The sequence below is a fragment of the Actinoplanes sp. NPDC051411 genome (assembly GCF_040682075.1).
GTDB lineage: Bacteria > Actinomycetota > Actinomycetes > Mycobacteriales > Micromonosporaceae > Actinoplanes.
The window spans coordinates 1-57,319 of record NZ_JBFBAD010000003.1 but is presented as its reverse complement, the minus strand read 5'-3'; the positions used below and the strand labels follow the sequence as shown (position 1 = coordinate 57,319).

The window sequence follows — 57,319 nt, the reverse complement described above, 5'->3', positions numbered from 1 at the left end:
GCCAGCCTCCTGAAATCCCAACGAAAAGGCTCGGACAGGAAACCTGTCCGAGCCTCGGATGGAGAGCGTCAGCCGCGGTAGCCACCCAGGCCGGCGGTCTGCCGCGCGCCCGTCTGCTGCCGCACCACGTCGTGGCGGTAGAGGATCGCGCGGATCTGCTCGGTCTCTTCAGGGGTGTGCCGGCTGATCAACTCGTCGAGCTCCGCCCGTTCCGCGGTGGTGCGGAACCCGGCGAGCTCGTCGGCGAGCCGGCGGTGCGCGACGCGCTCGACGCGCCGGTTGGCCAGCGCCCTGCGGGCGTCGCGGAGCTTGATCGTGAACTGCATGGTGTCCCTGTCTCCCGAAACTCTCAGTAACTGTTTTTCCTCTTGCTACAACCATGCCCGGCCCGTCTTTCATCCCCAAATCACGCAGGTAAAACGGTGGGTTCGAAAGTGATCGGCGCCACCCGCCGACTGTTGCCGGCGTCACTCTCCGTTGTCGACGTCCAGGTCAGACGGTCGAGGTGACTTCGGACACCGCGGCCACCGGCTCGGCGGCCTGGAGGCGGGACGAGAGCTGGGTGCGGGAGCGTACGCCGAGCTTGCGGTAGACCCGGGTCAGGGTCGCCTCGACCGTCTTGACGCTGAGGTAGAGGCGGCTCGCGATCTCGCGGTTGCTGGCCCCGTCGCGGACCAGGCCGGCGATCTTCAGCTCGGTCGAGGTGAGTCCCAGATCGACCGGCAGGGTGCCCGGGGCCGAGCTGCCACCCTCGGTGCGGGCCAGCGCCCGCTCGGTCTGCTCGGCCCACGGCTTGGCGTCGGCGGCCAGGAAGATGGCCAGGGCGGCGGTGATCGCCAGCCGGGCGGCGGCGTACCGGCGGCGCCGGCGCTCGGCTCCACCCTGGACGAGCAGGGCGTGGGCCTGCTCGATCGGCTGGTGCAACTGCTCGAAGTGGCGGGCCGCGGCGGCCGACAGCACGACCGCCGAGTCGGCCTGGCCACTCTCCGAGAGCACCACCGCGGTCGCCCGGTCGAGATAGCCGGTGACTCCGGGGGTCGTGCCCAGGCGGTGCGCGGCCGCCCGCGCCTCGGCCAGCACCGACGCGGCCTCGGTGTGCTCGCCGAGCGCGGCCAGGCCACCGGCCAGGTCACCCTGCCAGCGCACGATCATCGGGTCGGCTCCGCCCAGCTCGGCCTCGAGGTCGCGCAGCCGGCGCAGCGCCGCCACTCCGGCCCGGGTCTCCCCCGCCCGCAGCTCGGCCTGGCCCAGCGCGTGCAGGTTGCGGCGCAGGTAGAGGCTGTCACCCTCCTGTTCGGACGCGCGTACGCCCCGGCGGGCGAACCCGGCCGCCGCGCCCAGGCTGCCACCGGCCAGTTCGGCGACCGCGGCCGTGTACCAGGTCGGTCCCGGGCTCAGGCCGACCTCCTGGGCCGCCGTCACCGCGCGGCGCGCGTATTGCAGGGCGTCGCGGCAGCGGCCGGCGCGGGTGGCCACCTCGGACAGGCTGCGCAGCACCTCGACCCGGGCCTCGCCGATCCGGTCGTGCTCGGTCAGCGGCAGCAGCTTGAGCAGCTCGGCCCGGGCCTCGTCGAGGCGGTCGTCGACCATCGCGAACCGGGCCGCCAGGTAGTGCGGGGCGTAGTGCAGCCAGTCCGGGGCCGGGGTGGCCGGCAGGACCAGCGCCTGGGCCAGGGTGTCCGCCCAGCGGGGCTCGCCGGTCACCCGCTGATATTGCGCCACCGCCCCGAGCGCCATCGCCTCGATCGTCGGGTCGTCGGCCCGGCGCGCGGCGTCGATCGTGCGGGCCGCCTCGGCGGCCCACTTGTCCGGGTCGCCGGCGATCATCGCGGCCCAGGTCAGGCGCAGGCGTACGGGAGCGAGCAGGGCCGGGTCGTCGCCCGCCTCGACCAGCGCCGCCGCGAACGTCTCCCCCATGTCGGAGAGCGCCTGCCCGGACAGGTCGAGCAGCACCAGCCGGGCCCGCAGCCGGTGCCCGGCCGGGGCGTCGGCCGCCAGCACGGCCTCGGCGGCCCGCCCGGCCAGCGCGAACGCGCCGCCGGTCAGGCCGGTACGCGCCGCCGTGGCCAGCCAGTCGAGCCGCTCGTCGGCCAGCTCGTGCGGACAGCGGTCGGCGGCCAGCAGGTAGAGCTCGGCGGCGGTGCGCCCGGCCCCCCGCTCGGCGCAGTGCTCGGCCGCCCCGGCCAGTTCCCGCGCGACCGCCGCGTCGGGGCGGCCGGTCTGCAGGGCCTTGTGGCGCAGGGCCTCGATCGGGTCGACCGCGCCGGCGGCCAGCGCGGCGTGCACCCGCGAGCGATCGGCGGCCGCGGTCTCCTCGCGCAGCAACTGGCCGATCGGCGGCGGGGTGAAGCGGATCGCGTCGCCGTCGAGCTCGACCATGCCCGCGGCGGCGGCCAGGCGCAGGTCACGCATGGCGTCCTCGCGACCGGCCCGGATCAGCACGGTCGTGGTCGGCTCGGTGGCCAGGGCGGCGACCAGGATCGTCTCGGCCACCTCGCCGGGCAGGGCGCGCAGACGGTCCCGGAGCAGTTCGCGGGCCGCCTCGGGCAGCGGCGGAGGAGCCGGGCGCCAGGCCGGGCCGGGTGAGACGGCGCCGCCCAGGGCGAGGGCCAGGAACGGGTTGCCGCCGCTCGCCTCGTGCATGCGGCTCGCCGTACGGCAGGGCAGGCCCCGGGCCTCGAGCAGGGCGGTCAGGTCGTCCGGTTCGAGCGGCGGGACGGCCAGTTCGACGGCCGGGGCCGGGCAGAGGCGTACGGCGCGGCGCTGGCCGGCCGGGTCGGGACGGCGCTGGGCGGCCACGACCCGGACGCGCGGGCCGGGCCGGCGGCGCATGGCGAACCCGATCAGCTCGGCCGACTCGGGGTCGAGCCACTGCACGTCGTCGAGCACGAGCAGGACCGGGGCGGTGCGGGCGCAGTGCGCGAGCAGCAGCGGGAGCACGAGCCGGCGGGCGAGCGCCGGGGTGCCGGCCCGGGGCGGCAGGCCCTGGCGCAGCGCGGCGAGGGCGTTGCGCTGGGCGGGCGGCAGCGCGGCGGCGTGGCCGGGCGGGAGCTGGCCGACCAGGTCGGCGATGCCGGCATAGGGCAGCGCGCGCTCGGTCGGTACCGGCCGCAGGCGCAGCACCAGCTCGCCGCGGGCCCCGGCCGCCGCGGCGACCGCGTCGAGCAGTGCGGTCTTGCCGATGCCGGCCGGCCCGCGCAGTGCGACGCCGCCCCCGGTGCAGAGACGATTCTCGATCGTCGCGAGGAGGGCGGCGCGGCCCCAGAGTGCGGTCGCGTCGGGCTGCACGCGAGTCACCCCCTAGGTCCGAGCTGGGCTCAGCCTAAGAACCTCAAGGGGTATTCATCAATGGGTTCACATATGACAAGCTATCGATCTTCTCGGATACGAGGCTACTTCTGGGTGGTCACCGAGGTCGCCGTGACCGTTCCGTCGGAGCCGGCGGCACCCTGCACCGTGACCTTCTGACCAGCCTTGATGCTCTTCAGGCTGGACTTGCTGGCGGCCGAGACGGCGGTCTTGCCGTCGGTGTTCACAGTGACCAGGTTTCCATCCGGTGTCTGAACGTAAATTGTTGAGCCGTCGACCAACTTCACCGTCCCGGTGGTGCCCGAAGAGGCCGCCTGAGCACCACCCGCCTGAGCACCGCCGGCCTGAGCACCGCCGGCCTGGGAAGCGGCGCCGCCGCCGAGGTTCCCGCCGCCGTACGCTCCGGCGCCGCCTCGGCCGGTGCCGCCTCCATAGCGCCCGGCACCGCCGTTGGCGCCGGCCGCGAACCCGCCGGCCGGGAAGCCGGAGCCGCGCGACTGGGTGCTGCCCCAGTTCTTCTGCACCTGCACGCCGCCGACGAAACCGCCGGCCAGCAGCACCAGACCGGCCAGCACCACCGTGCCCCGGTTCCACCAGCGCTTCGGGGCGGCGTGCGCGAGCTCCTCGGCCAGGCCGTCCCGGCTCTCGTCCTCCGGCTCGGCGTCCGGCAGCTGCCCGGCCGGCAGCGCCGACAGGATGGCGGTGTCGTCGTTCATGGAAGTCACACGATCCTCACTCGTAGCGCAGCGCGTCGATCGGACGCAGGCGGGCGGCGCGGCTGGCGGGCAGTCCGCCGAAGAACAGGCCGATGGCGATGGACACGCCCAGGGCGAGCCCGATGGAGCTGGGCACGATGACCGGCTTCACCCCGACGATCTCGAAGCTGCTGCCGATCAGCGCGGCCGCGACGCCCAGAGCGCCGCCGATGACGCTGAGCAGGGTCGCCTCGATGAGGAACTGGGTGAGGATCACCCGGCGCGGGGCGCCCAGCGCCTTGCGGATGCCGATCTCGCGGGTCCGCTCGGTGACCGTCACCAGCATGATGTTGGTGATGCCGATGCCGCCGACGAGCAGGCTGATCGCGGCCACCGCGCCGAGCAGCGTGGTGAACGTGTTCGCGGTGTCGGTCTGGGTCTGCAGCAGCTGCGACGCGTTCTGGATCCGGTAAGGAGTGGAGGTCGTGGTCGAGGAGACGTTCATCCGCTGGTTGAGGATGGTGGCGACCTCGGACTGCACGGCGTCGACCTTGTCCGGGCTGCCGGCCTCGACCAGGATCGAGGTCAGCGAGCCGTACCCGGCCAGCACCTGCCGCACCGCGGTGAGCGGGGCGATCGCGGTGTCGTTGGCGTCCTGGAAGCCGGTCGAGCTCTTCTCGGCCAGCACCCCGACCACGGTGAACAGCGAGCCGCCGACGGTGACCTGCTTGTTGATCGGATCGACGCCGGGGAACAGGTCGGTCGCCACGGTCTGGCCGATCACGACCACCCGCCGGCCCTGGTTGACGTCGTCCTGGGTGAACGACGAGCCGGTCGCGATCGGGGTGTTGGAGGCGGCGAACCAGCCCGGCGTGGTACCGACGAACGAGTTGACGTCCTCGTCGTTGCCGCCGTAGGTGACCGTGGCGTCGGTGCTGACCACCGGCGACACCGACTTCACGTCCGGCGCCAGCGTCGGGTCGACCAGCGCGTCGGCGATCGGGACGGTCAGCGCGGTGTTGGTCGAGCCGCCCCGGCCCGCGCTCATCACCGTGATCGTGTTGGTGCCGAGCGCCGAGATGCGGTCGCTGATCGCCTTGGCCGAGCCGTTGCCGACCGCGACCAGCAGGATCACCGCCGCGACGCCGATCAGGATGCCGAGCATGGTCAGCGCCGAGCGCAGCTTGTTGGCCGACAGCCCGCGCAGGGCGAACCGGATCACCTCGTAGAGGCTCATGCGCGTCTCCCGGCCCAGACGTGGTGCCGTCCGGTGGTCAACCCGGCCGGTGGCTGCTCGATCGGCGACTGGCGCACATCGGAGACGATCCGGCCGTCGACCAGCCGGATCAGCCGCTTGGCCCGGTCGCCCACCTCGGGTTCGTGGGTGATCAGCACGATCGTCCGGCCGGACGCGCTGAGCTGGTCGAAGACGTTGAGCACGTCGTGCGTGGAGTGGCTGTCGAGGTTGCCGGTCGGCTCGTCAGCGAGCAGCAGGGCCGGCTCGGTGACCAGGGCCCGGGCCACCGCGACCCGCTGCTGCTGACCGCCGGAGAGCTGGTTCGGCTCGTGCCGGGCCCGATCCACGAGCCCGACCACCTCGAGGGCGGCCATGGCACGCCGCCGGCGTTCCTTCGGCTTGACGCCCGCGTACGCCAGGGGCAGCTCGACGTTCGCCACCGCGGACGTGCGCGGGATCAGGTTGAAGGCCTGGAAGATGAAGCCGATGAGCCGGTTCCGGGCCAGCGCCAGCTGCCGGTCGCCGAGCTTGCTGACGTCCACGCCGTCCAGGTGATAGCTGCCCGAGCTGGGGATGTCGAGCGCGCCGAGGATGTTCATCAGGGTCGACTTGCCGGAGCCCGAGGACCCCATGATCGCCACGTAGTCGCCGCGCTCGACGCTCAGCGTGACGCCGGCCAGCGCATGCACGGTCGCCTCCCCGGCCCCGTAGATCTTGCGCAGGTCGCGGACGTCGAGAACCGGACGGCTCATCGCCCGCCTCCGGTCGTCCGGGCGCCGCCGAAGCCGGCCGCGCCGCCCCGGGCCGCGCCGCCCAGCCCGCCGGCCCCGCCGATGCCACCCGCCCCGCCGAACCCGCCACCGCCGGTGCTCGTGCCGGTCGACGCGGTGTTGATCAGCAGCTGCGCGCCCTCCTGGACGCCCGAGGTGATCTGCGTGTCGCTGTCGCCGACCAGGCCCACCTCGACCGGGGTCAGCTGCTGGGTGCCGTTGCTGACCACGGTCACGGTGTGCCGGTTGCCGACAGACGTGATCGCGGCCGAGCTGACCATCAGCGCGTTGTCGACCGTACCGGTGGTGACCGAGACCGAGACGGTCTGGCCGACCTTGGCCCCGGCCGGGATCTTGTCGAGGCTCAGCGTGACGCCGTAGGTGACGACGTTGTTGGACGTCGTCGCGGACGGATCGATCGCGCTGACTTTGGCCGGCTCGGAGGTGTTGCTGAGCGCGTTCCAGGTGACGGTCGCGGTCTGCTTCTCCTTGAGCTTGGTCGCGTCGGCCTCGGCGAAGGCGGCGGTGACCTCCAGCTTGGCGAGGTCGTCGATCTCGATGAAGCCGGAGCTCGAAGAACTGGAGCTGCTGCTGCTCGAGTTGGAGCTGCCTCCGCTGGTGCCGCCGGCGCCGGTGCTCCCGCCGCCGGTGCTGCCGCCGCCGCTGCTGCTCCCCGATCGGGACGAGGAGGAAGACGAGGACGAGCTGCCGGTGCCGGAGGACGAGCTGCCGATCGTGCCGTTGACCGCGGTGATCGTGCCGGCCATCGGCGCCTTCAGCGTGCAGCCGTCCACCGCCGCCTGCGCCTGGTCGACCTCGAGCTGGGCCTGCTCGACCGCGTTCTCGGCGGTCGAGGTGTCGGAGTCGGCGTCCTGGGCCCGGCTCAGCGAGTCGTTCGCGGCGTCGAGGTCGGCCCGCGCGGCGTCGAGGCTCCGCTCCGAGGCGGCCGGGTCGACCTTGGCCAGCACCTGGCCCTTCTTGACCACCTGACCGACGTGCACGTCGATCTCGGTGACCGTGCCGCCGGTGACGAAGCTGGCGGACGCCGTGGTGGCACTCGCCACGCTGCCGTCCGCGGTCACGGTCTTGGTGACCGTGCCGGTGCGTACCGGGACCGTCCGGGCCGAGGCATTGGCGGCCGACGTGGTGTCCGGTCCGGAGATCGTCTCGTACGCCCAGAAGGCCCCGGCGACGAGCGCGACTACGAGGACGGCGTTGACCGCCGTCGAGGGGCGTCGCAGATTTAGGCGCGCTGGCATGCCGACACTGTGGTCGTCAGGCCTTGGAGGATCTTCGGCGCAACCTCGGAGCCAGCTCGGAACCTCACGGCGAGTCACCGCTGGTCGGGAGGAGTACCCGGAAGGTCGCCCCGCCGCCGCGCGGTTCGTCGAGCTCCACCCACCCTCCGTGACCATGGACGATGGCCGCGACGATGGACAGGCCGAGCCCGGAACCGCCGCCCTTTCCCCGCGTGCGGCTCTCATCGGCGCGGTAGAGACGTTCGAAGACGCGCGGGGCGTGGGCGCCGGGGACGCCCGGCCCGTCGTCGGTCACCTCGAAGACGGCCAGGCTCGTGCCCGGCTTGAGCAGGACCGGCCCGGACTGCACGCTGGCGGCCTTCGGCGGCCGGACCGGCAGGCGTCCGACCCGCACCGTGACCCGGGCCTGCGGCGGGGTGTGCTGGAGCGCGTTGGCGACGAGGTTGGTCGCCACCTGGCGCAGGCCGTGCTCGTCGCCGAGCACGGTGGCCGGCTCGAAGGTCTCGGTGTCGTCGCTCAGCCCGGCCAGCTTGACCGGGCGGTCGGGCACCCGCGCGTGCGCGTCGCGGATCGTGTCGGCGGCGATCTCGAGCAGGTCGACCCGGCGCAGCGCGGGCGGGCGCTGCCGGTCGAGCCGGGCCAGCATCAGCAGGTCTTCGACCAGCACGCCCATCCGGCCGGCCTCGCGCTCGATGCGGCTCATCGTCTCGTCGAGAGCCGGGCCGGGCGGGGCGCCGCCGCGGCGGTAGAGCTCGGCGAAGCCGCGGATCGAGGTGAGCGGCGTACGCAGCTCGTGCGAGGCGTCGGCCACGAACTGGCGCAGGCGCCGCTCGGACGCCGTACGCGCGTCGACCTCGCCCTCGATGCGGGTGAGCATCGAGTTGAGGGCGAGCCCGAGGCGGCCCGGCTCGGTGTGCGCGTCGGTGTCGGCGACCCGCTCGGAAAGGTTGCCGGCCGAGATCTCGGTGGCCAGCTTCTCCATGTCGGTCAGTGGCCGCAGGCCGAGCCGCACCACGAAGGCGGCCCCGGCCCCGAGCAGGGCCAGCATGAACACGGTCACCGCGAGGTCGATCAGGATGAGCCGGTCGGTGGTCTCCTGGATCTCGACCAGCGAGACGCCGACGACCGCGATGTCGCCGGTTTCGGTGTTGCGCACCGCGATCATCCGCCAGGCCGCGCTCCCGTCGCGGGCCTCGACCGTGTAGGGGTGGCCGGTGGCGGCCCGGGCGGTCGCGACCGTGAACGGCTGGGGCGACGGGCGGGCCGCGTCGGCGGTCGAGCTGCGGGTCGCGTCGAGCGTGCCGCCGGGGCCGTAGAAGTAGGCGAGCTGGTCGGGACCGAGGCCCCGCCAGATCCGGGCCCGCGGCGGGGCACCCTGGTCGGCGTTGCGGAAGGGGGCGGCCGACAGCGGCCGGATCATCCCCTGGAGCTGGTCGTCGACCCGGTCGCGCAGGTAGCCGCGGATCAGCAGGACCCCGGCGACGTTGGCGACGATCAGCGCGACCGCGGCCAGGGCGCCGACCACCAGCGCGAGCCGGGACCGGAGGGTCCAGTGGCTCCACCGCCGCGGGCGCAGGCCCCCGGCCGCCCTCGCCGCGCGGCGTGCTCCGCGCCCGGCCCGGCGCGCGCGGCTCAGCAGGCCGGACAACTCGTCACTCTTCGCCGCCCCGCGGCAGTCGCAGCGCGTAGCCGACCCCGCGAACCGTGTGGATCAGCGGCGGCTCGGTCTTGTCGATCTTGCGGCGGAGGTAGTAGACGTACGACTCGACGATGCGGCCGTCGCCGCCGAAGTCGTACTTCCAGACCCGGTCGAGGATCTGCGCCTTGCTGACCACCCGGCCCGCGTTGATCAGCAGATATTTGAGCAGGTTGAACTCGGTCGGCGACAGGTCGACCAGCCGGCCCGCCCGGCGGACCTCGTGCGCGTCCTCGTCGAGCTCGAGATCGGCGTAGCGCAGGGTGCCCGAGTCGGCCGGGGCGTCCAGCTCGGGCTGGGTGCGCCGCAGGATCGCCCGGATGCGCAGCACGACCTCTTCGAGGCTGAACGGCTTGGTGACGTAGTCGTCGGCGCCGGCCGAGAGGCCGGAGATGCGATCCTCGACCGCGTCGCGCGCGGTGAGGAAGAGCACCGGCACCTGACGGCCGGTCGAGCGCAGCCGCCGGGCGACCGCGAGGCCGTCGAGGTCGGGCAGCATCACATCGAGAACGACCAGGTCGGGGTCGAACTCCTCGACCGCGACCAGGGCGCCGTGACCGGAGTCGGCGACCCGCACGTCGAACTCGACGAGGCGCAGGGTGGCGCTGAGCAGGGCCGAGATGTTCGGCTCGTCGTCAACGACCAGGACCCGGGCGGCCCGCGCCGGGGGCTCGCTCAGGGTGAGGGAGGAACGGGAATCGGTGAGCACCCGAAAGGAATATCAATGCCACCTAGGAATTAGCTATGAATGTGACCGGAGTCCGCTGAGCCCCCTGGTGATTTCTCACCATGAACGTACGACCTGGTCGCCCTCGGCCAGGCCACTGGTGATCTCGGTGTACTGGTCGCCGCGCAGGCCGATGCCGACCTTGACCTGGGTGCCGTTCCTCAGGATCGTGCCCGAGGGGCCGGCCACGTCGTGCACCGCGGTGCTCGGCACCCGCAGCACGCCGGCCTTGCTGCCGGTGGTCACCGCGACCGTGGCGCTCTGCCCGACCAGCAGGTTCGGCGGCTGGCCGGTCGCGTCGAAGGCCAGCTGCGCGCCGTACCGGACCATCGTGCCGTCGCTGGTGCCGGTCGGATCGACCTCGGCGACGGTCGCCTTGAAGGTCTTGCCGTCCTGGTCGGCCAGCGTGACCGAGGCGGCCTGGCCGACCTTGAGGTTGTCGGCGTCGGCCTCCGGGAAGTCGGCGTCGATCTGCATCGTGGCGGTGCCGGCCAGCGTGATGAAGGTGGAGCCGGAGTTGACCTGGCTGCCGACCTTGCCGCTGACCGAGAGGACGCGGCCGGCGATCGGGGCGGTGATCGTGGTGCCTTCCAGGGCGTCCTCGGCGTTCTCCAGCGTGGTGTTGGCCGAGACGACGCGCTGCTGGGCGCTGAGCACGGAGTCCGACCCGCTTCCCTGCTGCCCTTGACCGCTGCCGCCGGCGCTGCTGCCGCCGGCACTGCTGCCGGTACGCCCGCAGCTGGTGCCCGTCCCGCCGCCGGTGCTCCCGCCGCGGGTGCCCGAGCCGGTGCCGTGTGAGGTGCCGGTGGCCGGTGAGCCGGTGCGGGTCGGCGTCGCCGTTCGCGTCGCGGTCCGGGTCGGGCTCGCGGTCGGCCGGCTGCTCGCGGACACGCTGGGCGACGGCGAGGCGGTCGCGGTGGCCGGAACCGTGTACGCGGCCGGCGCCACACACCCGGTCGACGTGCCCGACCGGGCGGCCTCGGTCTGCTTGGCCGAACTGTCCTGGGCCTCGGTGAGCTGCGAGTCGGCCTGGTCGAGGGCGGCCTGCGCGTCATCGACCGCCTGCTGGGCGTCGCTGTCGTCGACCTTGGCCAGGGACTGCCCGGCCTGCACCTCGCTGCCGGCCCGCACCGAGACGCTCTCGACCGCGCCGTCGACCGTGAACGAGAGGCTGCGGGTCTGGGCCGGCTCGACCGTCCCGGTGGTGCCCACGTCGGTGCTGACCGCGCCCCGGTCCACCGCGACCGTGGCGGCCGCCTTCGGCCTCTCCGACGCGCCCGCGGTCAACGCGTGCACCACGCCGTACCCGATCAGCGCGAGCACGACCACCGCGACGACGGCCCAGATCCAGCGCCGACGACCGGCCAGAACTTCACCCATGGTGACGAAGTGTCGTGTGCCGATCTCGCCGTCCGCTCGGTCCTACCTCGGAGTTCCCTCGGAGCCCAGGCCGATCGTGCCCGGCCGGACCGACCTTGGGCTTCCTAGCTAACTCTGAGGCTCGTCCGACATTGCGTGCAGATAGGCGGGCTTGAGTGACGCGACACGTTTGGGTGACTCGAAGAAGGGCTGCGATCGTGCGCATTAGGAGTTCCCAGGGGCCCCGGCGGGCGGCGGCCCTGCTCGTGGCCACCGCGGCCGTGATGCTCGCGGCGGCCTGCGGAGGCGGCTCGGACAAGACCACCAGCTCGGGCGGCAACGGCGGCGGCGGGGCCAACGGCGCGGGGACGAATCAGGCGCTGACCGCGTACGTGGACTGCATGAAGCAGAACGGCGTGACGATCACGTTGCCGTCGTTCGCGCCTCGCACCGGCGCGTCGCGCGGGACCGGCTCCTACACCCGGCCCTCCGGCCAGCCCCGGCCGCGCCCGAGCGGCAGCTTCGGCGGGGGCCGCGGCGGGTTTCCGGGTGGTGGCGGCGGTGCCGGGTTCTTCCAGAAGCCGGCCGGCGTCGACGACGCGACCTGGCAGAAGGCCCAGCAGGCGTGCGCCTCGTCGCTGCCCAGCCGCGGCCCGGGCGGCGGCGGCTTCGGCGGCAACGGCGGCCAGAACTCGGCCTACCGCAACTGCCTCCAGCAGCACGGCGTCACGATGAACGGCGGCCGCCCGGCCAGCACCGACCCGAAGACGCAGCAGGCCCTGAAGACGTGCTCGGTGCTCCGGCAGAGCGCCTCGCCGACCCCGTCTTCCTGACCTTTCGCGGTTCTCCGTGCCGGCGTCGCGCCACCCCCCGAACTGCGGCGCCGGCACGGCCTGCTTTCCCGGCCGGGCGACCGCGCCCTAGATCGGGATGCGGTCGGCGTCGATGCTCGCCCAGCGCTGGGCGAGATCGCGGCGGCGACAGGCGACCAGATGGCCGGCCAGGATCGCCGGCTGCCCTCCCCGCACGCAGACGTCGGCCCCGGCGGTGAGCACCCCGGCGACGACCTCGGGCGGGGCCTCGTCGTCGACCAGCGCGACCACCCGGGTGCGGGCCGGGAGCACCGCCCGGGCGAGGCCCACCTCGTGCACGCTCGTGCCGCCCAGCAGTACGATCTCGCCCGGCCGAACGTCGTCGAACCCGTCCGGCTGTCGCAGCGACCAGCCGCCCGGCAGATGGTGGGCCAGCCCGGCGACCCGGCCCGGGCGGCCGAGAACGGCCACCACCGGGCGCGGGCCACGCGACCGCGCCGGGACGGTCGACGGGTTGACCGGCAGGCCGGTCGCGGTGATCGAGAAATCGCGGGGGGCGGAGGTCTGGTTCAGCTGCACGAGCATGGCGGGCTCCTACTGACGTCGGGTACCCCTCCACGTAACGCCCACAGCCTTGGTCACCCGTGTGCGAAACCTGTGCGTTCCTTGTACTTCCGGCTCAGGAGCAGGTCACCGACGTGACGTGGTAGAGCCGCGGGTCGGCCGACTCGGCGATCGACAGGATCGCGGCCAGGTGGTCGCGGACCTTGGGATGCAGCTCGGCCTGGTCGAAATCTTGAACACTGCGCCACTGCATGTAGCTGATGACCCGGGTGCGGTCGAGGCTGGCATGCACGCTGGCCGAGATCAGCCCGTCGACCAGGGCCAATGTGTCGGCGATCGACTTCTCGATCGCCGCGACCAGCTCACCCTGCCGGGCGTCGGCGCAGGTGAATGTATTGATCAAGGTGAGGATCTGGTCGCCAGGAGCGATGGTTGCCTGTTTCTCATCCGACATGCGCCCACCGTAGTGGGCTCAGGCCGACTCGCGCTTGACCACCCCGACCAGGTCAGCGGCCTGGAAGACCGGGCCGGGCTCGCCCTTCATCGCGGCGAGCACGGTCTCGACCAGGTGGGCGGCGACCGCGGACTGGTCGGTGGTCACCGTGGTCAGCGCGGGCGCGGCGAGCCGCGCCGGCGGGATGTCGTCGACCCCGATCACGGCGAGGTCGGCGGGGACGGCCAGGCCGAGCCGACGTACGCCGGCGAGAACGGCCAGGGCGACTTCGTCGTTGTAGGCGCACACTCCGGTGACGCCGCTCGCGCGCCAACGGCGTACGGAATCGGCGGCGGCCTCGGCACTCAGGGTGACCGTCTCGGTCAGCGGCTCCGGGAGGCCGCCGGCCCGGCAGGCCGACCGCACGCCGGCGAGGCGGGGCTCGGAAAAGAACTGCAGGCGCTCGTCGTCGGGGCAGGCGTAGCCGAGCCGGGTGTGGCCGGCCGCCGCGAGGTGCTCGACCTGCCGCCGCCCGACCAGCTGCTGGGGAACCTCGAGCTCGCGGCCGTGCTCGGCTCCCCAACTCTGCGGCTCGCGGCCGAACAGGGCCACCACCAGGGCAACGCCGGCCGCGCGCATGGCGGCCATCTCGCCGGGTGAGAAGTCGGCGTACGCGATGACGGCGGCCGGTGTGATCGCCTTCCAGATCTCGCTGATCGGCCGGTCCTCGCGGTTGCCCGGGTGCACGACGAAGGTCAGGCCGATGCGCGCGAGCTCGGTCGAGAGGTGGCCCAGCATGGCGCCGACCTCGGGGCCGATCGGCCAGTCGGGCAGCAGCAGGAGCACGACGTCGGAACGGCCGGTGCGCAGCGTGCGCGCGGCGGCCGACGGCGCGTAACCGAGGGTGGCGGCGGCGCTTCGCACCCGGCTGCGGGTATCGGCCGAGATGGTCTGCCGCGGGGTGTCGTTGAGGACGTAGCTGACCGTCGCCCGCGACACCCCGGCCAGCCGCGCGACGTCGGCGCTGGTCACCCGGCGGGTGCCTGATTCCGGCATGGTGACATCCTAACTTACACGTGTAACCATGAGCTCATGACGTCCGACGACCCCATCGCCCTCATCAAGTCGCTCGACCTTCCCACCAAGGTGCGCCTGCTCACCGGCGCGTCGGCGTTCACCCTCCATCCAGAGCCGTCGATCGGCCTGGGCGAGCTGCGCTTCTCCGACGGCCCGACCGGCGTACGCGGCCTCAAGTTCAGCGGCGGCCGGATCGTCGCCCTCTTCCCCAACGCGACCCTGCTCTCCTCGGCGTGGGACGAACAGGAGGCGTACGAGTTCGGCCGCCTCCTCGCCGAGGAGGCCATGGCCCAGGAGATCCACGTCGTGCTCGGGCCGACGATCAACCTGCACCGCACGCCGCTCGGCGGCCGGCTGTTCGAGGCCTACTCCGAGGATCCGCTGCTCACCGGCAAGATCGCGGCGGCCTATGTGCGGGGCATCCAGTCCTTGGGCGTGGCCGCGTGCCTCAAGCACCTGGTGGCCAACGAGTCCGAGACCGACCGCAACACCGTCAACAGCGTCGTCGACGAGGCCACGCTGCGTGAGGTCTACCTGTTGCCGTTCGAAATCGCCATCTCCTCGTCCGACCCGTGGACGATCATGGCGGCCTACAACGACGTCAACGGCCTGCCGTCGACCGAGCAGACCCATGTGAACTCCGAGATCGTCAAGGATCTCTGGGGCTATCGCGGGCTGATCATGTCGGACTGGTTCGCGACCAAGACGGCCGGCCCGGCGGCCAACGGCGGCCTCGACCTGGTCATGCCCGGACCGGACGGCCCCTGGGGCGACGCGCTGGTCGCGGCGGTGCACTCGGGCGAGGTCGACGAGGCGGTGATCGACGATCACCTCGGGCGCCTGCTGCTGCTGGCGCGGCGCACCGGCGCCCTCGGCACCCCGCGGGTCTTCCCGGCCGACCTGCCGGCGCCGGCTTCTTCCGTACGCCGCTCGCAACTCACCCGCATCGCCGCCCGCGGCATGACCGTCCTGCAGAACAACGACGCGGTCCTGCCCCTGCGCCGGACCGACTCGGTCGCCCTGATCGGCCGGCACGCGCTCGAGACGATCGACATGGGCGGCGGCTCGGCCCAGGTCAACCCGCCCTACCAGGTGAGTGTCGCGACCGGCCTGACCGAGCTGCTGGGCTCGAACGTGACGGTCGTCGACGGCGTCGACGTGCGGACCCGGCCGGTGCCCGCCCGCGCCGGCTTCTTCTCGTCGCTGAGGGCGGTCCTCTACGACGCGGCCGGGAACGAGCTCGAACAGCGGGACCTCCCGTCGGCCTGGACGACCATCGGAATGGACGACGACTTCTCGGGCAAGGTCGCCTCGGCCCGCTTCACCGGCGTCATCGCGGCGCCCGGCGCCGTCCCGCCGGGCGGCGCTGCCTCGGCGGACGCTGCCTCGCCGGACGTCGCCTCGCCGGACGTCGCCTCGCCGGACGTCGCCTCGCCGGACCCTGCCTCGCCGGGCGCCGCCTCGCCGGTTGAGCTCGGCGTGATCGGCGTCGGGGACTGGGAGCTGTCGGCCGGCTCGCACTCCTCGTCGGTGTCCCTCACGGTCGGCGGGAACGGCTTCGCGGAGGAAATCCTGGCTCCGCCGGCGCACACGTTCGTGGTCCCGGTGTCGGCCGGCGACGTGTTCGAGGCGACCGTGTCGGTGCAGGACTCGTTCCGGATCGGGGGCTTCGGCCTGATCGGGCACGCGGCCTCGCGCGAGACGGTCGACGTGATCGACGAGGCGGTGCGGGCCGCGGCCGCCGCCGACGTGGCGGTCGTCGTGGTCGGCCTGACCGAGGAGCAGGAAACCGAGTCGGTCGACAAGGCGACCCTCCACCTGCCGGGCGCCCAGAACGCCCTCGTCGAGGCCGTCGCCGGCGCCGCCCGCCGTACGGTCGTGGTCGTCAACGCCGCCACCCCGGTCATCATGCCGTGGCTGTCCCGCGTCGACGCCGTACTGTGGGCCGGCCTGCCCGGCCAGGAGGGCGGCCACGCCGTGGCAGCGGCCCTGCTCGGCGACATCGAACCGGCCGGCCGCCTGGTCACCACCTTCCCCACCGACGACGGCAAGACGCCGGCCTGGTCGGTCACCCCGATCGACGGCCGGCTGGTCTACGACGAGGGCCGCTTCATCGGCTACCGCGGCCACTTCGGCGGCCGCGCCCCCGACCCGGTCTTCTGGCTCGGGCACGGCCTGGGCTACTCGACGTGGGAATACAGCGACGTCCGGCTGGTACTCGGCGACGCACCGGCGATCCACGCCACGGTGAAGAACACCGGCAAGCGCACGAGCCGCGAGGTGGTCCAGGTCTACCTGCGACCGGTCGAGCCCGACGAGCCGGTCCGCCTGGTCGGCTGGACCGCGGTCACGGTCGAGCCGGGCAAGTCGGTTCGGGTCACCGTCCACACCGACCGTCGCATGTGGCGCAAGTGGGACACCGACTCCGCGTCGTGGACCCGCATCGCCAACGGCGGCACGTTCCTGGTCGCCCGCGGCCTGGGCGACATCCGCGCCTCCGTCTCCTGATCGCCGGCCGGGCGCCGTCCTCCCGCGGCCCCGCCGTCCTCCCGCGGCCCCGCCGTGTTTCCGCGGCGCTGTCTCCCTGCGGCGCCGCCTTCCCGCGGCGCCGCCTTCCCGCGGCGCTCGGGCGGCAAAGTCGGTGGTCGGGGGCGCCGGGCATCGGTAGCGTCATCCACCTCGGCGAAGGGAGTGGGTGGCCGGTGGCGACCACGGTGTTCTTCAGTGACGGTCCGTTCTCCTACTACGGCATCGTGCTGGAGGCGACCTCCCTGCCCCTGACCTCCCAGATCACCGCCGCGCAATACCTGGACTACGCGCAGAAAGACTTCCGGGCGGGCCGGGACCACGGACTCGTCAACGCGATGGGCAACGCGAAGCGCGCCCTCCACCTCATGATCGACACCCTTTTGCACAACTACGGGCTGCTGACCCACAACCGGCGCTGCGACTTCGGGCGCAAGCTGCGGCTGCTCGACGCGTGCGGGCTGATCTCGCTGAGCATCTTCCGGAAGCTCAACGTCGAGCGGAACGCCATGGAGCACGAGTTCCAGGTGCCCGACGCCGAGGCGGTCAGCGACGCCATCGACGTGTGCCAGCTCCTGCTGCTGGCGATCGGGAACCTGTGCCACAACGTCCCGATCGAGGGCACGGTCGGCCTGCGCGATTCCGGAAAGCACGGCCTGCTCCGGCTCGACCGGTCGGCCGGCCGCCTGACCGTCACCGAGTTCCTCGACCCCGAACTCAGCACGATCGCGATGTTCGGGAGCGACGTCGAGTACGTGACCCCGATATTTCACGAAGGATCCCGGACGCCGCCGGCCAGTTCGCTGGCCGCGGAGCCGCTCCTCGACCTTCCCCTCAAGCTCGGCAGTAGCGAAACCTGGGCACCCGGTCTGCAGCGCCTGGTCGGACTGCGCAACCGGAGCGAGGACAGCACCGTGGACGAACTGCCGGCGTACTCGATCCAGTTCCACGTCCGGCCGGAACAGACCCCGAGCATCGCCGAATTTCTGAGCTACGTACGGCAGAAAACCGCGTCCACGGTCGACTAACCTCGGCGCGTGTCTTTCGCCTCGGCGCACGCCCGCAGCCAGTACGGCACGACGACCGCCAACCTGACCGCCCGCATGGCCCTCCACAGCTACGGCACCAACCCCGAAAGCTGGTGGGAGTGGCTGACTCCGCGGCTGCCGCGGGACGGGCGGGTCCTCGAAGTGGGCGCGGGCACCGGCGAGGTGTGGCAGCATGTCCCGCACGCCGAGCTCACGCTGATCGACTTCTCGGCGGCGATGTGCACCCGGCTGCGGCAGGTGCCCGGCGCCCGAGTGCTGCGCGCCGACGCGTCCGCGTTGCCGTTCGCCGCCGGAGCGTTCGACACGGTGATCGCCAACCACATGCTCTACCACGTCGACGACCCCGGGCTGGCGCTGCGCGAGTTCGCCCGGGTGCTGGCCCCGGGCGGCCGGATCGCGGTCGCGGTCAACGGGCACGACCACATGGCCGATCTGGACGAGTTCGGCTCCCGGGCCCGCTCGCCGCGGCGCCTCAACGGATTCTCGGCCGAGACCGCGCCGGCCGCGCTGGCCGAGGTCTTCGACGACGTGACGGTCGAGCGCTACCCGGGCGACCTGTCGGTGCCGGCCAAGGAGCCGGTGCTCGCCTACCTCGACAGCTGGACTCCGCTGACCGGCCCCGAACGGGCGGCCGCCGCCACGAAGATCCAGCAGCGCATCGACGCCGACGGCGCCTTCCCCATCCGCAAACACACCGTCCTGGTCACGGCCCGCCTCACACGCTGACCACGGCGCCACCCGATGCGGCGGAGCGGTACCACGCGCGTACGGCAGCAACCGCAAGCCGGCCTTCGGCGAGGGTCGCCATCGGCGCTCCCCGCAGGATCGCCCGGTATTGGCGGCGGAACGACGCCGTGTATTCGCGGTCGCCGTCAACCGTCAGCACCCGCCGGCCGTCGACGCTGAGCCCCTCGGCGTCGACGACGAGGGTCCCCCGGGCGCACACGATCGTCGTCTCGTGGAAGAACACCGGCGAGTCGATCAGCGTGAGGTGGGCCCGCATGCCGTCGGCCAGATAGAGCGTGGCGGCCGCGGACGTCTCCACCGACCAGCCGTCCGGAGTCGCGGTCGACCCCGCGACCGCGACCGGCGCGGACCCGAGCAGCCAGGCGGCCCGATCGATGCTGTGCACCCCGACCAGCATGGCGATCCCGCCCCCGGACAGCGCCGGATCGGCGAACCAACCCGGCCGGTCCGGCCGCTGATAGTCGGTCGACCGCCGGTCGAGATAGAGCAACGGCCGGCCGAGCCGCGCCAGCTCGCCGCGGGCCGCCCGCACCTGCTCGAAAAATCGACCCTGCTGCCCGACAACGAGATCAGCCGGGCCTGGCACCGCGCCGCCCTCAATGCCGCCGCTCTCAGCGCCGCCGCCCTCGCCAAGCCCGCCGAGCCCGCCGAGCCCGGCGGCGATCATCCGGTCGCACTCCTCGACCGTCGTGGCCATCGGCTTCTCGACCAGGACTTTCCGGCCGGCTGCGAGCGCCCGGAGCGCCAAGCCTTCATGGAGCCCATGCGGCACGGCGAGCACGACGAGGTCCACCGCGGCGAGCACTTCATCGAACCCGGCGACCGCCCGGGCGGCATACTCCTCGGCCAGCCGCGCGGCCCGCTCCGGCACCGGATCGAAGACCGCCGTGACCGTCAGCCCGTCCACCTCGGCGGCAGCCGCCGCATGCCGCCACGCCACCTCTCCCGCCCCGACGAGCCCCAGCCTCATGCCACCCAGCCTCATGCCACCCAACCCCATACCTCCGCCCCACCTCAAGCACCCCCCGACCCGCAAACCCGCAAAGATAGGGCCGCATGACAGTCATCGTGGTGACCGGCGTGATGGCGGCCGGCAAGTCGACCGTCGCCCAACTGCTCGCCGAGGCGCTCCCGCGGGCCGCCCACGTGCGGGGCGACGTCTTCCGGCGGATGATCGTCTCGGGCCGGGCGGAGATGACGCCCGGCGATCCGGCCGGGGCCGAGGACCAGCTGTGGTTGCGCTATCGCCTTTCGGCGACGACCGTCGACGCGTACGCCGAAAGCGGCTTCACCGCCATCGTGCAGGACGTGATCCTCGGAGCCCATGTCCCCCGCTACCTCGGTCTTCTCCGCACCCGCCCGCGGCACCTCGTCGTGCTCGCCCCGAGCCGCGCCGCCGTGGCCGCCCGCGAAGCGCGGAGGGCCAAGAAAGGCTACGGCGACTGGACCGTCGAGGCCCTCGACCGCGCGCTCCGCGACGGGACGCCGCCGATCGGGCTCTGGCTCGACACCTCCGGCGAGTCTGCGGCCGAGACCGTCGAGCGCATTCTGAGCCGCCTGCCCGAGGCCCGGATCACCGACTGAACCATCACGAGTCCGGCCACCGCGTCGAGGACGAGCACGCCCGCCGCCACGGCCAGGTTTTCCGGCCACCGGACTGTCGGGTCGGCTCCGAGCGCCGGCAGCAGCGTGAACGGCAGTTTCCACGCGCCCCACGCGAACAGCAGTCCCGAACTCAGCCACGTCACCGCCGCCGCCACCCGTCCCCGGCGGGTCATCGTCCACGCTCCCGCCAGCGCCCACACCGCGGTCGTGCCGCCGAAGACACGCCAGTCGGTGTCTCTCACCGCCGGATGTGCCAGCCCGATCGGGCCGCCGAGCGCCCAGTAGAGCGCGATCAGCCCGGCCAGCAGCGGAAGGACGGCTCAGATCGGCCGGGCCGGCTGGTCGAACGAGGACGGCCACCGCTCGCGGCTGAGCGCGGCCTGCGGATCACGCGTTCCAGGTGTCGATGACCGGGTTGTCGTGCTCGAAGCCGAGCGTGGAAAGGGTCGCGGTCCCCAGCTTGAGCAGGCCGCCCCCGCTGGCCGGCAGCCCGATCCAGCGCGCACCGGCCACCCGCAGCGAGTGCCCGTGCGCCACCAGCGCCACGTCACCCTGGTCGAGCAGCTCGCGCGCCTTGGCCAGCACCCGGTCGAGCCGCTTGCCGATCTCTTCCGGCGTCTCGCCGTTTGGCGCGCCGTCGGTCCACAGCGACCACTCCGGGCGCGTCTCGCGGATCGTGGCCGAGGTCAGGCCCTCGTAGTCCCCGTAGTTCCACTCGGCTAGGTCTTCGGTCACCTCGGTGACGGCCAGCCCGGCCAGCTCGGCCGTGCGCAACGCCCGCTTGCGCGGGCTCGAGAACACGGCTGCGAACTTCCGCCCGGCCAGGCGCTCCCCGGCCTCCCGGGCCTGTCGCTCGCCCTCCGGCGTGAGCTCCAGATCCGTGTACGACGTGTGCCGCCCGGCCGCGCTCCACTCGGTCTGCCCGTGCCGGATAAGCACGATCTCGCCCATGGTCCCGACTCCCTCAGTCATGCCTGGGCTCTCCCCCGGCGAACCTTCCGAACGGGTCCCAGCTTGCCCTTGTTCCGCGCCGGCCGCCCACGTTCGTCCACAGCCCGCCCGAGCTGTCACATCCTGTCCACAGCCGGCCCCCGCGAGGCCCGGCCGACTCTCATGATCTTCGGCTGTGCATCTCGACTTCACCTACGGCCGGAGCCCGAAGTACTTCCGCCGGCCGCCGGCTCCCGCGGCGAGTCAGGAGACGCGGCGGCCGAGCACCGCCGGCCAGCTCCTGCTCGTCGCGGCCGAGGCCGTGCCGGTCGTCGCGCGGGGCAGTCGGGAGGGCCATCGTGGCCGGTGTCGTCCTGCTGATCGGCCGGTCAGGTCTCGGTTCCGGCCCAGCCGGACTGCTGGAGTTCGGATTCGGCCAGGTTGCCCAGCCGGGCCTCGGCTCCGGTGAAGGACGTCTCGGCGAGGCGGCCCACCAGTTCCCGCAGCTCGGCCAGCACGCGCGGGTCGGGACGCCGCCCGGCTGTGTCGACGACCTCGGTGACCCCGTCCAGCAGGGCCGCCGCCGTCGCCACGTCGCCGAGCTGGGCCAGGGCCTGGGCCGCCAGCCAGTCGCAATAGGGCTTCGGGGCGCCCGCCTCCCGCAACTGCGCGGTCAGCCCCAGGCAGATGTCGTCCATCCCCGCCGCCAGCACCACCCGGGCCAGGAAATCGGTTGCCTGCAGCCACTCCGGCGTACGGGGAAACAGCTCCCGCAGGCTCTCGAACGTGTCCACCGCGTCCTGCAGCAGGCCCGCGCCGACCAGGCTCCGGCCCAGGTCGAGCATCGTCCGGGCGACCTGCGCCGGTGATGTCGCCTCGGTGAGCATCCGGCGGGCCAGGTCCGCGTTGCGCACCGACTTGGCGACGCGCTGCCGCCGGTCGGCATAGCCGCGGTGGTCGAGGACGATCGCGTCGCGGGGCAGGTCGGCCGTGCGCGGGCGGGTGCCGCCGAGCGTCACCAGCCGCTCGTGCACCCGGCCCAGCCAGCGGACCCGCCCGGCCCGGTAGATGCGGGCCTCGTTGTGGGTGTACGGCAGTTCGTCGTGCGCGTTGTCGATCTCGACCCGGCAGACGTCGGCGTCGGTCGTGGCGAGCAGGGAGCGCAGCCGGGCCGGGTCGGGGACGACGCAGCGGTGGTCGGCGTCGACCGAGAGGATCCAGTCGGCGGTCCAGCCTTCCTCGGCCGTGTTGCGGGCCGTCGCGAAGTCGTCGTCCCACCGGCCGCGGGTCACGTGGGCGCCCAGCCCGGAGGCGACGGACACCGTCGCGTCGACGGAACCCGTGTCATACACGTGGATCGCGTCGACGACCCCGGCCAGCGAGGCCAGGCACGGGGGAAGGTTGGTCTCCTCGTCCCGCACGATCAGGGCAGCGGCAAAAAGCACATCTATCACGTCGGCACGAAGTCGGCGCCCCTGAGCCGTGGTCTGGTCTCGTGACCGAGGTGACTGACCGGCGTCGTGTGCCTGCTCCCGGTGGTGTCGTTGCGCGATCCGGGTTCGTGCCGATCGCTGCGGGAGTTCTCGGTCGCCGTCTACATGCTCGTCCGCGGCTTCCGGGTCTCAGCTGTTCAGCAGGTCCTCGAAGTTCACGGTCAGGGCGAACGGGTCGGCGACCTCGGCCGGGCCCCGGTGCCGCAGCTCCCGGGCCAGCTCGCCGGCGGCGCGGGTGACGCGGGACTGCAGCAGGCCGTCGGCCGAGTCGGCGCCCCAGTCGTCGGCCGCCGCGAAGACCGCGGTCGGCACCACCACGGCCCGGAAGTACGCGAACAGGGGGCGCAGCGCGTGTTCCAGGGCCAGCGAGTGGCGGGCGGTGCCGGCCGTGGCGGCGATCAGCACCGGCTTGCCGGCCAGGGCGTCCTTGTCGAGGACGTCGAAGAACGACTTGAACAGCCCGCTGTAGCTGCCGCTGAAGATCGGGCTGACCGCGATCAGCGCGTCGGCCGCCTCGACCGCGTCCAGGGCGTCCTTCAGCGCGGCCGGCGGGAAGCCGGTCAGCAGATGGTTGGCGATGTCGTGGGCGAGGTCGCGCAGCTCGACGACCCGGACGTCCGGGGTGTGGTCGCTCTCGGCGACCACCGCCGCGGTGAGCTGGTCGGCCAGCAGGCGGGTCGAGGACGGCTGGCTCAGGCCGGCCGAGACGACGACGAGTTTCATGCCGCTACCTTCTTCGCTGCCAGCAGGGACTCGTGGGTGGGGGCGTCCGGCACGTGGGCCGGCCTGAGGGCGGCGAACTCCTTGCGCAGCACCGGAACGACCTCGCCGCCGAGCAGGTCGAGCTGCTCGAGGACCGTCTTCAGCGGCAGGCCGGCGTGGTCCATCAGGAACAGCTGGCGCTGGTAGTCGCCGACGTAGTCGCGGAAGCCCAGCGTGCGGTCGATGACCTGCTGGGGGCTGCCGACGGTGAGCGGGGTCTCGGCGGTGAACTCCTCCATCGAGGGGCCGTGGCCGTAGACCGGCGCGTTGTCGAAGTACGGCCGGAACTCGTTCACCGCGTCCTGGCTGTTCTTGCGCATGAAGACCTGGCCGCCGAGCCCGACGATCGCCTGGTCCTCACCGCCGTGGCCGTAGTGGGCGAACCGCTGCCGGTAGAGACCGACCATCCGCTGGGTGTGCTCCTTCGGCCAGAAGATGTGGTTGGCGAAGAAGCCGTCACCGTAGTAAGCGGCCTGCTCGGCGATCTCCGGGCTGCGGATGGAGCCGTGCCAGACGAACGGCGGCACGCCGTCGAGCGGGCGCGGGATGCTCGTGAACGACTGCAGCGGGGTGCGGAACTTGCCCTGCCAGTCGACGACATCCTCGCGCCACAGCTTGTGCAGCAGGGCGTAGTTCTCGACGGCGAGCGGGATGCCGGCCCGGATGTCCTTGCCGAACCACGGGTAGACCGGCCCGGTGTTGCCGCGGCCCATCATCAGGTCGACGCGGCCGTCCGACAGGTGCTGCAGCATCGCGTAGTCCTCGGCGATCTTCACTGGGTCGTTGGTGGTGATCAGCGTGGTCGCGGTGCTCAGCAGCAGCCTTTCGGTCCGCGCGGCGATGTAGGCCAGGGTCGTCGTCGGGGACGAGGAGAAGAACGGCTCGTTGTGGTGCTCGCCGAGCGCGAAGACGTCGAGACCGACCTCCTCGGCGTGCTTGGCGATGGTGACCACGTTCTTGATCCGCTCGGCGTCGGTCGGCGTGTGCCCGGTCGTCGGGTCCGTGGTGACGTCGCTGACGGTGAAGATCCCGAACTGCATGACCGCTCCCTGTCTTTGCCCGTTGCTTCTGACTGTCTCAACGGGCGCGCCCACCAAAGTATTTCAAAACTGAAGGATATGTGCTGCGGCGTGGATCACATCCCCCCGACGAGCTCGCCGGCCTAGTGCTGGCCCTGCTCCGACACCTCGGCGACCGGGAACAGGATCGGGCTCAGAAGATAGGGCGTCCGCCCGGCCTCCGGGCCGTTGGCGATGACCGGGAGGATCGCCGCCCGCATGCCCTCGATCAGCCGCGAGCGTTCCTCGTCCGTCAGCCAGACGGCGTGCTGCCGGTAGCCGACCTGATCCGCGGCCGGGTCCGACCCGTCCTGGTCCAGGTATTGCTCGTACTCGGCGAGCAGCACCGCCATCGCCGTCGCGAAGGCACGCCGGTGCTCGGCCCTGGTTGCCGAGGCGGCCCGTGAAGGGCTCACCGCGGCCGCGTCCCGATGAAGCCGGAAGCGCCGCTCCACGAAGCCGCGCACCCGCTGCTCGCCCTCGACCTCGAGGATGCCCGCCTCGGCCAGCGTCGCCACGTGCCGGTAGACCGTGGCCTGGGAGACGTCGGGCAGGCGGGCCGCCAGCTGGGCGGTGGTCAGCGACCGCCCGCCGGCGAAGGCGTGCACCAGGCGCAGCCGCACGGGGTGGAGGAGGAGCTCGACCGGGTCCATTTTCCAATGTTCGCACAGGTGCTAATGTTCGCAGGCATGAGAACATTCGTGGACGGCATCGCGATCTACCGTGACTTCGACCGGCCCGGGGTGGGTGCTCCCGCTGTCGTGTTCCCCGGGGCCGGCCTGGTCGGCCTCGACTTCTGGTCGATCGCCACCGCCGGCACCGTGCTCTACGACCGGGCCGGCACCGGCTGGAGCCGCGACGTCGCGCTCCCCCGCTCGGCCACGTCGGTCGCCACCGAGTTGCGTGACACCCTGCTCGCCGCCGAGGTGCCGGGCCCGTGGATCCTGATCGGCCACTCCCTCGGCGGCGTCTATGCCCGCCGGTTCGCCCAGCTCTTCCCGGCCGACACGCGCGGGCTGCTGCTCCTCGACCCCGGCCACGAAGATCTGTTCGACTACCTTCCGCCGGCCGCCGCCGACCTCAACGCGGCCATGAAGCCCGATGCCGCCGATCTGCCCGACCTGACGGCCGAGCAGATCGCGGCGGCCCGGGTGGCTTACGCACGGCTGTTGGCCGCCTGGCCTCCTTCCGTACGCGATGAGCTCGTCGACCACCACCTGGCGCACTGGCGCACCGGCCTGCTCGAGTCGGCGAACCTGGAGTCGGACGTCTACCCGGAGGTCCGCGGCGGCGGCCCGGTCCCCGACGTGCCGGTGACGGTGCTCAGCGCCGGAGCCGGCAACCCGGCCTGGGCGGCGTTCGGTGAACCCGAACTGATCCGGCAAGCCCTCGACGGCATCCGCAAGTTGCACGAGTCGCTCGCCGCCGCGTCGTCGCGGGGCGAGCACCGCGTGCTCGACGGAGCGACTCACCAGTACCTGCACATCGAGCAACCCGGGGCCGTGCTCGACGCCTTGCGGGACCTCAGCCAGAAAATCTGACAGTTCATCCGAAAGTGGTGGCGTCACCCGGCCGCGTGCATTAGCGCGTCAAGCCGTTCATCAGCACGGGTAGGGATTGCGCATTTCCGCGGCACCGGAGGTGCGCCCTGGTGACAGTGGGTCCCGCGGGAGGCGCCCGGAGTAAATCCGCGCATCGGTTGATCTGCGGAAAGCCACGCGCCGTATCGAAGGCGGGGGGAGTATGACACTATGTCGCGGCGACTTGGATGGTGCGGAGTGACAAGACTCCGGCATACATTTGAAGGTGCGGCAAACCCGTCAACTTCCCGTGTTGCTCGTTAGTGGTTATGCCCCATAGCTGAGCGCCGGAAGGACATGTCTGTGCCACCGAACGACCGAAGTAGCGCGTCCGCCTCGGTGACCCACACTGTCGAGACGGCGATCTTCGACGCTGCGTCGGGCGGGGGCAACGACAACCACGGCTGGGACGAGCTCATCGAGCAGGCGGTCCGCGACAACGTCCGGAGCAACGCCGACGTCGACTGGGGCCGCTTCAACTCGCAGGCGTACTTCGATCACAACTACGGCAAGCTGCGCGACGACGACCGCGAGATCATCCAGGTGGTCGGCGACTTCTTCGCGCGCGCGACCCGGGGCAAGATGGTCGGCAGCGCCATCGACGTCGGCGCGGGCACCAACCTCTATCCGGCGATGACGATGTTGCCGTACAGCTCGCAACTGACGCTTCTCGAGCGGGCGCATTCCAACCGGGCCTGGCTGCTGCGCGAACTTCCCGAACCGCACGAGTCGTGGCTGGATTTCTGGGACGAGATCAGGGAGGGCCGCGAGCACTACCGGCCGATCTCCGATCCGTTCTACGTGCTCCAGGAGCGCGCACGGGTGACCCGGGGCAACGTGCTCACCCTCGAAGAGGACCGCTACGACATCGGCACCATGTTCTTCGTCGCCGAGTCGATCACCACCCGGACGGATGAGTTCCAGCGGGCCGTACGCCATTTCGTGCGCTCGCTGCGGCACGGCCGGCCGTTCGCCTCGGCGTTCATGCGTAACTCGTCCGGTTACTACGTGGACGGCGTGCACTTCCCCGCCTGCTCGATCGAGGAGAAGGACGTCCGGGCGGCGCTGGCCCCGGTCGCCAAGAACGTGACAATTTCTGTCGTGGAGAGCAATGACCTTCGCGACGGCTATTGCGGGATGATGGTGGCTACCGGCTTCAAGAGGTGACAGCCAGGCCCACGGACGGGTAGGTGCGTTGCTCCGATGCAGATTCAGCCACGTCAACAGCTTCTCGACATCTGGCAGGCCACGACGCGGGTCTCCTATCGCGACGGATCCTGGGACCCGGGCGGCCGAGGCGGGTCCAACTCGATCAGTGACGCCGAACAGTTGCTGTGCATCCTGTCGCCCGCGACCGCGGTTCCGCTGTTCCGGCTCGACAAGCCCGACGGCATCAGCGACGACGTTCTCGACTCGCTCAAAGGCCTCGGCGACAACCTGCAGATCCCGCAACGCCTGCTGCGCGCGCTGACCGACTACATCGAGCGCTACACCGATCCCGACGGCACCCCCGTCTTCTCCGGCGACACCTATTTCCGCACCGAGGCGGAGGGCGCCGAGATCACCCCCACCCAGCGCGACCTCGACGTGGTCGACTCGTTCTCGATCTCGGTCACGCTGATGCTGGCGATCGTCGGTTTCACCAAGACCTTCCGCTCGGTGGTGACCCGGCCGGTGCTCCTGCAGCAGGTCGACAACCTCGAGCAGCTGGCCAACCGCCGGCTGTCGGCGGCGATGGCCGGGCTCCTGCGGAGTTTCACGGTCAACGTCTTCTCGGCCGACAACAAGTTCGGCCGCGAGCTGATCCGCACGGTCAACCAGGAGCGCCGGCCCACCCACATCGTCGTCGAGGAGCTGCGCGAGGCCCTGCGGGAGATCAACGCCCGGCTGCGCGACGACGTCACCATCGGTTCCGGTGCCGCCGAGGGCAACGAGCTCGACAACCCCAACCGGCTGTTCGAATGTGGATGGTCGTGGGGCATCGTCCACGACGCACCGAAGATCGAGACGATCGCCGACATCGGGCAGCAGCGCGACGGGGTGGCGCAGAACGCGCCCTATCTCTACTTCACGACCGTCGCGCTCGACGCGATCCAGGCGCTGTCGTCGGAGCGCACCCGCCTGCTCGGCCTGCTCGACGCCGAGCAGTCCCGTCTGGCGCAGTCGCTGCAGCTGCGCTTCGAGCTCACCCGGTCGTACTGGGCGACGATCGCGACCTTCGGCTCGGGGCGCTGGCCGTTGGAGGACCTGCCCTGGCGGGCGACCGACGGCATCGAGTTCGACTACTTCAGCCTGCTGGTCAGCGGCATGGTCATGCAGAACATGCAGGCCAACCGGGCGTCCAACGCGGAGATGCAGCGGGTGGCCAACGTGCTGGAGGAGCTGGCCAACCGCAGTCGCATCACCCGCCGGTCGAGCGAACCCGAGTTCGCGGTCGCCGTGCACTATCCGGGCCTGCACTTCCCGCTCGAGGGCAGCGAAGACGTCGGCGGTCCGCAGCTGGCGTGGACGGTCGCCGACATCTCGCCGGTGCTGTTCCGCCGCACCCTCGACCTCGCCGGCATGATCAGTGACGGCGCCATGCGCAGCCGGCTGATCGAGCTGTCCGACGCGGTCTGGACCCACCTCGAGGACCGGATGATCAAGGAGGGCGACGACCGCGGCCTGTGGGACCGGCCGGCCGGCGTCTTCAGCCATCTCGACAAGGACCACGCGCACGTCTCGTGGTACTACACCAAGCGCGTGGTCGACTGCCTGGTCACCGCGGCCCGGGTGATCAACGAACCACCGGTGCGCAGCGACCTGCTGGCCCAGATCGCGGCCGACCTGCTCAACGAGGCCGACCACCTCTTCGATCGCGAGCTGCTCAACGGCACCACGACGCGGGGCGAGGCGCTGCGGATCGAGCTCGAACGCCTCGGCACCGAGTTACGCCGCGCCCGCTCCGTGCGGCGCGAACGTCCGGGTGTCGCCGTCGCGGTGACCGAGGAAGTGCTCCGCAAGCTGGACCGGCTGTCGGCGGCCCGGCGCGCGAACACCGGGAGCTGACCATGCTGATCTTCGCCACGTCCGACAAGGGCGGCACCGGCCGGTCGGTGACCAGCACCAACCTGGCCTACCGGCACGCCCTGCAGGGCAAGGACTCGGCCTATCTCGACTTCGACTTCGGCTCGCCGACGTCCGGTGCGATCTTCGACCTGCCGGAGGAGATCGCGTCCGGAGTGGACGGTGACGGGCTGCACAGCTACCTGTTCGGCCGGGTCCCCGCACCGCGGCGGGTCAACGTCTGGACCGAGACCCAGCGGGAGGTGCTCCGCTCCCGGCCGGCCGGGGCGGGCCGGCTCACGCTGCTGCCCGGCGACAGCGGCCAGGGCGAGTTCAGCTCGACGCCCGAGATCGTCGACCGCTGCACCGAGCTGCTGGTCCGGATGGACGAAGAGTTCGACCTCGTCATCATCGACCTCAGCGCCGGCCGGTCGTACGCCACCGAGATCGTGCTCGCCGCGACCGCCCGGCCCGAGCTGCGGGGCGTGCCGAGCCGCTGGATCGTCTTCCACCGCTGGACCCGGCAGCACATCATCGCGGCCAGCGGGCTGGTGCGCGGCCCGCAGGGCATCCTCGACACCGGCGCCGAGTGCGGCCACGACCGCGACGCGCTGACCGAGGCGATCCGCTTCGTGCGTACGGCCGTGCTCGACCCGAGCGCACCCGACACCGGCCTCCGGCTGGAGCAGCTGGCGTGGCTCGACGTGTGTAACCGGGGGCTGCACGAACTCGCCAGCCGCACCGGGGTCGGCCGGGTCAACCTGCTCGGCGAGGTGCCGCTCGACCCGGTGCTGCAGTGGCGCGAGCAGCTGATCTCCAACGACGACGTGTGGCTGCACCGCACGGCCAACGAGCGTACGGTCAACGCCTTCGAGGACCTCGCGAAGAAGATCGTCGACGAGAACTCGTGGGTCGGTCTGTGACCACCGCCGACGACGTCTTCACCGAGGAGAGCGCGAGCCCGGTGATGCGCGCGGTGGCGCTGTCGCACCTGTCGGTCGAGCTCGGTCACCTCTACATGGACGATTTCCGCGCGGGCGAGCAGCGGCTGCGCGCGCAGTTCCGGCGGGTGCGGCCCTGGGCCCGTACGGCAGTGGAGGAGGTCGCCGCCGACCTCGCCGGGCGGACGCCGCGCATTTCGACGTGCTTCCTGATCGACGACTACTTCACCCGGTTCTCGTCACCACCCGAGGTGGTGGGTGCCCTGGTCGAGGCGGCCACCGCCGAAGGCCTGGTGATCGACTACGTGGCCCGGGAGTCCGGCTGCGCCCGGGCCGGCGACATCGACGTGGCGCGGCTGGTGCAGGACCACCTGGTCGACGAGCCGCCCGAGGGCACCAACGGCAACCGGCCGCCGACGGCGAGGACCGGCTGGCTCACCAACGGCGTGCGGTCGCCGTCGGTGAACGGGGTCGCGATGGGCAAGCGCCCGCCGGCCGAGTGGCAGCCGCCGCGCCAGAGTGCCGTGCAAAACCATTCCATCTTCGTCGACATCGAACTGTGGAACGGCACCGAGGACCGTCGCTGGTCGTGCCCGTTCCTGGCCGCGGTCTGGCAGCTGCAGCGGCTCGGCCTGCTGCGCCACCTGGGCGACCCGATCGCCGAGCCGCAGCCGGTGGCCGCCGCCGACCTGCCCGCCGAATGGGATCGCATGCCGGCGGTCGTGCAGCTCAACCCGGCCGCGGCGCCGATGCGGGCCTACCGCACGTTCAGCGCCATCGACAGCCGCTTCCTGCCGATCGAGATGGCCGTGCGCACGATCCTCAGCCAGGTCGCGGTCGACCCGGCCATCGACCGGCAGGCGCGGGGCCGGGCCCGCGGCGAGGGCCTCGACCTGCCGGCCGAGGTCGTCGGCCGGATCGCCTACGCGTTCCTGTGAGCTACACGTTCCGGTGATCGGGCACCGGCGCCTCGACCCGCCACTCGTGGGCGATGTCCCACAGTTCGCGGAACAGCAGGGCGCACTCCTTGACCCGGGACTCGGTCAACACCAGGCGGGTCTCGGCGACCTGTGCCTGCTCCGGGTTGTTCGTGGTCGGCGTCGTCTCGTACGAGAGGATGTCGTCGAACAGGATCAGGTCGCGCACCTGCACCTGCAGCGGGGTCGGCACACTCTGCCGGTCGAGCATCCGCACCTCGATGTTCATCCGTTGCTGCTCCTCGTAGGCGCGGCGCAGCATCGGATCGTCGGCCATCGCCGGCTCGTCGAGCACGAAGATGCGGCGCACCCGGCGGCCGTCGCGGGCGGCCCGGCGCTGCGCGTCGAGGTAGCGCTGGCCGATCTCGCTGTTCCACAGGTCGTGGTCGACCGCGGCCATGCTGATCGCGTCCACGCTCACGGTCGCGTTGCGGGTCAGGCCGAGCAGCCACTCCCGGTCCTCGCCGTAGTAGGTGACCGTGCCACCCTCGGCCAGCTGCTTGAGGAAGTCGGCCATCTCCTTCATCTTCGCCTGCACGAACTGGTAGATGATCGGCGGCGAGGTCGGCGAGATCTGGGTCGAGTTGCGTACGAGCTGGGTGACCAGGTCGGTCTGCAGAGCCGAGGCCTCGATCAGCCCGTACAGGGCGGTGGCCTCGCTGATCTCCGAGAACGCGTCGCCGACCAGCTTCTTCATGTCGGCCATGCCGTCCTTCTCGATCTGCTCGACCCCGGCCAGCCGCTTCTCGAAGTCGACCAGGAAGCGGACCATCAGCGCGATCCCGCCGATCAGGATCGACAGCATGATGCAGATGCCCTGCGGCTGATTGAGCCCGTTCGTGATCAGGAAGGTGACGCCCCCGGTCGCGATCGTGAGCACGGCCGTACGGATGACGCTGGAGCCGTCGGACTCCGTGCCCGGGTTCCGCGTCAGAGCGATCACCGCCGGACCGCCGGATGCAGGCCCGCCACCGCGAGCTGGTCGCGGATCCGGTTCACCAGCAGATCCCAGTGGCGGCTGAGACCGGCCCGGCTCTCCAGGGCGCCCCAGACCCGGTCCGAGAGCGCGTCGCCGCGGGCCCCGGGCAGCCACAGGTGCATCAGATAGTCGATCGCCGGGAGCAGGCGCTCGATCGCCTCCTCACGGGGCAGCACGCCGATCGCCGCCTTGCGCATGATCTCGAGCAGCGCGGTGAGCAGCCAATCGTGCAGGGCCACGTCCTCGGCCACCGCCGCCAGCCGTCCGGGCTCGGTGTCCGGTGGCGCGGAGAACCTCAGGACCCTCGCCTCGTCACCGTGGACCGCCCCGCCCCGGATGACGAACTGAACCCCGGCCGGCGTCTCCGGCCCCGGCCCGGACTCAGACCCGCGCGGCGCGTTCCCGGACCCGCGCGACGGGTTCACCGATCCGTGCGCCGGGTTCACGGATCCGCGCGGCGGCGGGAGCGGCGTGATCTCGGCGATCCAGCGCAGACGCGTACGCGCGGCGCGCAACCGCGGACGGCCCGGCTCCCGGACGCCCGGCTGGGTCCCGGCGCCCGGCGGAACCCGGACGCTCTGCTGGACCCGGTCGGCGGCCTGGGCGGCGATGCCGCCGAGATCGAGCGCGGCGCCCGGAAGCCGGGCGGCGGCGAACGAGGCGGCCAGGTCGGCCCAGCCGGTGCGGCCGATGGCCTCGACCACCCCCGGCCGGGCCAGATAATGGGACCAGGGCTGGCGCGCGCTCTGCGCGGCCTGGGCCAGCGTCACGTACGCCGAGCCCTGCAGCACATGCCCGTCGGTGATCGCCGCCCGCTGGATGACCGTGCCGATGCCCCGCACCTGGCGGCCCGAGCCGCCGGCGTCGAGGGGACAGTCCACACCGACCGGACGGCCGGGTGACCGCACGCACGAGCGGGGCCGCTCCGAGACCAGCACCGGCTCGCCGGAGACCAGGTCGACCAGGGCTCGCGCGACATCGCCGGCGACCGGATCCCGGCCGCGGAGCAGGCCGGTATGCACCTCGCCCACGATCAGCACGTCACGCCCCCATTCCTCGACGGCAGGAGACCCGGGGAGCGTGAGTGCGGCGACGCGGCACGGTCAACCCTGACCGCCGCTCCCCAGCGGCACGTGTCCCCGTCCGCATGACGCCAGCGGTTCGATTGGAACCCAAAGGTCGGCGGATTGCAACCGTGGGTGATCGTTCATGGACGAGGAGTCGTATTGCCTACCATCCATCGCGGACAGACGACAAGCAGCCGGTGCCGTTGTCATCAGTCGCTGCCGAATTTCCCTCGCGTTGACGATCATCCATCGATTCCCGTTAGCGTCGAAAGATGCCGTCCGCACAACCCGAGGTCCTCGTCGTCGGGGCCGGCGTCTCCGGCCTGACCACCGCGGTGCGCCTCGCCGACACCGGTTTCCGGGTGCGCATCCGGGCCCAGCTCGACCCGGCCGACAGCACCTCGGCCGCCGCCGGCGCCATCTGGGATCCGATCTATGCCAATCATCCCAGCGTGCCGGTCTGGGCCGAGCGAACGTACGACGCGTTCGTGCGCATGGAGGGTGAGGGCCGGCCCGGCGTGCGGCTCATCGACGGCATCGAGGCGTCCCGGGACGGCATCCCGACCCCCGACTGGGCGGTCAACCTGCCCGGCTACCACGACTGCACGCCCGGCGAGCTGCCGCCCGGCTTCACCAGCGGCTGGCACTACCGGGCGCCGATCATCGACATGCCGCCCTACCTCGACTGGCTGCTGCGGCGGTTCAGCCGGGCGGGCGGCGACGTCGTGCGGGGGCGCCTGGAGTCGCTCGAGGAGGCCTTCGCCGACGCGCCGGTCGTGGTCAACTGCAGCGGGGTCGGCGCCCGCGAGCTGGTGCCCGACATCGAGGTGCGGCCGATCCGGGGCCAGCTGGTCGCGGTCCGCAATCCGGGCATCACCGAGTTCTTCGCCGAGCACACCGACGCGCTCAGCGAGATGACCTACCTGCTGCCGCAGGGGCCGGTGCTGCTGCTCGGCGGCAGCGCCGACAAGGGCGTGGCCGAGACGACGCCCGACCTGGACGTCGCGCGGGCCATCGTGGCCCGCTGCGCCGAGATCTTCCCGCCGATCGCCGAGGCCGAGCTCCTCGGCCACCGGGCCGGCATCCGGCCCGACCGGCCGCGGATCCGGCTCGAACACGAGAACTTCGGCGACCGGCACATCGTGCACAACTACGGCCACAGCGGCGCCGGCGTCAGCCTCTCGTGGGGCTGCGCCGACGACGTGGCGAAGCTGGTGCTCGGCCTCCTGCGCTGAACAGCTGACGCCGGGGACCGGCACCGACTGGCGGGTCGGTGCCGGCCGGACCGGTCAGCGGCCCTCGAGCCGCTTCACGTTGTCGCCGAAGGTCCAGCTCTTGGAGCCGTCCCAGTTGATCGACCAGGTCATCAGGCCCTTGATGCCGCTCACGCCGGCGTAGGCCTGCGACACCAGGGACGGTGCCATGTAGCCGCCGCCGGCGCCCTGCTGGGCGGGCAGACCCGGGACCTGCTTGTCGTACGGAATCTTGACCGTCATGCCCTGGACCGTGAGGCCGTTGTTGAGGCACTGGGTCTGCACGGTGAAGCCCTGGACCGTGCCCGCCGAGTACGAGTCACCGGAGCAGCCGTACATGCTCCCGTTGTAGTACTGCATGTTGAGCCACCACAACCGACCGTTGTCCAGATACTTCTTGATGATCGGCAGGTACGAGCCCCAGATGGACCCGTAGGTGACGCTGCCACCGGTCACGTACGCGGTTTCGGGCGCCATGGTCAGGCCGAAGTTGGACGGCATCTGCGCGAGCACCCCGTCGATGATCCGCTCGAGGTTGGCCTGCGAGGCCGAGAGCGTGTTGATGTTGCCGCTGCCGGTCAGCCCGGTCTCGATGTCGATGTCGATGCCGTCGAAGTTGTACTGCTTGAGGATCGGCACGATCGTCGAGACGAACCGGTCGGCGACCGCGGACGAGCTGAGGTCGATGCCGGCCGCCGCGCCGCCGATCGACATCAGCACGGTGGCGCCGGCCGCCTTGGCCGCGCAGACGTCGGCCGGGGTGCCGACCTTCACGCCGGCGTCCATGCCGTCCTGCCAGAGCACCGTGCCGTCGGAGCGGATCACCGGGAACGCGGCCATCAGCACGTTGTAGCCGTGCTGGGCGATCCGGCTGTCGTTCATCGGGATCCAGCCGAGGCCGGGGTGTACGCCGTTGGACGAGCCGTCCCAGTTCTCCCAGTAGCCCTGCAGCACCTTGCCGGCCGGGCGCCCCTTGGTCGCGCACGTCGACCCGCCGGGAGGAGCCGTCGTGGGAGGACTCGTCGGCTGGGTGGTCGGCGGCGTGGTGGGCGGCGTCGTCGGCTTGGTCGTCGGCGGCGTCGTCGGCGGCGGCGTGGTGCCGCCTCCGCCGGTGCACGCGCCGAGGTCCTTCCACAGTGTCGGGGTGGAGGCCGGGTTCCAGCCCGCGCCCGGCCACGCCGTGTGGGTGACGAGGGCCTGGTAGAGATGAGACTGGTAGGTGACCTGCTGGCCGGCCGTGTAGGTGTTGCCCTCGGCCCAGACCGTGCCGGAGCACGTCACGGCGGCGGACGCGACGCCGCCCGGACCGGTGACCGCCACGGCGAACCCACCGACGGCCACCCCCAGGCCGACGGCCAGTGCTAAGAGACGACGTCGGACATCCATGGCGACTCCCTCGATGCGTACGTGACGTGCGACACCCATATCGTGGCGTTCACATCCGTAAATATCAAGGGTTCTTAACAGTCAGCGGAAGCCCCAGATAGGCCGCGTAGAGCTCCAGTGCCGCCGAAGCATTGTGGCGATCTCGTGAAGTGAACTTGGCCAATGGCTGGACGGTCACGGTGACGCCCTTGCGGTCGATCGAGCGCTTCCAGGTCGCCATGACCCGGCCGCCGCGCACCAGCGTGGACTGGAAGACGCCGTTGCCGCCCGGAATGATCGCGGCCAGCTGGCCGGGCGTGGCCATCATGGACCGGTCCTTGTAGCCGAGCAGATATTCGTCGAACCCCGGCAACGCCAGCCAGCGCTCATCATCCGACCCCGAGCCGGCCACGCCCGAGCCGGCCACGCCCGAGCCGGCCACGCCCGCCGGGACCGAGCCGGCCGGCGCCATCAGCATCTCGACACCGTCGACGTCGACCGTCTCCAGCGAGTCGCCCGCCACCGCGATGCCGGTCCTGCAGTCGGTCATGGTCAGGCCGGTCCAGCCCGCGAAGTCCTTCGGCGGCGCCGGCCCGTGACTGCGGAAGAAGCGCAGCGCGATGATGCCGAGCGCCTCGTCGCGATCGGGCCGGCTGGCCACGGGCGCCCACTCGTCGAGGAGCACGAACGTCTGCTCCTTGCCCACATGCGGGGCGATCGCGGTGACACCTTGCTGACACGCGTACCAAAGGAGGTGGTAGCCCATCTGCCCGCCCACCGGAACGCCGCCCTCGGTGAGCGTGAGCAGGCACTCGGCCCGCGTCAGTCGTCTGCCGCCCGCGAGGGCGGCGCCGAGAAGCTCGACCGCGCGATCGGCGTCGGCCGCCTCGAGCCCGAGTTGCCGGCGGCGGCGCTCGGCCGCGGCCAGGGAGCGCACGCCCATGAGGCCGAGCATCCAGCGGGCGTCGGCCGGCGGGACCCAGTGGACCGTGCCGCGCATCGGCCACGTGCGGATCGCCTCGCGCCGCTCCAGCGCCGCGTTGATGTCTTCGAGCGTGGCCCCCGGACGCCGCGCGCCGAAGGACCAGAGCCCGCTGTTGACATCCTGGGCCTGCATCGCCCCGAACCACTCGACGATCCCGGCGACGGAGTCGAGCCCGCCGCGCAGCAGCAGGCTCCGCATCCGCAGCTCAAGGGCCGTCGACGTGTCCATGCCGACGACCCTAGAGGCTGGGTACGACAGAAATCAGCGGCCGCGACCGGCCCGGTACAGCTTGATCAGGTTGTTGGTCGACGAGTCGTCGTCGGCCGCCGGGGCGGACGACCCGGTGAGCTTGGGTGCCAGCTGGTTGGCCATGACCTTGCCCAGCTCGACCCCCCACTGGTCGAACGAGTTGATCTGCCAGATGGTGCCCTCGGTGAAGACGATGTGCTCGTAGAGGGCGATCAGCTGGCCGAGGATCGACGGCGTCAGCTTCTGGGCCAGGATCGTCGTGGTCGGGTGGTTGCCCTGCATCACCCGGTGCGGCGCGACCTTGGGGTCGGTGCCCTCCGCCTCGACCTGCTCCAGCGTGCGGCCGAAGGCGAGCGCGCCGGTCTGGGCGAAGAAGTTGGACATGAGCAGGTCGTGCATCTCGGCGATGTCGTGGTTGGGCTCGACGAACCCGATGAAGTCGCTCGGGATCAGCTTCGTGCCCTGGTGAATGAGCTGGTAGAAGGCGTGCTGGCCGTTGGTGCCGGGCTCGCCCCAGAAGACCTCGCCGCTCTGGTAGGTCAAAGGGCTGCCGTCGAGGCGGACCGACTTGCCGTTGCTCTCCATCGTGAGCTGCTGCAGGTAGGCCGCGAAGCGGTGCAGGTACTGCGAGTACGGCAGAACCGCGTGCGACTGGGCGCCGAGGAACGTGTCGTACCACACGTTGATCAGGCCGAGCAGGGCCGGCACGTTGCTCTCGAGCGGCTGGGTGCGGAAGTGCTCGTCGACCTTGTGGTAGCCGGCCAGCATGTCGGCGAACTGCTCCTTGCCGATCGCGATCATGACCGAGAGGCCGACCGCGGAGGGCAGCGAGTAGCGGCCGCCGACCCAGTCCCAGAAGCCAAACATGTTAGCGGTGTCGATGCCGAACTTCGAGACCTTGTCGGCGTTGGTGCTCACGGCCACGAAATGCCTGGCGACCGCGTCGGAGGAACCGCCGAGCCCGGCGACCAGCCACTTCCGCGCCTCGGTCGCGTTGGTCAGCGTCTCCTGGGTGCCGAACGTCTTCGACACGATGACGAACAGGGTCGTCGCCGGGTCGAGGTCGTGGGTCTTCTCGTACAGATCGGTGGGGTCGATGTTGGAGATGAACCGGCACTCGATCTCGGGCGACTTGTAGGCCTTGAGCGCTTCGTAGGCCATCACCGGGCCGAGGTCGGACCCGCCGATGCCGATGTTGACCACGGTCCTGATGCGCTGCCCGGTGTGGCCGGTCCACTCGCCCGAGCGCACCCGGTCGCTGAACGCGCCCATCCGGTCGAGCACCTCGTGCACCTCGGCCACCACGTCCTGCCCGTCGACGACCAGCGTGGCGTCGCGGGGCAGGCGCAGCGCGGTGTGCAGCACGGCGCGGTCCTCGGTGGTGTTGATGTGCTCGCCCGCGAACATCGCCGCGATGCGGTCGCGCAGCCCGGCCTTCTCGGCCAGGGCGAACAGGGCGGTCAGGACCTCGTCGGTCACCAGGTTCTTGCTGTAGTCGACGGTCAGGTCGGCGACGGTCGTGGTCAGCCGCTCGCCGCGGCCGGGGTCACTGCCGAACAGGTCGCGCAGGTGCACCGCCGAGAACTTCTCCGCGTGGCCCTGCAGCGTCTGCCACTCGGCGCTGTCGGAAACGTGTTCGCTCATCAGCCTTGTCTCTCGCTCGAACCCGGACTCTCGTCCCCATCCTGGCACGAATGGGTTGCCCGCAGAATGCGTACGGAATCAAGCCAGAAGAAGATCGACTGTGTTTCTCATCGCCGGGAGCAGCGCCTCGGGGTCGTCGCCGGCCGCCCGCTGGGCGGCCCGGAACAGGCGATCGCGATCTGCCCGGCGAGCACGGCGAGGTCCGCGGCGGTGCCGCGAGCCAGCGGTACGCCCTCCTCTCTCACAGATGCCGCATAGCCATCCCACAACGCGGCCGTAGCGTCTCTGCCCACCGTTGTCGCCATGACGACGTTGATGGAACGGCCGGCCGCGGCGGAAATGCCGCGCCATGCGGCCCCGGCAACCCGGCGCCGATGGCCGGTCCTGGTACTGCTCGCCGGCACGGCGCTCCTCTATCTGTGGAATCTCAGCGCGTCCGGCTGGGGCAACAGCTTCTATGCCGCGGCCGCGCAGGCCGGCGCGCAGAGCTGGAAAGCGTGGCTGTTCGGCTCCCTCGACGCTGGCAACGCCATCACGGTCGACAAACCACCCGCGGCGATGTGGGTGATGGGCCTTTCCGCCCGCCTGTTCGGCGTCAACAGCTGGTCGATCCTGGCGCCCCAGGCTTTGATGGGCGTCGCTTCGGTCTATCTGCTCTATCTGAGCGTCAAGCGCTGGTTCGGCACCGGCGCCGGGCTCTTCGCGGGCGCCGCGCTGGCCCTCACCCCGGTCGCGGTGCTGATGTTCCGCTTCGACAATCCGGACGCGCTGCTGGTGCTGCTGATGACGGCGGCCGGCTATGCGACCACTCGGGCGGTCGAGGTGGCTTCCGCCCGGTGGCTTGCCCTCACCGGCGTACTCCTGGGTTTTGGTTTTCTCACCAAGATGATGCAGGCCTTCCTGGTCCTGCCCGCGATGGCCCTCGTCTATCTGATCGCCGCGCCGGCCGGCCTCGGCCGGCGCGTGCGGCATCTCCTGCTGGCCGGGCTGGCAGTGGTGGTTTCGGCCGGGTGGTACGTCGCCCTGGTCTCGTTGTGGCCCGCGTCGTCGCGGCCGTTCATCGCCGGCTCGACGAACAACACGCTGTGGGAACTGGCGCTCGGCTACAACGGCCTCGGCCGCATTCTCGGCGGCACCGGAAACGGCGGCGGCGGTTCCACTTCATTCGGCGGCGCGACCGGAATCGGCCGGCTGTTCGGCTCCGCGATGGGCACCGAGATCTCCTGGCTCCTGCCGGCCGCGCTGATCGCCCTGGTGGCGGTGCTCGCGGCCACCAGGACCGCCCCGCGCACCGACCGGGCCCGCGCCGCGATGCTGCTGTGGGGCGGCTGGCTGCTGGTCACGGGTGTGACGTTCAGCTACATGACCGGGACCATTCACCCCTACTACACGGTCGCCCTGGCCCCGGCGATCGCCGCGGTGGTCGCGATCGGCGGCCGGGTGCTGTGGCAGCTCGGGGCCCGCCCGGTGCTCTCCGCCATGATCATCGTCACGGCGGTCTGGAGCTGGGAACTCCTGGGCCGCTCCGGCTGGCTGCCCGGGCTGCGCTGGGCGACGCTCGCGCTGGGCGTGCTGCTCGGCCTGGCCCTCCTGTTGCCCCGGCGGCGCCTGGCGGTGGTCACCCTGGTCGCCGCCATCCTGTCGGCCGGCGCCGGCTCCGCCGCCTTCGGCGCGGCCACCGCCACGGTCGCCCATTCGGGCTCCATCCCCAGCTCAGGACCGTCCGCCGCGGCCGGCTTCGGAGGCGGGGGCCCCGGCGGCGGTACGCGTCCCGGCGCCGACAACAGCACGGCCGCGCCGGGCGGCCCGACCGGCGGCGGGAGCTCGAACAGCGAGTTGACCGCCCTCCTGAAGGCCGGCACGACGAAGTGGTCGGCCGCGATCAGTGGAGCGACCTCCGCCGCCGACCTGGAGCTCTCCAGCGGCACGTCGGTGATCGCCCTGGGCGGCTGGAACGGCAGCGATCCCTCCCCCACCCTCGCCGAGTTCCAGAAGTACGCGACCGCCGGCCAGATCCACTACTACATCGCGGGCGGCGGCATGGGCGGGGGCGGTGGGATGGGCGGCGGCACCACTCAGTCGGCCCAGATCGCCACGTGGGTAGCCGCGCACTACACGGCGAAGACCGTCGGCAACACCACCGTCTACGACCTGACCCAGCCCAAGTCCAGCTGACCCTGCCGGCTCTGTGCGGACAATCGGGAGAAGGCGTCCGGCCGACGGTGGACAACCTTCCGAAAATGTCGGACCGGTGTGCTTGAATGCCGCCCCACCCAACCGAGGGCGGGGCGGCATCGCCACGCGCGGCACAGGCGCTACGGCTGGTCGCGGGCGCGTATTCGGCGCTGCCGCCTAACCACACCTACAGCATCCTAGGAGGCTAGTTCAGGCGACTACCGGGGCCGGGGCGAAGAGGGGGCCCGACTCCAGGGCGCGGCCGGCCTCCTCGGCCGGCAGGGGCCTCGAGAGGAGGTAGCCCTGGGCGTAGTCGCAGCCCATCTCCAGGAGTCTGGCGAGCTGGACTTCGGTCTCGATGCCCTCGGCGACCAGGGACATGCCCAGGTTGCGGCCCATCCGGACGATCGTGCGGACCAGGGCCTCGTCGGCGTCCTCGCCGCCCAGGCGGTCGACGAACGAGCGGTCGATCTTCAGGACGTCCATCGGGAAACGGCGCAGGTAGGCCAGCGAGGAGTAGCCCGTACCGAAGTCGTCCATGGCCAGCTGGACGCCCAGGGCCTTGAGGGAGACGATGCGGGACAGGTTCTCGTCGGTGTCGGTCAGCAGGACGCTCTCGGTCATCTCCAGGCAGAGGCGGTCGGCCGGCATGCCGGTGAAGGCGAGGACCTCGGCCACGGTCTGGGCCAGGTCGCCGGAGTCGAACTGGCGGACCGAGACGTTCACGGCCATTTTCAGCGGGCGGTCCCAGGCGACGGCCTGGCGGCAGGCCTCGGTGAGGACCCAGCGGCCGAGCGGGACGATCAGGCCGGTCGACTCGGCGACGCCGATGAACTCCAGGGGCGCGATCATGCCCAGGGTCGGGTGGTTCCAGCGGACCAGGGCCTCGAAGCCGACGATGTCGCCGGTCCGCAGGCAGACCGTGGGCTGGTAGTGCAGGACCAGTTCGTCCCGCTGCAGGGCCAGGCGCAGGTCGGCCGCCAGGGAGAGGCGCCGGATCAGGGCGTCGTGCATGGCCGGGTCGTACGTGGCGTACACCCCGCCGCCCGCGTCCTTGGCGCGGTACATCGCCAGGTCGGCGTTGCGCTGGAGCTGCTCGATGTCGCCCGCGTCGACCGCCGAGGCGATGCCGATGGCCGCGCCGACGTGCAGTTCGCGGGCGCCGACCTGGAACGGGGTCTCCAGGTTGTCGAGGATCGTGACCGCGAGCTGTTCGGCGCCGACCAGGTCGGAGGCGATCAGGGCGAACTCGTCGCCGCCGAGACGGGCCACCGTGCACGCCGACGGCACCAGGGAGCGGAGCCGGCCGGCCAGTTGCACCAGCAGTTCGTCACCGGCGGCGTGGCCGAGGCTGTCGTTGACCTCTTTGAAGCCGTCCAGGTCGAGGAAGAGGATCGAGGGCCGGCCGGAGAGCGCGGCCGCGGCGAGCCGTTCGCGGAACAGGGCGCGGTTGGCGAGGCCGGTCAGCGCGTCGTGGTACGCCTCGTGCCGCAACCGATCCTGCAGTTCGTGGGCCTCGCTGATGTCGCGGGTGTTGAAGACCAGGCCGCGGACGACCGGGTCGTCCATCAGGTTCGTGACCGTCATCTCGGCCTGGCGCCACTGCCCGTCGCCGTGCCGCACCATGACCTCGAAGACGGTGACCGCGTACGGCGTGGGCAGCACCTCGTCGATCGCGGCCTGGACGCGCCCGCCGACCTTGCGCCCCATCATCTCGACGAAGCGCCGGCCGATGAAGTACGACGCCGGATAGCCGAAGATCCGTTCGACCGACTCGCTCTGGTAGCGGACCGTCGAGTCGGCCTCGAGGATCGCCAGCGATTCCGAGCTCTGTTCGATCAGGGCCTTGTAGCGCTGCTGACGGTCCTGGAGTTCGCCGGTGCGCTCGGCGATCCGGCTCGCCAGTTCGCCGGTGAGCTGGCGGTTCTCCAGCCCGATGATGACCTGCCGGCCGACGATCAGGATGGCGAGGAGGGCTCGCGACCAGGTCGCCACGGCCGGGCTCAGGGAGCTGACCATCCCGATCCGGAGGATCCCGGCGATCAGCGCGATCACCACGACGCCGTACGGCACCACGGAGGCGAGGTCGCGGCGCCTCGGGGACTCCCGGTCGGAGACGGAGAACGCGGCCGCGAACAGCAGCAGCACGCAGCCGGCGAGCCAGCTCGCGCTTCCCGCCGCGTACGCTCCCCGGGCGGTGAGGCTGTCGCCGACCGCGACCACCAGGGCGGCGGAGGCGAGAAGCCGCAGGCGGCTCGCCTTCACCCGGACGATGGTCATGATCGCCACCGTGGCGAGCAGAACGTCGGCGAGCGGGCGGCCGAGCTGGTCGGTGAGCCCGGCCGGGACGACGATCCAGTACCAGCTCGTGCCGAGAACCGAGACCGCGACCAGGCCGGTGTCGACCAGCGTGCGCACCCGGTAGAGGCGGGTCTGGGTGGTTGTCGGCAGGAGCAGGAGCCCGATGCTGACCAGGGCGACCATTCCGAACCCGATCGGCTGGGCGGAGAAGTCCACCACGCCGGCGCCGAGGACACAGGTCAGTGCCGCGACGCCGATGCCGGCCCAGGCGAGCGAGATCCGGAGCCGGGACCGCCGGCGGACCGCCAGCCCGAGGCAGGCGAGTCCGGCGGCGAGGCCGAGCAGGGCCACGCCGGGCTGGGTCCAGCGCGGCCCGAGTACGGTCGCGACCGCCGCCGCCAGCGCAGTGGCCAGCGCGATCGTCGTCCGGGTCCGGGCCGTCATGACCCTGAGGATCGGGTGACGGACCGGACACCTGAGAACTACGCCACGAACTGCTCGGAGACGGTCCAGAGCCGCGCCGCGGCTTCCGGGTCGAGGGCGTACGCGGCGACGCCCGTCCGGGTTCCCGGCTCGTTGGGCCGAGCCTCGTCGCAGTCCTCGAAGTAGCGGCCGCCGATGCCGTCGAGAAGCGGCGACGTGGCGACCAGGATCGTGGTCGCGGCGCCCTGCTCGACGGTCTTCCAGTTGGGCGCGCCGGAGCCGCCGGCCGCCCGGCGCATGCGCGCGAGTTCCTCGTCGCTGACGTAGCGCTGGAGGTTGGTGCGGATGCCGCCGGGCATGAGCGCGTTGGTGAAGATGCCGTCGGCCGCCCAGCGCCGGGTCGCTTCGACTGCGAACAGCACGTTCGCCGTCTTCGACTGGCCGTAGGCCGACCAGGGCTCGTATTCGCGGCGCTCGAACATGATGTCGTCGAAGACGATCGGCGAGCGCAGGTGGGCGCTGGAGCTGACCGCGACGACCCGGGCCCCGCCGGCCGCGGCGAGCGCGCCGTGCAGGCCGGTGGCGAGGGCGAAGTGGCCGAGGTGGTTGGTCGCGAACTGCATCTCCCAGCCGTCGGCGGTCCGCTGGAGCGGGCTCGCCATCACGCCGGCGTTGTTGATCAGCAGGTGCAGCGGTCCGTCCCAGCCGGCGGTGAACGCGGCGACCGAGGCGCGGTCGGACAGGTCGAGCGGGGCGACCAGCACCTGCTTGTTGCCGGTGCTCTCGATGATGTCGGCGGCGGTGCGGTCGCCCGCCTCGGTGTTGCGGACGGCGAGCGTGACCTCGGCGCCGGCCGCGGCCAGCGTGCGGGCGGTCTCGACACCGATGCCGGACGCGCCGCCGGTGACGATGGCGCGGCGGCCGGTGAGGTCGACGCCGGCCGCGACCTCGGCGGCGGTGGATGTGGCGCCGAAGGGTGTCGTGATGCGCATGGTCGTCTCCCTTGGACGAGCTAACCTCGAGTAGCGGAGGAACCTCCGTTACGCCTCGACACTAACCGGAGGTTCCTCCGGATAGCAACGTGAGAGGCTGTCTGGCGCACCACACACCCGGGGGAAGAAGATGCGGGCCGATGCGAGGCGCAACCGCGAGCGGTTGCTCGAGGTCGCCGTACGCTCGTTCTCGCTCGACGGCCCCGACGTGCCGCTCGAGGCGATCGCGAAGGCGGCCGGTGTCGGCATCGGCACGCTCTACCGGCACTTCCCCACCCGCGAGGCACTGGTCGAGGCGGCGTACCGCAGTGAGCTCGACCGCCTCTGCGCGGCCGTGCCCGGTCTGCTGGCCTCGCAGCCGGCCGATCAGGCGCTGCGCGCCTGGATGGATCTTTTCGTCGACTACATGGTGACCAAGCGCGGCATGGCCGACGCGCTGCGCGCCGTGATCGCCTCCGGCGGTGACCCGTTCGCCCACAGCCGCGACATGCTGCAGTCGGCGATCAGCCGGCTGGTCGAGGCGGGAGTGAAGGCCGAGGCGATCCGGGCCGATGTGCCGCCGGAGGACGTGCTCGTCGCGCTGAGCGGCGTGACCCTGACCGTGGGCGACCCGGCGAAGCGGGAACAGGCGCGCCGCCTGCTCGACCTGCTCGTCGACGGGCTGCGGCACCGCACATGAAAGAGGGGCGGTGCCGCCGCCACCGCGCATGAAAAGGGGCGGTGCCGCCGGCACCGCCCCCCGAAAGCAAGATCACTTCTTCTTCTTGCCCTTTTTCTTCTTGTCCTTCTTTTTCTTCGCCATGGTCGGTCTCCCTTCGACGACGTGGGCCGCGCTGCGAGCGCCGCCAGCCGTAAACGTTACGGAAACACGAGCCGTCCATGAGACAACTTCGGAGGAAAGCTCAGCCGATCTTCACGTTGAACAACGGCGATGCGGCCAGCTTGCGGAACGCCGCCAAGCCCCGGCTCGTGCTGTCGATGCTGATGTCACGGTCGCCGGTCGCGTCGTGCTTGGTGTCGAAGTACGAGATCGCCTTGACGGCCGGGTGCGAGGCCAGCGCCGGCAGCACGCTGTTGTAGATCGCCGACTTCTCGACCGGGCGGTGCTCGCGGTGGTAGGCGCCCCACTCGGCGATCAGGATCGGCTTGGACGGGTGCCGGGTCGTGGCCCAGCGGTAGAAGCCACCGCGGTCGAGCACGGCGCCGAACAGGTCATGGTGGTAGCCGGGCTCGGCGTTCGCGTACGCGTCCAGGCCGATCCAGTCGATCACGTCGTCGCCCGGGTAGAGGTCCTTCCACCAGGACTTGGCCATCCACTGCTCGTTGCTCATGTAGATCAGGACGTTGACGACGTTGGTGACGCCGTCCGCACGCAGGCGCTGGACCGTGTGGCGGTACATGGCGGCGAAGTCGGTCGCCTGCATGCCCGAGCCCCGGCGGTCACGGACGTCGTTCTCGGGCTCGTGGTTGAGGTTGAGGAAGAACCTCTTGCCGTACGCCTTGGCCCGCGCCGCGAAAGCGTCGATGCGCCGGTCCTCCGCCCCCCGCGCCACCGCGGCCCAGGTCGTGCCGTAGGCGACCTTCCAGTTCGTCAGCAGCACCCGCGGGTGGGCGGCGTCGTGGGTCATCGCGATCTCGGCGCGGGTCGGGAACAGCTCGTCACCCTTGTGGTACGTGTGGAAGATCGTCGCGGTGCGGCCGCTCTCGCGCTCCCAGCCCTTGTTGGCCAGGTCGCGAGGGCCGCCGGTGAAACCGCCGGCCGCGGCACCCCAGAGAACCCCGCAGGACGGGACGAGCTTAGGACCGGTCACGCAGCCGGTCGAGGCGTGTACGGCGGTCGGCGTGAGGGCGGCAACCGCCCCGGCGAACACGGCGGTCAGGACGGAGCTGAGCTTGAGCAGCTTCGAGCGACGCAATGTGAGATCTCCCCCGAGTGGTCCGGCCGTTGTCGGCCGGGCGTGGGGAAGACTTTTGTCGGCCGCCGGTGCACCTCCGGTGCCCGTCGCGGTGCCAACCGGTTGCGCGCGGTCTCCGGGCCGGGTAGCACGGAGGCATGAAGCCGATCATCGACGGGCACAACGACCTGCCCATGCAACTGCGCGCCCGCTACGGATACTCGGTGGCCGGCCTCGACCGGACGACCCGGCCCGAACTGCACACCGACCTGCCGCGACTGCGGGCGGGAGGGGTGGGAGCCCAGTTCTGGTCCGCCTACGTGCCCTCCCCTCTGCCCGAACCCGAGGCGGTCGTGGCGACGCTGGAACAGGTCGACGCGATCTATCGGATGGCCGCCGCCTACCCTGAGGATTTCGCGATGGCGTTCACCGCCGACGACGTCGAGCGGGCCTGGGCGGACGGGAAGATCGCCTCGCTGATCGGCCTCGAAGGCGGCCACAGCCTCGCGAGCTCGCTCGGAGTGCTGCGGATGTTCGCCCGGCTCGGTGTGCGCTACGTGACGCTGACCCACAACAACCACACCTCGTGGGCCGACTCGGCGGCCGAGGAACCCCGGCTCGACGGGCTGAACGACGCCGGGCGGGCGGTGGTCCGGGAGATGCAGCGGCTCGGCGTCCTGGTCGACCTCGCGCACGTCGCTACCGCGACGATGCACGCGGCTCTCGACGTGGCGGTCGCGCCGGTCCTCTTCAGCCATTCCGGCGTACGCGCGTTGCACGACCACCGGCGCAACGTGCCCGACGACGTGCTGGCCCGGCTGCGCGACAACGGGGGCGTGATCCAGTTGACCTTCGTGGCGCCGTTCGTGTCACCGTCGGCGCGGGCGTGGCACGCGGCCGCGAGCACGGAATGGCACCGGCTGGGACTGCCGTCCACCGACGGGGACTGGCCGCGGGCACCGTTCCCGGGCGAGGATCCGGCGTCCGTACCGGCGTGGCCGGCCGACGCGCCGTGGAGCCACCCCGGTTTCCAGTCGTGGCTGTCGGCCAACCCGCGACCGGTGGTCACGGTCGCGGACGTGGCCGACCAGGTGACGCACGCCCGCGACGTCGCCGGGATCGATCACATCGGGCTGGGCGGCGACTTCGACGGGACGACCGAGCTGCCGGCCGGGCTGGACGACGTCTCCGGCTATCCGCGGCTCTTCGACGAGCTGGCCGGCCGGGGGTGGTCGCCGGCCGATCTCGACAAGCTCGCGTCGGGCAACATGCTGCGCGTGCTGCGGGAGTCGGAGAAGGCCGCCTCGGAGCCGATGTGGCCGGGCGCCGGGGCCTCATCCGGAGTCTGAACAGCAAGAAAGGGAGCTCAGCGCTCCCCTGCCACTATTAACGTATATCGGACCCGGGGGCTTGCCGCAAGACCCGGGGTGAGGCGCAGAATCGTCGACCGAAGCCCGTTGACCGGCAGATTTGCCGGCTTTGTCGTGGGGGGTTTGTTCCCGCCCTGGGGATAGCGGCGCGTTTTTGTCGTACCCGGGCGTTCTGATCGGCCCCACCCAAAACGGGTGGGGGTGGTTAGGGAAACCCCTACACGGACTTCGCAAAACGGACGATTCACACCGGCACCTCGGAGTTGATCACGTGAGTCCGCTGACCACCAGCGCGTTCGACCTGCCCGACCGCCTCGCCGCCAAGGCCGACCCGCACCTGATCGCCGACGACGAACAGCACTTCGCGGCCATCGCGGAGAGCCTCCACCGATCCATCGCCGACCTGACCGAGCGGCTCGACGCCTCGCGGAAGGCCCCCGCCGGCATCGGCCGCCGGGCCCTCGAACGGGACGAGGAGGTGCGGCGGCTGAGCGCGCGCCTACGCACGCTGCGCCGCTTCGGCCTCGACCTCTGCCTGGGCAAGATGACCGGAGCCCCGGACGCCGCCGACGGGGACACCGTTTACATCGGCCGGCTCGGGCTGACCGACGGACAGGGACGCCGGCTGCTCCTCGACTGGCGCTCCCCCGCCGCCGAACCCTTTTTCGGGGCCACCCACGGCAACCCGATGGGCCTCACCAGCCGGCGACGCTACCGCTGGACCGGCGGCCGGGTCACCGACTACTGGGACGAGGTGTTCAACACCGACGAGTTCGAGGGGCACGCGGCGGCGCTCGACGACCAGTCCGCGTTCATCGCGAGCCTCGGCACCAACCGGTCGGCCCGGATGCGGGACGTGCTCGGCACCATCCAGGCCGACCAGGACGCGATCATCCGGGCCGGCTCGGCGGGCGCGCTGGTGGTCGACGGCGGTCCGGGTACGGGCAAGACCGTGGTCGCGCTCCACCGGGCGGCCTACCTGCTGTACTCCGACCCGCGACTCGGACACCGGCAGGGCGGGGTGCTGTTCATCGGGCCGCACGAGCCCTACCTGGCGTACGTGGCGGATGTGCTTCCGAGCCTCGGCGAGGAAGGCGTGCAGTCATGCACCCTGAGGAACCTGGTCGCCGAGGGCGCCGCGGCCGGCGCCGAGCCCGACCCGGCCGTAGCCGAGCTGAAGTCGTCGGCCGACCTGGTCAAGGCGATCGAGACGGCGGTGCGGTTCTACGAGGAGCCGCCGGCCAAGGAGATGGCGGTCGCGGCCGGCGACTCGGAGGTCTGGCTGAGCGCGGCCGACTGGGCCGAGGCGTTCCAGGTGCCGGGCCCGGGAACACCGCACAACGAGGCCCGCGACGAGGTGTGGGACGAGCTGCTGACGATCCTGCTCGAGAAGTACGACGGGGACGAGCCGGAAAGCCTGGTCCGGCGGTCACTGGCCGCGAACCGCGAGCTGCGCGGCGCCTTCAACCGGGCGTGGCCGCTGTTGGAGGCGCCCGATCTGGTCGGCGACCTGTGGTCGGTTCCGGCCTACCTCCGGAACTGCGCGCCTTGGCTCGCGGCCGACGACGTACGGAAATTGCAGCGTGCCCACCCGCAGGCCTGGACCGTCTCGGACCTGCCCTTGCTGGACGCGGCGCGTCAGCGCCTCGGTGACCCGGAGGCGTCGCGGCGCAGGCAGCGGGCGGAGGCGGTGATGGCGTCCGAGCGCGGCCGGATGGCGCGGGTGCTCGACGACCTGCTGGCCGCCAACGAGTACGACGACGGCGAAGGCGTGTGGACGATGCTGCGCGGGCAGGACATGCGGACGTCGCTCGAGGACGACTCGGTGCTGGCGCCGGTCGCGGTCGACCGGCTCGCCGGGCCGTTCGCGCACGTCGTGGTCGACGAGGCGCAGGAGCTGACCGACGCGGAGTGGCAGATGCTGATCCTGCGGTGCCCGGCGCGCAGCTTCACGATCGTCGGGGACCGGGCGCAGGCCCGTCACGGGTTCACCGAGTCGTGGACGTCACGACTCGCGCGGGTCGGCCTGGACCGGGTCCGCATGTCGTCGCTGACGATCAACTACCGGACGCCGGAGGAGGTCATGGAGGAGGCCGCACCGGTGATCCGGGCCGCGCTGCCGGACGCCAACGTGCCGACCTCGATCCGCCGGGGCGGCCAGCCGGTCGTGTACGGGCCGGTGTCGTCGCTGCCGGACGTTCTGGACAAGTGGCTGTCCACGCACGCCGAGGGAGTCGCCTGTGTGATCGGTGATCCGTCGTTCGCCGGGACGGACCGCGTGCGCTCGCTGACGCCGTCACTGGCCAAGGGACTCGAGTTCGACCTGGTCGTGCTCATCGACCCGGCGACGTTCGGATCCGGCATCGAGGGCACGGTCGACCGCTACGTCGCGATGACCCGGGCAACCCAGCAGCTGGTCATCCTCGCGCCGGGCGCTCGGCCGTGACCAGGTAGCAGAGGAAGGACGCGAGGAACGGGTCACGCGGATCGGCGAGGCCGGACAGCCAGGAGGTGGCCACATCCTCCCGGAGCTGGGCGGCCTCGACCGCTCGGGCGCTGTTGCGGCTCAGCCCGAGGATCCGGTCGGCGATCTCGAAGTCGCGGAACACCACCGGCACCGCCTCGACCGACCGCAGCTCGAACCCGGCCCGCACGGTCATCCGGGCCAGCTCGCGCCCGATCGTCGGGTTGCGCACCCGGCCGGCGGTGAACCGCGCGAACCCGCGACTGGTCTCGACGTCGTCGGCGGCCACGGTGAGCGTGTCCCAGTCCGGCTCGGCGAGCCCGACCACGCCACCGGGCCGCAGGGCCCGGAAGATCTCCGCCAGGACGGCGTCCGGCTGGGCGAGATGCTGCAGCACCCGATCCGTACGCGCACGGTCCGCGCTCGCATCGGCTACCGGCAGGGCGTGCGCGTCGCCCCGGCGTACATCCGCACCCGGCGCGCGCCGGCGCGCCTCCGCGACCATCGCCGGATCCCGGTCGACGCCGACGACCTCGGCCCCGGCGGCGAGCAGCGATCTCAGGTCGATGCCGGGCCCGCATCCGATGTCGACCACGACGTGCCCGGGCCGGATGTCCATCGCCGCGAGCAGGCGCTGCTTGTAGTCACCGGCGGCCGCGACCGCGGCCTTCGCGGCAATGTCCATATAGGCGATCTGGTCGGCGGTCATCAACCGATGACAGCACAGACGTGTGTTTCTTTTGTGAACACGATGTGCGAAAAGCGTGGTCGTTTGATGGTTTCGGAGGGCGGGTAGGCTCGCCCCATGCCCATCGGCTCGCAACCCCACGGCCGGCGCGGGACGGTCGACGAACCATATTCGCCGCTCAACCTGCGCCTGATCCTGGCCGCATTCGGGTTCGTGGTGTGCACGGTGCTCTCGATCCTGCTGTTCCGGATGGGGTGGAAGCTGCCGGGGTGGCTGCTCGCGGCGTGGGCCGTGGTGGCGGTGATCGACGCGGTCGTGGTGCAGATGCGCCGGCGGGCCCGCAAGCGGGCCGAGGGCGGCCGCGACCACTCCTTGTTCGAATAGCAGCGTGTTGGCAATCCCCTGGTCGCGGGTCGAGTAGCGTCCAGTTTCATGGATCGCGTCCGCTTCGGTTTCTTTGCGGTAGTCGCGCTGGTTGCGCCATACTTCGGGGTTTTGTCCGCTTCGGACCCGGCCGCTGCGTCGCCCGTCGCGCACCACGGCGTTTCGCCCGCCGGCCGGGCCGCCGCGCCGGATGCCCGGGAACTGGACCGGACCTCTTTCACCCTCGACGGACGCCCGCTGCCCAAGCCCCACTATCGCCCGCACGCCGACTCGCGGCGCCCGGCCGCCGGGACGCCCGCGGTCGGCACCGTGCGGGAGTGGCTCGGACTCGACGACACCACCGGCAAGTACTACCGGAAGAGCTACACGCTCCGGGCGGTCGGCCAGCACATCGAGGTGTGGGTCGCCCAGGACATCGCCTTCCCGGCCGCCGACTGCCGGAAGGGCTCGATCGCGGTGACCGACACCCAGGTGTCGGACCTGGTCAAGGAGTTCGACGGAACGATCTATCCCAAGGAGACCACCGCGTTCAGCACGCCGCCGTCGCGCGACGGCGCGGACGCGGCGATGGACGGCGACTTCACCGGCGACGGCGACAAGACGGTCACGCTGGTCGACAACGTGCGGGACGCGAACTACTACCACTTCCCCGACGCCGTGACCTACGTCGCCGGGTTCTTCTCGCCCCAGCTCAACGAGTTGTTCGACCGCAACGTCATGACGATCGACGCCTACGACTGGCTGCACCGGATGGGCGCCAATCCGCCCTCCGACCCGACCGACGACCTGTGCACCTCCCGCCCGGCCCATCCGCGGATGTACGAGGGCACGTTCGCGCACGAGTGGCAGCACCTGCTGGAGTACTACTCCGACCCGGGCGAGGTCACGTGGGTCAACGAGGGCATGTCCGACTATGCCCAGACGCTCACCGGCTATGTCGACGCGCGCGCAACGGTCGACGAGCCCGGCTTCGACAACCACATCACGTGCTTCGAAGGCTTCGGAACGGTGCGCACCACCTACAACATGAACCCGCGGGTCTGCGGCGGCCCGCAGAACTCGCTGAACCTGTGGGACGAGGGCGCGCCGGGCGACGTGCTCGCCGACTACGGCAACGCCTACCAGTTCATGATCTATCTGGCCGACCGCTTCGGGCCGGACACGATCACCCGGCTCCATCGGGACGGCGTCAACCACGGCCTGCCCGGGGTCGCGGCGGTGCTGCCGGCCGGGACCGGGCTCTATCAGACCCTGCACGACTTCCAGACCATGACGCTGGTCGACCGGATCGTCGACCAGCCGGGCGCCACGATCACCGGCATCCCGAAGAGCCACGTGATCGCCGCCGGCCTGCGCTCGACGGTCAACCTGGACAATCCAGCCGCCTATGACACGCCGGGCGCGGCGCCAAACGGCGCCGACTACGTGCCACTGCCGACGCCGTTGCGGTCGGTCGCCTTCCGGGGCGCGCGCTACCTGCCGCCGCTGCCCACCGGCTGGACCATCGCCGACGGCACCCTCTTCTCGGGCAACGACAGCAACCTCGACCACTCCGCGGTCCTGCCGATCACCGTCCCCACCACCGACCCGACACTGCGCATGGAGACGGCCTGGGACCTGGAGGACTCCTACGACTTCGCCTACGTCGAGGTCTCGACCGACGGCGGCCGGTCCTACACGCCGGTCACCGGCGACCGGACGGTCACCGGGACCCTCGGGCCGGCCCTCACGGCCGCGAGCAACGGCACGGTCGCGGTTTCCTTCAGCCTTTCGGCGTACGCGGGTAAGCATGTGCTGCTGGCCCTCCGCTACGTGAGTGACAGTGCCGTGAACAAGGGCGGCTGGCGCATCGGCAAGCTGACGCTGGGCACCACGACCCTCAGCGACGGCTCGTCGCTGACCGGCTGGAAGTCGTCCACCGACATCGTGCCGACCGCGGTCGCGGCCTGGCACGTGACGCTGGTCGGTCTGGCCGAAACTCATGCTGCCGTCGTCCCCCTCGAAAACTTCGCCGATCTGTCCGCTTACCCCAAGGTCGTAGCCGTGGTGGCCTACGACGAGCCGACCGAACACCAGACGCAGTACGCCCCCTACGAGCTGACCGCCAACGGCCAGCTCCAGCCCGGCGGCACCCCAGTCCCCTGACCGCCGGCCTCCGCCTCGCTCTCTGACCGCCGCCCCGGCGCCGGCCCGGCGGTCGATGCCGGCGGACCGGTTGCCGGACCGCCGAGGTGCCTCCGGCTCAGGCGGGCGGGAGGAGGCCGTAGATCAGGGCGGTCGAGCCGGCTCCGTTCTTGTTGATGTGGCCACCGCAGAGGATGTGCGCGCCCGTCGCGGGCAACGCGGCCAGGTTGGCCAGGATCTCGAGGCTGATCCGGTGACGCTGGTAGACCAGCAGGGACACCGCATAGGTCAGGTCGGTGCCGACGTCGGGGCTGAACGTGTCGGTGCCGGTGCCACCACGACGGCCGAGGCGGCCGGTGTCGACCAGCCACTGGATCGTGTCGAGTGCGAAGCCGGGCTGGTGCATCGTCTTGCCGGCGTCGTAGTTGAAGTAGGCGTCGGTGCCCCACCGGGCGTCCCAGCCGGTCCAGATGATCACCATGGACTCGTCGGGAATGCGGCCGTGGCGCTTCTCCCACGCCTTGATGTCGTCGATCGTCACCTCGTAGTCGGCGTTGCGGGCACACTTCGCCCGAACGTCGATCTTCACCGCGGGCAGGAACAGGTCTTCGAGATCGAGCTCGTCGGCGAGCGGCTGGCCCTGGTTGAAGTGGCCGGGCGCTCCCCAGTGCGTGCCGGTGTGCTCGCCCTCCTTGACGAACTGGAGGAAATAGCCGTCGTCCTCGATCGTGGCGATGGTCTCGAGCTCGAACGGCGGGTCGCCGGGGTAGACGTTGGTGGTCGCCGGGTCGTTGACGTGGGACAGGTTGATCAGCCGGAGCCGGCCGGGGTGCAGTGGCCCGGGCCCGCTGGCCCCGGCCGCCTGGCCGGTCACCAATGCACCCGCCAGCCCGGCCGCGGCCGCTCCCATGACATCGCGTCTTCGCATGCCCCTCTGCATAGCGACCCTCCCTGCTGTCGGTCAACGAACACCATCGATCCCCCGGTTGCTCGGCCGGTCCCGGCGGGCCCGACGGAGACATGCTGTCACGGTCGGCACTGAATTACCAGAACATTGACAGTGTCACCGTGACAGTGAAAGACTGCTCGGCGTGTGGACGATGGACGAGCTGGTCGAGAAGGTGCGGCAGGCGCTGGCGGCGGAATACTCCGGCGCCGGCGACGGCCGCATCCGTGACGTGCCCGATCGCCGCGCGATCCGGTGGTATACGACGATCGGCCTGGTCGACCGCCCACTCGGCATGCGCGGCCGCACCGCTCTATACGGTCCCCGCCACCTGCGACAGTTGGTGGCGATCAAGAGGCGGCAGGCGGCGGGCCGGTCGCTGTCACAGATCCAGGGCGAGATCAACTGGCTCTCCGACGACGAGTTGGCGGAGCTCTCGCACATACCGGAAGCGTTGCTGGAGGCCGACGGCCCGGCGCCCGACGGCGCGGCCGATGACCGTCATATGCGTTTCTGGGCCCGCCCCCCGGTGGCTGCCGCCGCACCGGCCAACCACGAGGCGCCGGCCAACCACGAGGCGCCGGCGCACCGCGACCTGAGCCGCATGGCCCAGTCCACGATCGACTCGGCCACGACCGACTCGGCCGCGGCCCGCTCGCCCGTGGTCCGCCCGGTCAACGGCGTCGCGCTAGCCGGCGGGGTGATCCTGCTGGTGCCCTACCCGATCTCCGACCGCGATCGCGACGACATCGCCGCGGCCGCCGCTCCGCTTCTCGATCTGCTCGATGCCCGTGGCCTACTCGATGGGAGTTCAGCATGACCATTTCCGTGAACCCGATGGGCCCCGGCGAGCTCGAGCGCGTCCGGATCCTGCCCGACGCCGGCTTCGGCGTGCTCCGCACCGACCGCGGCAACCTGCCGCTCGACCGGCTGAGCGTCCGCTCCAAGATCAGCGGGCTGGTGGCGCGCACGGTCGTGGTGACCGAGTTCGTCAACACGCACGACGTGCCGCTGGAGGCGACCTATGTCTTCCCGCTGCCCGACCGCGCGGCGGTCACCGGCATGACCCTGACCGCCGACAACCACACCGTCGAGGCGGAGCTGCGGGAGCGGGCCGCCGCCCGCGAGGCCTATGACCAGGCGATCGCGGCCGGTCAGCGCGCTTCGATCGCCGAGGAGGAGCGGCCCGACGTCTTCACCATGCGGGCCGGCAACATCCAGCCGGCCGAGCGGGTCGTGGTCGAGTTGAGCCTGGTCGGGCCGCTGCCGTTCGAGGACGGCGCCGCCATGTTCCGGTTCCCGCTGGTCGTCGCACCGCGTTACATCCCGGGCACGCCGATCGCGGGCCCGCAGGCGGGCGACGGGCAGCTCCTCGACACCGACGCGGTGCCCGACGCCTCGCGCATCACGCCGCCGGTGCTGCTGCCCGGCTTCCCCAACCCGCTCCGGCTGTCCATCGACGTCGAGATCGATCCGGCCGGGCTGACCCTGGGCGACGTGCGGTCGAGCCTCCACACGGTGTCCGACCGCAGCGGCACGGTCAGCATCCGGCCGGGCGAGCGCGCCGACCGCGACTTCGTGCTGCGGCTGGCCTATTCGGGCGGTGCCGAGACGGCCGTGGCGGTGCCCGACGAGACCGGGGACGGCGACGAGGGTGTCTACCAGCTGGTGGTTCTGCCGCCCGACGACGCCAAGACGACCGCGCAGCCGAAGGACGTCGTGTTGCTGCTCGACCGTTCCGGCAGCATGGGCGGCTGGAAGATGGTGGCCGCCCGGCGGGCCGCGGCCCGGGTCGTCGACACGCTCACCACGGCCGACCGTTTCGCGGTTCTGACCTTCGACCACGAGATCGACCACCCGGCCGACCTCGGCCCGGGGCTGTCCGAGGCGAGCGACCGCAACCGCTTCCGCGCGGTCGAGCACCTGTCCCGGGCCGACGCCCGGGGCGGCACCGAGTTGCTCACCCCGCTGGTCAAGGGCCTCGACCTGCTGCGGGCCTCGGAGGGACGCGACCGGGTCCTGGTGCTGGTCACCGACGGCCAGGTCGGCAACGAGGACCAGATCATCCAGGAGGTCGCGGCAGCCGTCGGACCGACGCGCATCCACACGATCGGCATCGACCGGGCGGTCAACGCGGGCTTCCTGGGCCGGCTGGCCGCCCTGGGCGCCGGCCGCGCCGAGCTGGTCGAGAGCGAGGACCGGCTCGACGAGGCGATGGAGCACATCCACCGGCGCATCGGTTCGCCGCTGGTCACCGGGCTGCGGGTGACCGCCTCCGGCGTGCGGCTGATCGACGACGAGCGCAGCCCCGCCCGGCTCCCCGGCATCTATCCGGGCGTCCCGCTGGTCGTGACCGGCCGCTACACCGGATCGCCCGAGGGCACGCTCACCGTCACCGGCCGCCTGCGCGACGACACCGAGTTCACGACGACCGTGTCGCTGCAGCGGCGGGCCGAGTCCGCGGTCGTCGCGCAGTGGGCGCGGGCGCGGCTGCGCGACCTGGAAGACGCCTACGCGGCCGGCGATCACACGCTGGAGCAGCGGATCGTGACGACCTCGCTGCGTTTCGGGGTGCTGTGCCGGTTCACCGCGTTCGTCGCGGTCGACAGCCGGGTGGTCAACGAGGGCGGCGAGATCCGGCGGGTCACCCAGCCGGTCGAGTTGCCCTCGGGCTGGGCGGCGCCGGGCGGCGAGGCGGCCCCGATGATGATCCTGGCCGCCGGCACCGCGTCGATGCCGGCCGGCATCGCACCACCGATGCCGCCGCGAGCACCGGCCCCGTTCGCGCCGATCCGGGCGGCCAAGCTGCACCGCGGCAGCGGTCCGGGCCGTTCGGCGCCGTCCTTCGCGGCCCGTCCGGCAATGGCCCCGGCCGGCCGGATGGCGGCCTACGCCGGTGGCGAGCTGTCGGTCGAGGACGCCCGCGCTCTGGCCGCGACCGAGGCCCAGCGCCTGCGGGACGCGTCCGGCGCCGAGCCCTACGAGCGCCGCGAGCTCCTGGAAGACCTGGCCAGCCGTCTGTCCGTCCTGGTCGCCGCCCTGGCCGGGCCCGAGTTCACCCCGCTCCACGACCTGGTCACCCTCCTCAACGGCGACGCACCCCTCGACACCAAGTGGAGCTCCGCCCTCGCCGCCCTGACCGCCTTCAGCGACGGCGGCCCCGCCGACAAGCGCGGCGGTGTCAACGGTCCAGCCGATGCCGACGCCGAGGGCGACAGCCGCGGCACGACGGGCGGGAGCGGCAACCCGGGAACGGGCGGTGGGAGCGCCCCGGCCCGCAAGCCCTTCTGGAAGCGCGACTAAGCACATGCGGCGACGGAAGACCATGACCGGCAACGACCGCTGCCCCGCCTCCCAAGTGGGG

Annotated in this window: 48 protein-coding genes (1 of these 48 cut by a window edge); 20 read left to right on the top strand and 28 right to left on the bottom strand. The window is 71.5% G+C overall.

Features of this window, described 5'->3' with window-relative positions; all coding sequences use genetic code 11:
- On the top strand, positions 1–81 hold the 3' end of the coding sequence (locus AB0M88_RS02220; protein WP_364094092.1) for a TerC/Alx family metal homeostasis membrane protein. Its footprint begins 909 nt before the window's first position; the window shows 81 of its 990 coding nt (coding positions 910–990); the start codon falls outside the window, past its left edge; it ends in the stop codon at positions 79–81.
- On the opposite strand, the gene AB0M88_RS02215 is transcribed toward AB0M88_RS02220, so the two are convergent.
- The 9 genes from AB0M88_RS02215 to AB0M88_RS02175 all read right to left on the bottom strand — a co-directional run bounded on the left by AB0M88_RS02215 (position 69) and on the right by AB0M88_RS02175 (position 11,073).
- Entirely contained in the window at positions 69–326 is a 258-nt protein-coding gene (locus AB0M88_RS02215; protein WP_364094090.1) for a hypothetical protein, read from the bottom strand. The genes AB0M88_RS02220 and AB0M88_RS02215 overlap by 13 nt on opposite strands.
- 166 nt (positions 327–492) lie before the next feature.
- The gene (locus AB0M88_RS02210) at positions 493–3,288 is read right to left on the bottom strand and encodes a LuxR family transcriptional regulator (protein ID WP_364094087.1); all 2,796 of its coding nucleotides are present in this window, start codon (positions 3,286–3,288) and stop codon (positions 493–495) included.
- Positions 3,289–3,392: 104 nt separating this feature from the next.
- Complete coding sequence (locus AB0M88_RS02205) at positions 3,393–4,025, bottom strand: DUF5666 domain-containing protein (RefSeq protein ID WP_364094084.1); 633 nt, start codon at positions 4,023–4,025, stop codon at positions 3,393–3,395.
- Between the two features lie 16 nt (positions 4,026–4,041).
- Positions 4,042–5,241: an ABC transporter permease gene (locus tag AB0M88_RS02200; RefSeq protein WP_364094081.1), complete on the bottom strand. Its 1,200-nt coding sequence runs from the start codon at positions 5,239–5,241 to the stop codon at positions 4,042–4,044.
- Positions 5,238–5,993, bottom strand: coding sequence for an ABC transporter ATP-binding protein (locus AB0M88_RS02195; RefSeq protein ID WP_364094079.1), 756 nt, complete (start codon positions 5,991–5,993; stop codon positions 5,238–5,240). Before AB0M88_RS02195 ends, AB0M88_RS02200 begins: the two co-directional genes overlap by 4 nt.
- Complete coding sequence (locus AB0M88_RS02190; RefSeq protein WP_364094076.1) at positions 5,990–7,270, bottom strand: HlyD family efflux transporter periplasmic adaptor subunit; 1,281 nt, start codon at positions 7,268–7,270, stop codon at positions 5,990–5,992. Before AB0M88_RS02190 ends, AB0M88_RS02195 begins: the two co-directional genes overlap by 4 nt.
- Positions 7,271–7,334: 64 nt before the next feature.
- Positions 7,335–8,918 (bottom strand): HAMP domain-containing sensor histidine kinase, encoded by a 1,584-nt coding sequence (locus tag AB0M88_RS02185; protein WP_364094074.1) that lies wholly within the window; start codon positions 8,916–8,918, stop codon positions 7,335–7,337.
- Positions 8,919–8,922: 4 nt separating this feature from the next.
- The gene (locus AB0M88_RS02180; protein ID WP_364094071.1) at positions 8,923–9,675 is read right to left on the bottom strand and encodes a response regulator transcription factor; all 753 of its coding nucleotides are present in this window, start codon (positions 9,673–9,675) and stop codon (positions 8,923–8,925) included.
- Between the two features lie 75 nt (positions 9,676–9,750).
- On the bottom strand, positions 9,751–11,073 hold the full coding sequence (locus AB0M88_RS02175; protein ID WP_364094069.1) for an efflux RND transporter periplasmic adaptor subunit: 1,323 nt from the start codon (positions 11,071–11,073) through the stop codon (positions 9,751–9,753).
- 197 nt (positions 11,074–11,270) lie between these two features.
- Between AB0M88_RS02175 and AB0M88_RS02170 the strand changes: the two genes are divergently transcribed.
- On the top strand, positions 11,271–11,885 hold the full coding sequence (locus tag AB0M88_RS02170; RefSeq protein ID WP_364094066.1) for a hypothetical protein: 615 nt from the start codon (positions 11,271–11,273) through the stop codon (positions 11,883–11,885).
- 87 nt (positions 11,886–11,972) lie between these two features.
- On the opposite strand, the gene AB0M88_RS02165 is transcribed toward AB0M88_RS02170, so the two are convergent.
- The 3 genes from AB0M88_RS02165 to AB0M88_RS02155 all read right to left on the bottom strand — a co-directional run bounded on the left by AB0M88_RS02165 (position 11,973) and on the right by AB0M88_RS02155 (position 13,917).
- Positions 11,973–12,449, bottom strand: coding sequence for a hypothetical protein (locus AB0M88_RS02165; RefSeq protein WP_364094063.1), 477 nt, complete (start codon positions 12,447–12,449; stop codon positions 11,973–11,975).
- A 94-nt stretch (positions 12,450–12,543) separates the two neighbouring features.
- Complete coding sequence (locus tag AB0M88_RS02160) at positions 12,544–12,882, bottom strand: antibiotic biosynthesis monooxygenase (RefSeq protein WP_364094060.1); 339 nt, start codon at positions 12,880–12,882, stop codon at positions 12,544–12,546.
- Positions 12,883–12,900: 18 nt separating this feature from the next.
- Positions 12,901–13,917 carry a LacI family DNA-binding transcriptional regulator gene (locus AB0M88_RS02155; RefSeq protein WP_364094058.1) on the bottom strand — a complete coding sequence of 339 codons (1,017 nt, stop codon included), beginning with the start codon at positions 13,915–13,917 and terminating at the stop codon, positions 12,901–12,903.
- 36 nt (positions 13,918–13,953) lie between these two features.
- Between AB0M88_RS02155 and AB0M88_RS02150 the strand changes: the two genes are divergently transcribed.
- From AB0M88_RS02150 to AB0M88_RS02140, 3 genes are all read left to right on the top strand, one after another.
- Positions 13,954–16,446, top strand: a complete 2,493-nt coding sequence (locus AB0M88_RS02150; RefSeq protein ID WP_364094055.1) for a glycoside hydrolase family 3 C-terminal domain-containing protein — start codon at positions 13,954–13,956, stop codon at positions 16,444–16,446.
- Between the two features lie 194 nt (positions 16,447–16,640).
- Complete coding sequence (locus AB0M88_RS02145) at positions 16,641–17,492, top strand: hypothetical protein (RefSeq protein WP_364094052.1); 852 nt, start codon at positions 16,641–16,643, stop codon at positions 17,490–17,492.
- 9 nt (positions 17,493–17,501) lie between these two features.
- A complete protein-coding gene (locus AB0M88_RS02140; RefSeq protein WP_364094050.1) occupies positions 17,502–18,239 on the top strand; it encodes a class I SAM-dependent methyltransferase in 738 nt (245 codons plus the stop codon).
- Here the strand turns inward: AB0M88_RS02140 and AB0M88_RS02135 are convergent.
- Positions 18,229–19,230, bottom strand: coding sequence for a Gfo/Idh/MocA family oxidoreductase (locus AB0M88_RS02135; protein WP_364094047.1), 1,002 nt, complete (start codon positions 19,228–19,230; stop codon positions 18,229–18,231). The genes AB0M88_RS02140 and AB0M88_RS02135 overlap by 11 nt on opposite strands.
- Before the next feature lie 86 nt (positions 19,231–19,316).
- Here AB0M88_RS02135 and AB0M88_RS02130 point away from each other — a divergent pair, with 86 nt between their 5' ends.
- Positions 19,317–19,844, top strand: coding sequence for an AAA family ATPase (locus tag AB0M88_RS02130; RefSeq protein ID WP_364094045.1), 528 nt, complete (start codon positions 19,317–19,319; stop codon positions 19,842–19,844).
- Between the two features lie 408 nt (positions 19,845–20,252).
- Here AB0M88_RS02130 and AB0M88_RS02125 read toward each other — a convergent pair whose 3' ends face one another.
- The 5 genes from AB0M88_RS02125 to AB0M88_RS02105 all read right to left on the bottom strand — a co-directional run bounded on the left by AB0M88_RS02125 (position 20,253) and on the right by AB0M88_RS02105 (position 24,761).
- Complete coding sequence (locus tag AB0M88_RS02125; protein ID WP_364094445.1) at positions 20,253–20,816, bottom strand: histidine phosphatase family protein; 564 nt, start codon at positions 20,814–20,816, stop codon at positions 20,253–20,255.
- Between the two features lie 368 nt (positions 20,817–21,184).
- Positions 21,185–22,240, bottom strand: coding sequence for a glycosyltransferase (locus tag AB0M88_RS02120; protein WP_364094043.1), 1,056 nt, complete (start codon positions 22,238–22,240; stop codon positions 21,185–21,187).
- A gap of 177 nt (positions 22,241–22,417) precedes the next feature.
- A complete protein-coding gene (locus AB0M88_RS02115; protein ID WP_364094041.1) occupies positions 22,418–23,011 on the bottom strand; it encodes an FMN reductase in 594 nt (197 codons plus the stop codon).
- Positions 23,008–24,090 carry an LLM class flavin-dependent oxidoreductase gene (locus AB0M88_RS02110; RefSeq protein WP_364094038.1) on the bottom strand — a complete coding sequence of 361 codons (1,083 nt, stop codon included), beginning with the start codon at positions 24,088–24,090 and terminating at the stop codon, positions 23,008–23,010. The genes AB0M88_RS02115 and AB0M88_RS02110 overlap by 4 nt, the downstream gene beginning before the upstream one ends.
- A gap of 122 nt (positions 24,091–24,212) precedes the next feature.
- Positions 24,213–24,761 (bottom strand): helix-turn-helix domain-containing protein, encoded by a 549-nt coding sequence (locus tag AB0M88_RS02105; RefSeq protein ID WP_364094037.1) that lies wholly within the window; start codon positions 24,759–24,761, stop codon positions 24,213–24,215.
- A gap of 36 nt (positions 24,762–24,797) precedes the next feature.
- Here AB0M88_RS02105 and AB0M88_RS02100 point away from each other — a divergent pair, with 36 nt between their 5' ends.
- From AB0M88_RS02100 to AB0M88_RS02080, 5 genes are all read left to right on the top strand, one after another.
- Positions 24,798–25,649, top strand: coding sequence for an alpha/beta hydrolase (locus AB0M88_RS02100; protein ID WP_364094034.1), 852 nt, complete (start codon positions 24,798–24,800; stop codon positions 25,647–25,649).
- Between the two features lie 342 nt (positions 25,650–25,991).
- A complete protein-coding gene (locus AB0M88_RS02095) occupies positions 25,992–26,855 on the top strand; it encodes an SCO2525 family SAM-dependent methyltransferase (protein WP_364094033.1) in 864 nt (287 codons plus the stop codon).
- A gap of 36 nt (positions 26,856–26,891) precedes the next feature.
- Positions 26,892–28,736: an SCO2524 family protein gene (locus AB0M88_RS02090; protein ID WP_364094030.1), complete on the top strand. Its 1,845-nt coding sequence runs from the start codon at positions 26,892–26,894 to the stop codon at positions 28,734–28,736.
- Positions 28,737–28,738: 2 nt separating this feature from the next.
- On the top strand, positions 28,739–29,656 hold the full coding sequence (locus tag AB0M88_RS02085) for an SCO2523 family variant P-loop protein (RefSeq protein ID WP_364094027.1): 918 nt from the start codon (positions 28,739–28,741) through the stop codon (positions 29,654–29,656).
- Positions 29,653–30,612 carry an SCO2522 family protein gene (locus AB0M88_RS02080; protein WP_364094024.1) on the top strand — a complete coding sequence of 320 codons (960 nt, stop codon included), beginning with the start codon at positions 29,653–29,655 and terminating at the stop codon, positions 30,610–30,612. Before AB0M88_RS02085 ends, AB0M88_RS02080 begins: the two co-directional genes overlap by 4 nt.
- Position 30,613: 1 nt before the next feature.
- On the opposite strand, the gene AB0M88_RS02075 is transcribed toward AB0M88_RS02080, so the two are convergent.
- Together AB0M88_RS02075 and AB0M88_RS02070 are read right to left on the bottom strand one after the other, a co-directional pair.
- Entirely contained in the window at positions 30,614–31,594 is a 981-nt protein-coding gene (locus tag AB0M88_RS02075) for a DUF6879 family protein (protein WP_364094021.1), read from the bottom strand.
- On the bottom strand, positions 31,591–32,661 hold the full coding sequence (locus AB0M88_RS02070; RefSeq protein WP_364094020.1) for an SCO2521 family protein: 1,071 nt from the start codon (positions 32,659–32,661) through the stop codon (positions 31,591–31,593). Before AB0M88_RS02070 ends, AB0M88_RS02075 begins: the two co-directional genes overlap by 4 nt.
- Before the next feature lie 308 nt (positions 32,662–32,969).
- Between AB0M88_RS02070 and AB0M88_RS02065 the strand changes: the two genes are divergently transcribed.
- Entirely contained in the window at positions 32,970–33,932 is a 963-nt protein-coding gene (locus tag AB0M88_RS02065; protein ID WP_364094018.1) for an FAD-dependent oxidoreductase, read from the top strand.
- 54 nt (positions 33,933–33,986) lie between these two features.
- Here AB0M88_RS02065 and AB0M88_RS02060 read toward each other — a convergent pair whose 3' ends face one another.
- The 3 genes from AB0M88_RS02060 to pgi all read right to left on the bottom strand — a co-directional run bounded on the left by AB0M88_RS02060 (position 33,987) and on the right by pgi (position 38,193).
- Positions 33,987–35,336: a glycosyl hydrolase family 18 protein gene (locus AB0M88_RS02060; protein WP_364094016.1), complete on the bottom strand. Its 1,350-nt coding sequence runs from the start codon at positions 35,334–35,336 to the stop codon at positions 33,987–33,989.
- Between the two features lie 64 nt (positions 35,337–35,400).
- On the bottom strand, positions 35,401–36,528 hold the full coding sequence (locus AB0M88_RS02055) for a winged helix DNA-binding domain-containing protein (protein ID WP_364094014.1): 1,128 nt from the start codon (positions 36,526–36,528) through the stop codon (positions 35,401–35,403).
- A gap of 33 nt (positions 36,529–36,561) precedes the next feature.
- Positions 36,562–38,193: a glucose-6-phosphate isomerase gene (gene pgi, locus AB0M88_RS02050; RefSeq protein WP_364094013.1), complete on the bottom strand. Its 1,632-nt coding sequence runs from the start codon at positions 38,191–38,193 to the stop codon at positions 36,562–36,564.
- Positions 38,194–38,496: 303 nt separating this feature from the next.
- On the opposite strand from pgi, the gene AB0M88_RS02045 reads away from it, so the two are divergent.
- On the top strand, positions 38,497–40,368 hold the full coding sequence (locus AB0M88_RS02045; RefSeq protein ID WP_364094010.1) for a glycosyltransferase family 39 protein: 1,872 nt from the start codon (positions 38,497–38,499) through the stop codon (positions 40,366–40,368).
- Between the two features lie 210 nt (positions 40,369–40,578).
- Here the strand turns inward: AB0M88_RS02045 and AB0M88_RS02040 are convergent, their stop codons facing one another.
- Together AB0M88_RS02040 and AB0M88_RS02035 are read right to left on the bottom strand one after the other, a co-directional pair.
- Complete coding sequence (locus tag AB0M88_RS02040; protein ID WP_364094008.1) at positions 40,579–43,113, bottom strand: EAL domain-containing protein; 2,535 nt, start codon at positions 43,111–43,113, stop codon at positions 40,579–40,581.
- 38 nt (positions 43,114–43,151) lie between these two features.
- Positions 43,152–44,084 (bottom strand): SDR family NAD(P)-dependent oxidoreductase, encoded by a 933-nt coding sequence (locus AB0M88_RS02035; protein WP_364094005.1) that lies wholly within the window; start codon positions 44,082–44,084, stop codon positions 43,152–43,154.
- A gap of 130 nt (positions 44,085–44,214) precedes the next feature.
- Here AB0M88_RS02035 and AB0M88_RS02030 point away from each other — a divergent pair, with 130 nt between their 5' ends.
- Positions 44,215–44,763 (top strand): TetR/AcrR family transcriptional regulator, encoded by a 549-nt coding sequence (locus AB0M88_RS02030; protein ID WP_364094003.1) that lies wholly within the window; start codon positions 44,215–44,217, stop codon positions 44,761–44,763.
- Between the two features lie 223 nt (positions 44,764–44,986).
- On the opposite strand, the gene AB0M88_RS02025 is transcribed toward AB0M88_RS02030, so the two are convergent.
- A complete protein-coding gene (locus tag AB0M88_RS02025; RefSeq protein WP_364094000.1) occupies positions 44,987–46,000 on the bottom strand; it encodes a glycosyl hydrolase in 1,014 nt (337 codons plus the stop codon).
- Positions 46,001–46,137: 137 nt separating this feature from the next.
- Here AB0M88_RS02025 and AB0M88_RS02020 point away from each other — a divergent pair, with 137 nt between their 5' ends.
- Both AB0M88_RS02020 and helR read left to right on the top strand, forming a co-directional pair.
- Complete coding sequence (locus AB0M88_RS02020; protein WP_364093997.1) at positions 46,138–47,328, top strand: dipeptidase; 1,191 nt, start codon at positions 46,138–46,140, stop codon at positions 47,326–47,328.
- 301 nt (positions 47,329–47,629) lie between these two features.
- Positions 47,630–49,795 (top strand): RNA polymerase recycling motor ATPase HelR, encoded by a 2,166-nt coding sequence (gene helR / locus AB0M88_RS02015; protein ID WP_364094442.1) that lies wholly within the window; start codon positions 47,630–47,632, stop codon positions 49,793–49,795.
- On the opposite strand, the gene AB0M88_RS02010 is transcribed toward helR, so the two are convergent.
- On the bottom strand, positions 49,767–50,522 hold the full coding sequence (locus AB0M88_RS02010; RefSeq protein WP_364093996.1) for a methyltransferase domain-containing protein: 756 nt from the start codon (positions 50,520–50,522) through the stop codon (positions 49,767–49,769). The two genes, helR and AB0M88_RS02010, sit on opposite strands and share 29 nt — an antisense overlap.
- 96 nt (positions 50,523–50,618) lie before the next feature.
- Between AB0M88_RS02010 and AB0M88_RS02005 the strand changes: the two genes are divergently transcribed.
- Together AB0M88_RS02005 and AB0M88_RS02000 are read left to right on the top strand one after the other, a co-directional pair.
- Positions 50,619–50,885: a hypothetical protein gene (locus AB0M88_RS02005; protein WP_364093993.1), complete on the top strand. Its 267-nt coding sequence runs from the start codon at positions 50,619–50,621 to the stop codon at positions 50,883–50,885.
- 111 nt (positions 50,886–50,996) lie between these two features.
- Entirely contained in the window at positions 50,997–53,030 is a 2,034-nt protein-coding gene (locus AB0M88_RS02000) for a peptidase M6 immune inhibitor A (RefSeq protein ID WP_364093990.1), read from the top strand.
- A 97-nt stretch (positions 53,031–53,127) separates the two neighbouring features.
- Here the strand turns inward: AB0M88_RS02000 and AB0M88_RS01995 are convergent, their stop codons facing one another.
- Complete coding sequence (locus AB0M88_RS01995) at positions 53,128–53,937, bottom strand: cyclase family protein (RefSeq protein ID WP_364093988.1); 810 nt, start codon at positions 53,935–53,937, stop codon at positions 53,128–53,130.
- Positions 53,938–54,109: 172 nt separating this feature from the next.
- Between AB0M88_RS01995 and AB0M88_RS01990 the strand changes: the two genes are divergently transcribed.
- Positions 54,110–54,775, top strand: coding sequence for a MerR family transcriptional regulator (locus tag AB0M88_RS01990; RefSeq protein WP_364094440.1), 666 nt, complete (start codon positions 54,110–54,112; stop codon positions 54,773–54,775).
- Positions 54,772–57,258, top strand: a complete 2,487-nt coding sequence (locus AB0M88_RS01985; protein ID WP_364093985.1) for a VIT domain-containing protein — start codon at positions 54,772–54,774, stop codon at positions 57,256–57,258. Before AB0M88_RS01990 ends, AB0M88_RS01985 begins: the two co-directional genes overlap by 4 nt.
- Positions 57,259–57,319: the final 61 nt, after the last annotated feature.

Bases quoted from the DNA above. Each gene is read 5' to 3' on its own strand.
- AB0M88_RS02215 (WP_364094090.1), bottom strand. From the start codon at position 326: ATGCAGTTCACGATCAAGCTCCGCGACGCCCGCAGGGCGCTGGCCAAC.
- AB0M88_RS02205 (WP_364094084.1), bottom strand. From the start codon at position 4,025: ATGAACGACGACACCGCCATCCTGTCGGCGCTGCCGGCCGGGCAGCTG.
- AB0M88_RS02200 (WP_364094081.1), bottom strand. From the start codon at position 5,241: ATGAGCCTCTACGAGGTGATCCGGTTCGCCCTGCGCGGGCTGTCGGCC.
- AB0M88_RS02195 (WP_364094079.1), bottom strand. From the start codon at position 5,993: ATGAGCCGTCCGGTTCTCGACGTCCGCGACCTGCGCAAGATCTACGGG.
- AB0M88_RS02190 (WP_364094076.1), bottom strand. From the start codon at position 7,270: ATGCCAGCGCGCCTAAATCTGCGACGCCCCTCGACGGCGGTCAACGCC.
- AB0M88_RS02175 (WP_364094069.1), bottom strand. From the start codon at position 11,073: ATGGGTGAAGTTCTGGCCGGTCGTCGGCGCTGGATCTGGGCCGTCGTC.
- AB0M88_RS02165 (WP_364094063.1), bottom strand. From the start codon at position 12,449: ATGCTCGTGCAGCTGAACCAGACCTCCGCCCCCCGCGATTTCTCGATC.
- AB0M88_RS02160 (WP_364094060.1), bottom strand. From the start codon at position 12,882: ATGTCGGATGAGAAACAGGCAACCATCGCTCCTGGCGACCAGATCCTC.
- AB0M88_RS02155 (WP_364094058.1), bottom strand. From the start codon at position 13,917: ATGCCGGAATCAGGCACCCGCCGGGTGACCAGCGCCGACGTCGCGCGG.
- AB0M88_RS02150 (WP_364094055.1), top strand. From the start codon at position 13,954: ATGACGTCCGACGACCCCATCGCCCTCATCAAGTCGCTCGACCTTCCC.
- AB0M88_RS02135 (WP_364094047.1), bottom strand. From the start codon at position 19,230: ATGAGGCTGGGGCTCGTCGGGGCGGGAGAGGTGGCGTGGCGGCATGCG.
- AB0M88_RS02130 (WP_364094045.1), top strand. From the start codon at position 19,317: ATGACAGTCATCGTGGTGACCGGCGTGATGGCGGCCGGCAAGTCGACC.
- AB0M88_RS02125 (WP_364094445.1), bottom strand. From the start codon at position 20,816: ATGGGCGAGATCGTGCTTATCCGGCACGGGCAGACCGAGTGGAGCGCG.
- AB0M88_RS02115 (WP_364094041.1), bottom strand. From the start codon at position 23,011: ATGAAACTCGTCGTCGTCTCGGCCGGCCTGAGCCAGCCGTCCTCGACC.
- AB0M88_RS02110 (WP_364094038.1), bottom strand. From the start codon at position 24,090: ATGCAGTTCGGGATCTTCACCGTCAGCGACGTCACCACGGACCCGACG.
- AB0M88_RS02105 (WP_364094037.1), bottom strand. From the start codon at position 24,761: ATGGACCCGGTCGAGCTCCTCCTCCACCCCGTGCGGCTGCGCCTGGTG.
- AB0M88_RS02100 (WP_364094034.1), top strand. From the start codon at position 24,798: ATGAGAACATTCGTGGACGGCATCGCGATCTACCGTGACTTCGACCGG.
- AB0M88_RS02090 (WP_364094030.1), top strand. From the start codon at position 26,892: ATGCAGATTCAGCCACGTCAACAGCTTCTCGACATCTGGCAGGCCACG.
- AB0M88_RS02085 (WP_364094027.1), top strand. From the start codon at position 28,739: ATGCTGATCTTCGCCACGTCCGACAAGGGCGGCACCGGCCGGTCGGTG.
- AB0M88_RS02065 (WP_364094018.1), top strand. From the start codon at position 32,970: ATGCCGTCCGCACAACCCGAGGTCCTCGTCGTCGGGGCCGGCGTCTCC.
- AB0M88_RS02060 (WP_364094016.1), bottom strand. From the start codon at position 35,336: ATGGATGTCCGACGTCGTCTCTTAGCACTGGCCGTCGGCCTGGGGGTG.
- AB0M88_RS02055 (WP_364094014.1), bottom strand. From the start codon at position 36,528: ATGGACACGTCGACGGCCCTTGAGCTGCGGATGCGGAGCCTGCTGCTG.
- pgi (WP_364094013.1), bottom strand. From the start codon at position 38,193: ATGAGCGAACACGTTTCCGACAGCGCCGAGTGGCAGACGCTGCAGGGC.
- AB0M88_RS02045 (WP_364094010.1), top strand. From the start codon at position 38,497: ATGACGACGTTGATGGAACGGCCGGCCGCGGCGGAAATGCCGCGCCAT.
- AB0M88_RS02040 (WP_364094008.1), bottom strand. From the start codon at position 43,113: ATGACGGCCCGGACCCGGACGACGATCGCGCTGGCCACTGCGCTGGCG.
- AB0M88_RS02035 (WP_364094005.1), bottom strand. From the start codon at position 44,084: ATGCGCATCACGACACCCTTCGGCGCCACATCCACCGCCGCCGAGGTC.
- AB0M88_RS02030 (WP_364094003.1), top strand. From the start codon at position 44,215: ATGCGGGCCGATGCGAGGCGCAACCGCGAGCGGTTGCTCGAGGTCGCC.
- AB0M88_RS02020 (WP_364093997.1), top strand. From the start codon at position 46,138: ATGAAGCCGATCATCGACGGGCACAACGACCTGCCCATGCAACTGCGC.
- AB0M88_RS02010 (WP_364093996.1), bottom strand. From the start codon at position 50,522: ATGACCGCCGACCAGATCGCCTATATGGACATTGCCGCGAAGGCCGCG.
- AB0M88_RS02005 (WP_364093993.1), top strand. From the start codon at position 50,619: ATGCCCATCGGCTCGCAACCCCACGGCCGGCGCGGGACGGTCGACGAA.
- AB0M88_RS01995 (WP_364093988.1), bottom strand. From the start codon at position 53,937: ATGCGAAGACGCGATGTCATGGGAGCGGCCGCGGCCGGGCTGGCGGGT.
- AB0M88_RS01990 (WP_364094440.1), top strand. From the start codon at position 54,110: ATGGACGAGCTGGTCGAGAAGGTGCGGCAGGCGCTGGCGGCGGAATAC.
- AB0M88_RS01985 (WP_364093985.1), top strand. From the start codon at position 54,772: ATGACCATTTCCGTGAACCCGATGGGCCCCGGCGAGCTCGAGCGCGTC.